The 45,942-nt window shown below is 49.4% G+C and carries 40 protein-coding genes, 1 tRNA gene and 2 pseudogenes; 17 read left to right on the top strand and 26 right to left on the bottom strand.

What is annotated here, in order from left to right; genetic code table 11:
* Positions 1-28 precede the first annotated feature (28 nt).
* From secY to Q0986_RS12825, 7 genes are all read left to right on the top strand, one after another.
* Positions 29-1,360, top strand: coding sequence for a preprotein translocase subunit SecY (gene secY / locus Q0986_RS12855; protein ID WP_299410827.1), 1,332 nt, complete (start codon positions 29-31; stop codon positions 1,358-1,360).
* A complete protein-coding gene (locus Q0986_RS12850; RefSeq protein ID WP_299410824.1) occupies positions 1,360-1,920 on the top strand; it encodes an adenylate kinase in 561 nt (186 codons plus the stop codon). Before secY ends, Q0986_RS12850 begins: the two co-directional genes overlap by 1 nt.
* Positions 1,921-2,005: 85 nt before the next feature.
* The gene (gene infA, locus Q0986_RS12845) at positions 2,006-2,230 is read left to right on the top strand and encodes a translation initiation factor IF-1 (RefSeq protein ID WP_010469293.1); all 225 of its coding nucleotides are present in this window, start codon (positions 2,006-2,008) and stop codon (positions 2,228-2,230) included.
* A 62-nt stretch (positions 2,231-2,292) separates the two neighbouring features.
* Entirely contained in the window at positions 2,293-3,048 is a 756-nt protein-coding gene (locus Q0986_RS12840; RefSeq protein WP_299410816.1) for a C40 family peptidase, read from the top strand.
* Between the two features lie 128 nt (positions 3,049-3,176).
* On the top strand, positions 3,177-5,045 hold the full coding sequence (locus tag Q0986_RS12835) for a serine/threonine-protein kinase (RefSeq protein ID WP_299410814.1): 1,869 nt from the start codon (positions 3,177-3,179) through the stop codon (positions 5,043-5,045).
* 257 nt (positions 5,046-5,302) lie between these two features.
* On the top strand, positions 5,303-6,010 hold the full coding sequence (locus Q0986_RS12830; protein WP_299410811.1) for a peptidase E: 708 nt from the start codon (positions 5,303-5,305) through the stop codon (positions 6,008-6,010).
* A gap of 197 nt (positions 6,011-6,207) precedes the next feature.
* Positions 6,208-9,141, top strand: a complete 2,934-nt coding sequence (locus Q0986_RS12825) for a UPF0182 family protein (protein ID WP_299410808.1) — start codon at positions 6,208-6,210, stop codon at positions 9,139-9,141.
* Positions 9,142-9,167: 26 nt separating this feature from the next.
* Here the strand turns inward: Q0986_RS12825 and Q0986_RS12820 are convergent, their stop codons facing one another.
* The 6 genes from Q0986_RS12820 to Q0986_RS12795 form a co-directional block, all read right to left on the bottom strand.
* On the bottom strand, positions 9,168-9,887 hold the full coding sequence (locus Q0986_RS12820; RefSeq protein ID WP_299410805.1) for a hypothetical protein: 720 nt from the start codon (positions 9,885-9,887) through the stop codon (positions 9,168-9,170).
* A gap of 394 nt (positions 9,888-10,281) precedes the next feature.
* The gene (locus Q0986_RS12815; RefSeq protein WP_299410802.1) at positions 10,282-10,890 is read right to left on the bottom strand and encodes a peroxiredoxin; all 609 of its coding nucleotides are present in this window, start codon (positions 10,888-10,890) and stop codon (positions 10,282-10,284) included.
* 186 nt (positions 10,891-11,076) lie between these two features.
* Positions 11,077-12,270 (bottom strand): NAD(P)/FAD-dependent oxidoreductase, encoded by a 1,194-nt coding sequence (locus Q0986_RS12810; protein ID WP_299410800.1) that lies wholly within the window; start codon positions 12,268-12,270, stop codon positions 11,077-11,079.
* A 77-nt stretch (positions 12,271-12,347) separates the two neighbouring features.
* Positions 12,348-12,908: a 2'-5' RNA ligase family protein gene (locus Q0986_RS12805; protein WP_299410797.1), complete on the bottom strand. Its 561-nt coding sequence runs from the start codon at positions 12,906-12,908 to the stop codon at positions 12,348-12,350.
* The gene (gene rpmB / locus Q0986_RS12800; protein ID WP_299410794.1) at positions 12,908-13,144 is read right to left on the bottom strand and encodes a 50S ribosomal protein L28; all 237 of its coding nucleotides are present in this window, start codon (positions 13,142-13,144) and stop codon (positions 12,908-12,910) included. The genes Q0986_RS12805 and rpmB overlap by 1 nt, the downstream gene beginning before the upstream one ends.
* 32 nt (positions 13,145-13,176) lie before the next feature.
* A tRNA-Ser gene (locus Q0986_RS12795) sits at positions 13,177-13,265 on the bottom strand.
* Positions 13,266-13,459: 194 nt separating this feature from the next.
* Here Q0986_RS12795 and Q0986_RS12790 point away from each other — a divergent pair.
* On the top strand, positions 13,460-14,107 hold the full coding sequence (locus tag Q0986_RS12790; RefSeq protein WP_299410791.1) for a sigma-70 family RNA polymerase sigma factor: 648 nt from the start codon (positions 13,460-13,462) through the stop codon (positions 14,105-14,107).
* 51 nt (positions 14,108-14,158) lie between these two features.
* Here the strand turns inward: Q0986_RS12790 and Q0986_RS12785 are convergent, their stop codons facing one another.
* From Q0986_RS12785 to Q0986_RS12770, 4 genes are all read right to left on the bottom strand, one after another.
* Positions 14,159-14,767 (bottom strand): CPBP family intramembrane glutamic endopeptidase, encoded by a 609-nt coding sequence (locus Q0986_RS12785; protein WP_299410789.1) that lies wholly within the window; start codon positions 14,765-14,767, stop codon positions 14,159-14,161.
* A 76-nt stretch (positions 14,768-14,843) separates the two neighbouring features.
* Positions 14,844-15,902, bottom strand: a complete 1,059-nt coding sequence (locus tag Q0986_RS12780; RefSeq protein ID WP_299410786.1) for a DUF3326 domain-containing protein — start codon at positions 15,900-15,902, stop codon at positions 14,844-14,846.
* On the bottom strand, positions 15,899-16,087 hold the full coding sequence (locus Q0986_RS12775; protein ID WP_299410784.1) for a hypothetical protein: 189 nt from the start codon (positions 16,085-16,087) through the stop codon (positions 15,899-15,901). The genes Q0986_RS12780 and Q0986_RS12775 overlap by 4 nt, the downstream gene beginning before the upstream one ends.
* Positions 16,088-16,121: 34 nt before the next feature.
* Positions 16,122-16,442 carry a 2Fe-2S iron-sulfur cluster-binding protein gene (locus Q0986_RS12770; protein WP_299410781.1) on the bottom strand — a complete coding sequence of 107 codons (321 nt, stop codon included), beginning with the start codon at positions 16,440-16,442 and terminating at the stop codon, positions 16,122-16,124.
* A 219-nt stretch (positions 16,443-16,661) separates the two neighbouring features.
* On the opposite strand from Q0986_RS12770, the gene Q0986_RS12765 reads away from it, so the two are divergent.
* Positions 16,662-17,414, top strand: coding sequence for an FHA domain-containing protein (locus Q0986_RS12765; protein ID WP_299410778.1), 753 nt, complete (start codon positions 16,662-16,664; stop codon positions 17,412-17,414).
* A 4-nt stretch (positions 17,415-17,418) separates the two neighbouring features.
* Here Q0986_RS12765 and Q0986_RS12760 read toward each other — a convergent pair whose 3' ends face one another.
* Positions 17,419-17,859 carry a ferredoxin gene (locus Q0986_RS12760; RefSeq protein ID WP_299410776.1) on the bottom strand — a complete coding sequence of 147 codons (441 nt, stop codon included), beginning with the start codon at positions 17,857-17,859 and terminating at the stop codon, positions 17,419-17,421.
* 557 nt (positions 17,860-18,416) lie between these two features.
* On the opposite strand from Q0986_RS12760, the gene Q0986_RS12755 reads away from it, so the two are divergent.
* Complete coding sequence (locus Q0986_RS12755; protein ID WP_299410773.1) at positions 18,417-19,295, top strand: M23 family metallopeptidase; 879 nt, start codon at positions 18,417-18,419, stop codon at positions 19,293-19,295.
* A gap of 10 nt (positions 19,296-19,305) precedes the next feature.
* Here the strand turns inward: Q0986_RS12755 and Q0986_RS12750 are convergent, their stop codons facing one another.
* The 3 genes from Q0986_RS12750 to Q0986_RS12740 all read right to left on the bottom strand — a co-directional run bounded on the left by Q0986_RS12750 (position 19,306) and on the right by Q0986_RS12740 (position 22,398).
* Positions 19,306-19,719, bottom strand: a complete 414-nt coding sequence (locus Q0986_RS12750; RefSeq protein ID WP_299410770.1) for a TerB family tellurite resistance protein — start codon at positions 19,717-19,719, stop codon at positions 19,306-19,308.
* 301 nt (positions 19,720-20,020) lie between these two features.
* Positions 20,021-21,376 (bottom strand): EAL domain-containing protein, encoded by a 1,356-nt coding sequence (locus Q0986_RS12745; RefSeq protein WP_299410768.1) that lies wholly within the window; start codon positions 21,374-21,376, stop codon positions 20,021-20,023.
* Positions 21,377-22,227: 851 nt separating this feature from the next.
* Positions 22,228-22,398 (bottom strand): hypothetical protein, encoded by a 171-nt coding sequence (locus Q0986_RS12740; protein WP_299410766.1) that lies wholly within the window; start codon positions 22,396-22,398, stop codon positions 22,228-22,230.
* Positions 22,399-22,566: 168 nt separating this feature from the next.
* Between Q0986_RS12740 and Q0986_RS12735 the strand changes: the two genes are divergently transcribed.
* Positions 22,567-23,823, top strand: coding sequence for a glycosyltransferase family 1 protein (locus Q0986_RS12735; RefSeq protein WP_299410763.1), 1,257 nt, complete (start codon positions 22,567-22,569; stop codon positions 23,821-23,823).
* Between the two features lie 16 nt (positions 23,824-23,839).
* On the opposite strand, the gene Q0986_RS12730 is transcribed toward Q0986_RS12735, so the two are convergent.
* A complete protein-coding gene (locus Q0986_RS12730) occupies positions 23,840-24,484 on the bottom strand; it encodes a hypothetical protein (protein WP_299410760.1) in 645 nt (214 codons plus the stop codon).
* Between the two features lie 181 nt (positions 24,485-24,665).
* On the opposite strand from Q0986_RS12730, the gene Q0986_RS12725 reads away from it, so the two are divergent.
* The 5 genes from Q0986_RS12725 to Q0986_RS12705 all read left to right on the top strand — a co-directional run bounded on the left by Q0986_RS12725 (position 24,666) and on the right by Q0986_RS12705 (position 29,309).
* Positions 24,666-24,899: a CTB family bacteriocin gene (locus Q0986_RS12725; RefSeq protein ID WP_299410758.1), complete on the top strand. Its 234-nt coding sequence runs from the start codon at positions 24,666-24,668 to the stop codon at positions 24,897-24,899.
* A gap of 494 nt (positions 24,900-25,393) precedes the next feature.
* Positions 25,394-26,188, top strand: coding sequence for a PspA/IM30 family protein (locus tag Q0986_RS12720; protein WP_299410756.1), 795 nt, complete (start codon positions 25,394-25,396; stop codon positions 26,186-26,188).
* Between the two features lie 178 nt (positions 26,189-26,366).
* A complete protein-coding gene (locus Q0986_RS12715; protein WP_299410753.1) occupies positions 26,367-27,536 on the top strand; it encodes an LL-diaminopimelate aminotransferase in 1,170 nt (389 codons plus the stop codon).
* A 79-nt stretch (positions 27,537-27,615) separates the two neighbouring features.
* A complete protein-coding gene (locus Q0986_RS12710) occupies positions 27,616-28,317 on the top strand; it encodes an alpha/beta hydrolase (RefSeq protein WP_299410751.1) in 702 nt (233 codons plus the stop codon).
* Between the two features lie 47 nt (positions 28,318-28,364).
* Positions 28,365-29,309 (top strand): hypothetical protein, encoded by a 945-nt coding sequence (locus tag Q0986_RS12705; protein WP_299410749.1) that lies wholly within the window; start codon positions 28,365-28,367, stop codon positions 29,307-29,309.
* 66 nt (positions 29,310-29,375) lie between these two features.
* On the opposite strand, the gene Q0986_RS12700 is transcribed toward Q0986_RS12705, so the two are convergent.
* The gene (locus tag Q0986_RS12700) at positions 29,376-30,263 is read right to left on the bottom strand and encodes a DUF4333 domain-containing protein (RefSeq protein ID WP_299410747.1); all 888 of its coding nucleotides are present in this window, start codon (positions 30,261-30,263) and stop codon (positions 29,376-29,378) included.
* A 236-nt stretch (positions 30,264-30,499) separates the two neighbouring features.
* On the opposite strand from Q0986_RS12700, the gene Q0986_RS12695 reads away from it, so the two are divergent.
* A complete protein-coding gene (locus tag Q0986_RS12695; RefSeq protein ID WP_299410746.1) occupies positions 30,500-31,621 on the top strand; it encodes an FHA domain-containing protein in 1,122 nt (373 codons plus the stop codon).
* Between the two features lie 36 nt (positions 31,622-31,657).
* Here the strand turns inward: Q0986_RS12695 and hisG are convergent, their stop codons facing one another.
* The 10 genes and pseudogenes from hisG to Q0986_RS12645 all read right to left on the bottom strand — a co-directional run bounded on the left by hisG (position 31,658) and on the right by Q0986_RS12645 (position 45,870).
* Positions 31,658-32,314, bottom strand: a complete 657-nt coding sequence (hisG, locus tag Q0986_RS12690) for an ATP phosphoribosyltransferase (RefSeq protein WP_299410744.1) — start codon at positions 32,312-32,314, stop codon at positions 31,658-31,660.
* A gap of 49 nt (positions 32,315-32,363) precedes the next feature.
* On the bottom strand, positions 32,364-33,572 hold the full coding sequence (locus Q0986_RS12685) for an ATP phosphoribosyltransferase regulatory subunit (protein ID WP_299410742.1): 1,209 nt from the start codon (positions 33,570-33,572) through the stop codon (positions 32,364-32,366).
* A gap of 8 nt (positions 33,573-33,580) precedes the next feature.
* Positions 33,581-34,531 (bottom strand): DnaJ domain-containing protein, encoded by a 951-nt coding sequence (locus tag Q0986_RS12680; protein WP_299410739.1) that lies wholly within the window; start codon positions 34,529-34,531, stop codon positions 33,581-33,583.
* A 129-nt stretch (positions 34,532-34,660) separates the two neighbouring features.
* Complete coding sequence (gene recN, locus Q0986_RS12675) at positions 34,661-36,412, bottom strand: DNA repair protein RecN (protein WP_299410737.1); 1,752 nt, start codon at positions 36,410-36,412, stop codon at positions 34,661-34,663.
* Between the two features lie 204 nt (positions 36,413-36,616).
* Positions 36,617-36,889 (bottom strand): annotated as a pseudogene (locus tag Q0986_RS12670) (type II toxin-antitoxin system PemK/MazF family toxin); the annotation flags it as partial.
* Between the two features lie 24 nt (positions 36,890-36,913).
* Complete coding sequence (locus tag Q0986_RS12665) at positions 36,914-42,280, bottom strand: calcium-binding protein (protein WP_299410735.1); 5,367 nt, start codon at positions 42,278-42,280, stop codon at positions 36,914-36,916.
* 173 nt (positions 42,281-42,453) lie between these two features.
* The gene (locus Q0986_RS12660; RefSeq protein WP_299410732.1) at positions 42,454-43,410 is read right to left on the bottom strand and encodes a pentapeptide repeat-containing protein; all 957 of its coding nucleotides are present in this window, start codon (positions 43,408-43,410) and stop codon (positions 42,454-42,456) included.
* A 154-nt stretch (positions 43,411-43,564) separates the two neighbouring features.
* Entirely contained in the window at positions 43,565-43,882 is a 318-nt protein-coding gene (locus Q0986_RS12655; RefSeq protein ID WP_299410730.1) for a hypothetical protein, read from the bottom strand.
* A gap of 376 nt (positions 43,883-44,258) precedes the next feature.
* Positions 44,259-44,496: pseudogene (locus tag Q0986_RS12650) on the bottom strand (transposase); the annotation flags it as partial.
* Positions 44,497-44,727: 231 nt separating this feature from the next.
* The gene (locus Q0986_RS12645) at positions 44,728-45,870 is read right to left on the bottom strand and encodes a DUF1822 family protein (RefSeq protein WP_299410727.1); all 1,143 of its coding nucleotides are present in this window, start codon (positions 45,868-45,870) and stop codon (positions 44,728-44,730) included.
* Positions 45,871-45,942: the final 72 nt, after the last annotated feature.

Below are 45,942 nucleotides of genomic sequence, written 5' to 3'. Positions count from 1 at the left end.
AATCGGCTTTTAGAGAGGTATCCCTGACATGGTTGTCAGCAGAGGTAAAACACCATCCGCCCAAGAGACCTTTATGCAAATGGCCCAGGCAGCTGGGCTAAGAGGTCGCATCTTTATTACCCTTGGGTTGTTGATTTTGGTGCGCTTAGGCATTTACTTGCCAGTGCCTGGTATTAACCGCGATGCCTTTAAGACCGCATTTGCAGGAAACCCTGTGTTTGGTTTCTTGGACTTCTTCTCTGGAGGTGGTTTCTCTGCCTTAGGGATTTTTGCCTTAGGGATTATCCCCTTTATTAATGCATCCATTATTCTACAATTGCTGACGGCTGCACTGCCTTCGCTAGAGCGTTTACAAAAAGATGAAGGCGAGGCCGGTCGCCGCAAGATTTCCCAAATTACTCGCTACGTCGCTTTGGGATGGGCCATTATTCAAAGCACAGGATTTTCCATCTTGGTCAATGGTGCGGAGGCCAGATATCCAGGCAGTGTTGTTCCTGTAGTTGCTAATCCTGGGCCTGTGTTTATTGCCCAAATGATTGTGGCATTAACGGCTGGCTCTATGTTTGTGATGTGGGTGGGCGAGTTAATCACAGAAAGAGGGGTTGGTAACGGCGCATCCTTACTGATTTTCCTGAGTATTGTGTCTGGCTTACCCAGCACCTTAGGAAACGCTTTGCAGATTGCTGAACAGGGCGAGGTCTCCAAGGTGATCATCTTGATTTCTGTGTTTATCTTGATGATTGTTGGCATTGTGTTTGTCCAGGAAGGCACTCGCAGAATTCCCATTGTCTATGCTCGCCGCCAAGTGGGCCGCAGAACCTATCAAGAGCAAAAGAGCTATCTGCCGCTGCGATTGAATTCTGGTGGCGTTATGCCCATTATCTTTGCCTCTGCCATGTTGATCTTGCCTGGAACGCTAGCAGGACTGACCAATAACCAAACCTTAATCGAATTTGCTGGCTATCTTAGCCCCAATAGTTCGTTGCCTTGGGTCTATGTGATTTTCTATCTGTCGATGATTGTTTTCTTCAGCTATTTCTATGCATCCTTGGTGGTGAATCCTATCGATATGTCTCAGAATTTGAAGAAGATGGGGGCCAGTATTCCTGGTATTCGACCTGGTCGAGCCACCACAGAATATGTTGAGCGGGTGTTAAATCGTTTGACGTTGTTGGGGGCATTCTTCCTGGGTGCTGTGGTGTTGATTCCCGTCGCGGCAGAAAGAGCCGTGGGTGGCGGTATTTTCTCTGGCTTTGGGGCAACATCTCTGCTGATTTTGGTGGGTGTGGCCATTGATACGGCCAAGCAAATTCAAACCTATGTGATTTCCCAGCGTTATGAAGGGATGGTGAAGCAGTAGTGGCACGTCTAATTCTGTTTGGGCCACCTGGCGCTGGCAAGGGCACACAAGCCGTCTCTCTGGCAGCTGACTTTAATATTCCGCATATCTCCACCGGAGATCTGTTTCGGGCCGCCATTTCGGGTAAAACGCCTTTGGGCTTGAAGGTCCAATCCTACTTAGATCAAGGACAGTTAGTCCCAGATCAAGTAGTGATTGATATGGTGCAGGAGCGTTTGGCCCAGTCAGATACAGATGGTGGGTGGTTATTGGATGGCTTCCCGCGCACGATTCCCCAAGCCGAAACCTTGGACAAGCTCCTAACGGAGATGAATCAAAGCTGCGATCGCGTCATTAACCTCCAAGTCCCCGAACAGATTTTAATCACTCGGATGCTGAGCCGAGGCCGCAAGGATGATAACGAAACTGTCATCCAGGATCGCCTTCAGGTCTACCATCGGGAAACGGCTCCTATCCTAGATTTCTATCGGGAACGCAACTGCCTAGTCGATATCGATGGGGATACCGCCGTCGAGGCCGTCACGGATCGAATCAAAGCGGCTTTGGCAGATCTCACGTAATTCTCTATACTCTCTGTGTGGAAACCTTGTTTGACAGTATTTTTGGTAGAACAACGAACGACTCATCCTGAGGAGGATCAACTTTTTGGCTAAGCAAGATGCGATTGAGATGGAAGGCACCGTAACGGAATCGTTACCGAATGCCATGTTTCGGGTGGATTTAGATAATGGGTTTAATGTGCTAGCTCATATCTCTGGCAAGATTCGGCGAAACTATATCAAGATATTGCCTGGAGATCGCGTCAAGGTAGAGTTGACCCCCTATGATTTAACGAAGGGGCGGATTACCTATCGATTACGCAAAAAATAGTCAATCGTCTCACCCCTTAACCCGTGGAGATGCGCTTTGCGATCGCAACGTTGTGAGTTGACATGGTTTCCCTTGATGCTTTAAGGGCACAGCAACAAGCTGGCACTCTCACCGCTGTAGAGTATCGGCTGAGTGAACCCCTCGACTTATTTGATACCGCTGAATGCCAAACCTTGGCGACTCAAGCCTGGCCGGGGCGGCATCTCAGATTTTGTCTCCCAAAGGATTGCCATCTAAACGGTGCACTGCCCGTTTGCCTCTGCGAAGACGACTATCCTGGCTGGATTGAAGTGAAAGCGCTATTAGGTTTGGCAGCTGCCCAGCAGCCTTATCAAGCACCATCCGTCACTCGTGTGCAAATTGTGGCGCGTTTACCCTACGTGATTGCATTTATGCAAACCGCCTTTCAACAGCCCAATCAGTATCTATGGGGCGGAACGCTGGGGCCGAATTTTGATTGTTCAGGACTGATGCAACATGCCTTTGCTGAGCAAGGGATTTGGTTGCCCAGAGATGCCTATCAGCAGGAGGCGTTTACTAAGGCCCTGGTTAATCCTGGAGAGACTGCTGAAGCCTTAGTTGCGGTCCTTCAACCTGGGGATTTGATTTTTTTTGGTCCGCCCACAAAGGCAAACCATGTAGCCTTATATCTAGGAAAAGGGCAGTACATCCATAGTTCAGGCACAGATCAAGGACGCAATGGCATTGGTATTGATGGGCTATCCCCTAATGGGGATAAGGTCACCCAAACCTATTATCATCAAATTCGTGGAGCGGGGCGAGTGATGGGAGGGTATCAACCCACTCCTCAACCCTGATTGATACGTCGCAAGTCACGATTTCCCCTCTCCATCATGGCATGCCCCTATAAACTGAGTTCAATATTGGCTCGCTATCTGGGTTCAATAGATACAATGAACGCCTTGGGAAAGTAGCACAATCCGGCATGTCTTCCTCTCGATACCGAATTTTAGGGAAGGTTGGTCAAGGCCAATTTGGGAAGGTGCTCTGTGCCAGCGATCGTCGCACTGGCTCACTGGTTGCACTGAAGGTACTGAATAAAAAAGATCTGCCAACCCGCTTGTTTCTGCGAGAGTTGAGGCTCTTAGCGGGCTTGCAACATCCCAATATTGTGTCAGTCCAAACGATCGCCTATACCGCCATGGAGCGATACCTCGTGATGGACTACTGCGAGGGCGGCACATTGCGAGATCTGCTCTTGCATCCCATACACCTCAGTTTAGAGCAGCGACTACGCATCATGATTGATGTGCTGAAAGGATTGGCGTATGCCCATCAACGTGATGTTGTCCATTGTGATCTCAAGCCTGAAAATATTCTATTGACTCATACGGCTGAGGGGTGGTCCGCTAGAATCTCCGACTTTGGGATTGCTCGGTTAGCTGAAGAAGCAGGTGTCATCGGTCAAGGAGATACAGGGTCACCTGCCTATATGGCTCCAGAACGGTTTTATGGCCAATACTCCTTTGCTTCAGATCTGTACGCCATTGGCGTTATTTTATTTGAGCTATTGGTGGGAAAACGACCCTTTATGGGGTTGCCGGGGGAATTAATGGCCGCCCATATCAATGAAATGGCACAGATTCCCAAAGAAGTGCCATTTTTGCTTCGTTCTGTCCTTAAAACAGCTCTTCAGAAATTACCGCAAAGACGATTCAAACATACAGAAGAGATGCTGAGAGCGGTTGAACTCGCTGCTAGCGTTTTATCAACGGAGGATCCGACGGCCTTTACCCTTACCTCTTGCCACCAAATGCTCACAGTGACTCACTCACCCGTGATTGAGCAGGAGGCATGGACAAGCCCACTCTCTTGTTTGTTCATCCAAGGCAATCAGGTGTATGTGGGTAGCCATCGCCAAGTGATCGGTCGGACCTACCCTACTCCGGATCTGGAACCCAATCGAGTGACGGAGCAACAGTGGCAATTTCCCCAACCGGTGATCGACTTATTTGGGGCAGGGGGACAAACTTGGGCTTGCACACTATCGAACCCAGCGGATTCCCCTTGCTTCTACTCGTTTGGGGATGCTTTGGATCCCGTTCCTTACCCCTCTCCCTTTAACCTCACGGCCGCTGAGCTGAGTAAGGAGGCTATCAAAATAGGTAGGCTACCAGCACAGAAGTGGTTAGCAATGTCCGTTAATCAATCTACCTTTAAGACGGGCGAGACCTCAGAACAGCACGAGCAAGCGTTGTTGTACCTGTTGCGATCGCAACAGATGCAGCCGATGGGTTCACCTGTCCCCATTCATCCACCCGATTGGTTATTTTTGCTTGACCAACGGTATGGCGTTGCTATCTCCTCTGGCTCAAACCAAAGCCAATTCCAAGGCTTTACCCGTCGCGGCACCTGTTTGCAGCCGTTTTCAGTTCCGCTGAGCTTTCAGCAGATCGTTCAAAGTGTTCCTAATCCCTATCACCTGCTAGCGATGGCCACTGATTTTCCGCAAGTGGGTTTCCTGATTGATCTAATGCCGTGGCGATTGACCCGGATTACCTTCGCTATCCAGCCGGAACATATCCTAGCGACGGCTTGGGGATATGTGTTGATCGCCGCGAGCCAGGTCTTGCTTTTGGGGCTGGATGGACGACCCATTAGTCAATTTAGGTTACCGATGGCAACAACCGAAAAAATTACAGCAATGGCCCGTACCCAGCCAGGATTTATGATCGGCACTGAGTCAGATACTTCAGCAACCCTCTACACCGTAGATGTCCGAGCTTTATTAACGCACTGGCAACAACAGGTTGAAGCCCAGTTATTAGAAACGACAAATAATCGGATGACCTAAGCCGCAATCGGCCCCAGGTCGGGATCCACCATCGTCTCTGTAAGTCTAGGGTTAGCTGTTGGTGAGGTTGAAGCTGGGATCTTTTTAGATGATGTTCAACAGATTTAAGACAATATAGTATCCAAAGCAAGACCTTCTGGAACGGATCCTCTATGATTTGAGAGTTACAGACCAAAAATGGTCCTTGCTAAGGTTTACTCAGCCTATTGGTAGGCGTAGATATGTCCAGCAAGTGATTGCAAAGGATGGTGCTCTGGATGATCAAGGGACAGATTATTGCGATTGGTGGTGGTGGTTTTTCTGAAGGGTCTGAACCTGGCCTTGATGCCTATGTGCTAGAGCAAAGTGTGGCCAACATTCCTAAAGTTGGTTTTATTGGCACGGCCAGTGGTGATGCAGAAAGCTATCTACTGAAGTTCTACTCTCGATTTTCCCAACTCAACTGTACCCCGTCTCATCTGACCTTGTTTCGACGGACCCCCAACCTACGCGATTGGATTATGTCTCAAGATGTCATTTTCGTTGGTGGTGGCAATACGTTTAGTATGCTGGCCGTGTGGCAGGCTTGGGAAATCGCCCCTTTGCTGAAGGCTGCCGCAGCTCAGGGAACCGTCCTATCAGGAATCAGTGCAGGTGCAAATTGCTGGTTTGAGTCCTGTTTAACCGATGCTAAAGCCGATGGATTTGGTCCGCTTCAGTGTCTGAATTTTTTATCAGGGAGCTGTTGTCCTCACTATTCATCAGAAATTGAAAGACAACAGACCTTTGAACACCTGATTGAAACAGAATCGTTACCCCCCGGTATCGCCATTGATGATGGTGCAGCAGCCCATTTTATTGACGGCCAGCTTACCCGAATTATTTCAGGTACAGAGGAGGCAACTGCATATTCTGTAGCTCCCACTTCCTTGGGGGTTACCTCCAAGCCGTTTGATAGGATTGAGTGTGTAAATCTAGAAATATAAAACCTCATTGAATGGGCGTTCGATGCCTGTTTTTGCATCACCATTTAATGCTCCATTGACCAGAACCCACTATGACAACTGTCGCTCGCCCACAATATTGCGAATGATTGGGTTAAGTTACGTCTCTCTCCTAATGCGTTGATCCAGAACAGATCCTCTATGATTTGAAAGTTACATGCCAAGAGCGGTTCCTTGTGATGTCCTCTAAGGTTGTTGGTTGGTTGGTTAAATCCGTGCTCCTCTTGTTAGGAGTGGTATTTGGTTTAGATCTACTGGCTCATTTTATTGCCGAGTTTGCCTGGTTTAAAAATCTAGGCTATTTAACGGTTTTTCAAACTCAACTAGTGGTCAGGATAGGGCTATGGATCCTAGCACTGGCAAGTACGGGTGGTTATCTGGTTGGCAATTTAGTCTTGGCTCATCGCTGGCGCTATCGTCAACCCGTTGATATCGATAAAACTGAACCTGGCGCGCTCAAACTGACACAATTGCTGCTGGTATTGGTGGGGCTAAGCCTGTTGTTGGCGAGTCTGCTGACCCATATTGGTCAGGTAATTATTCAGTTTTGGTATCCTCCTACCGAAATTGCCACCTCCAGCTCCCAGATTTTGCAGCAGTTTACTTTTTCAGCGACAGCCAATCTACTCAAACATTGGCTACAGATGCCCTGGAAACTGCTGTTAGTGGCTGGGTTTACAGTATTTTTGCTTTGGCATCCGGGGTTTGTACTGGGTGCGATCGCACTATGTCTCAGCCTCGGTCTAGGCTTAGTGGTGTCCAATCACTGGACCACGATTCTGGCCTTTATGCACGCTACACCTTTCAACAACACCGATCCGCTGTTTGGGCACGATATTGGCTTTTATGTCTTTGTCCTACCCCTGTGGGAACTGCTGAGATTTTGGCTGATGGGAGTGACCCTCACCGGATTTGTCAGTGTGGCCTTAATCTATCTCTTGGCCGGGGACAGTGTTAGTCAAGGTCGTTTCCCAGGGTTTACCCTGCCTCAAAAGCGACATCTCTATGGACTAGGGGGAGCCCTTGCCTTAACCCTGGCCTGGGGCTTTTGGCTAGACCGCTATTCCCTGCTCTATTCCACCCAAGGCATTCTCTATGGCGCTGGTTATACCGACGTTACGGTGGATTTACCCACTAAAACATTGCTCTGTTTGGGGGCGGCCACCATTGCCGTGGTCTTTTTTGGACGAGCGGTGTTTCCTTATCCTGCTCGACGTCCAGCGAAATTATCCTGGATTCTCAGCGCTTATATCGGAATCGCCGTCGTGGCAGGCTTAGTTTTGCCCCGAGGCGTTCAGGCCCTCGTAGTCCAACCCAATGAGCTAGCCCGAGAAGAATCCTATATCGAAAAAAGTATTCAACTCACCAGAGCTGCCTTTGATCTCAACAATATTGAAACCAAAACCTTCCAGCCCAAAGCCGATTTAACCCCTGCAAAACTAAAGGCTAATGACTCTACACTGCGCAATATCCGCCTTTGGGATACCCGCCCACTGCTAGAAGCTAACCGCCAACTTCAGCGCATTCGTCTCTACTATGAGTTTCCCAGTGCAGATGTGGATCGCTATACCCTCAGAACGTCCCAACCCACTGACTCAGCCGAGAAAAATGCCACCACCAGTACCGAAAAACGCCAGGTGCTGGTGGCCGCTCGTGAACTGGATTATGGCAATGTCCCTCCCGAAGCCCAAACCTGGATTAACCAGCGCCTGATCTATACCCACGGCTATGGCTTTACCCTTAGCCCCGTCAACACCGCTGAGACCAGTGGTTTGCCCACCTACTTTATTAAAGATATTGGGGCTGGGAACAACGAGGGTACCCTGCAAACAGCCACGCCAGAGATTGCTGCCAGTATCCCCATCAATGTGCCTCGAATCTATTTTGGGGAACTGACCAATACCTATGTAATGACCCGCACCAAAGTGCAGGAACTGGACTATCCCAGCGGTAACGACAACCGCTACAACACCTATGACGGCACCGGAGGCGTGGCCATAGGGGCTTGGTGGCGACGGGGACTGTTTTCTCTCTACCTAAGGGATTGGCAGATGCTGTTTACTCAAAACTTCACCCCTCAAACCGAAGTTTTGTACCGCCGCCAGATTAAGGAACGAGTAGAGGAACTGGCTCCTTTTCTCAGATTTGATAGCAATCCCTATCTAGTGACGGCCAATGTTGATGTAGAAGCCTTTAATCGCACTAACAAACCAGCCGTTCCCGGCACCCTGTTTTGGGTGATTGATGCCTATACCGTTAGCAATCATTACCCCTATTCCGATCCAGGTCAAGAGAACTTTAATTACATCCGAAATTCCGTCAAAGTAGTAGTGGATGCTTACAATGGCTCGGTGACCTTCTATAGTGTCAATCTTAACGATCCCATTCTGAAAACTTGGCGGGGAATTTTCCCCCAGATGTTTCAGCCTCTAGCAGCAATGCCTCCTAGCCTGCGCAGCCATACCCGCTACCCCACAGATCTCTTTCGGGCTCAATCCCAAAGCCTGCTCACCTATCATATGACCGACCCTCAGGTGTTCTACAACCGGGAAGATCAATGGCGAGTCCCCAACGAAATTTATGGCGAGAAAAGTCAGCTGGTGAAGCCCTATTACCTAACGATGAAGCTACCAGAGGCGGATAAAGAAGAATTTATTCTGCTCTATCCCTTTACCCCCGTTCGCCGTAATAACTTGATTGCCTGGTTAGCAGCCCGTTCTGATGGTGAAAACTATGGCAAGCGGTTGCTCTATCAGTTTCCTAAACGAGAACTCATTTTTGGTCCTGAACAAATTGAAGCGCTGATTAACCAAGATCCCGTGATTTCTCAACGCATTTCCTTGTGGAACCGCCAGGGGTCACGGGTGATTCAAGGCAATTTGCTGATTATCCCCATTGAAGACTCGCTGCTCTATGTGGAACCGCTGTATCTAGAAGCAGAAGCCAATAGTGTACCGATTCTAGCGAGGGTGATCGTCGTCTATGAAAACAAAATTGTGATGGCCAAAACCCTAGAACAAGGGTTGGCAGGGATCTTTCAGGCCGATGGTCAAGAGGCTGAAGCCATTGTTCGTCCAGTAGAGGCTGAAGAGTTGGCCCCACCTGCCTCTTAAGCTCAGGCGCGAAAAATTGATGATATTTACTCAACAGGGTCTGTGGTGTAAGCACCCGTTGATGGGTTGTATTTATACTCCAACTGACGTGCGCCAGAAGCGTTGGAGCGAGAGTTACTAGAAGCACTGCCCGTTCCTGTAGACCGAGTATTCTCAGAAAGAGAGGTTTGCTGGGTTGTCTGGGGGGTACTCGATGACGAAGGCGGCAGCTGCAGATCGGGATCAATGGGTTGATTAATTCCCTGGGCTGCCTGCGGTGATGCGGCAGGTGGAGACCCAGAGGATGAATCGGAGAGGGCCTTAGCAGCAGAAGCATTGGGTTGAGCCGGTGGAGCAGGTTGGACCGGCTGGGTCGGTGGAGCGGGTTGAGCCGATGCTGAGGGAGCAGAACTTGGAGCCGGGTCGGCTGATGCTGCATTGGGAACTTTAGCAGGTACTCCAGCTGGAGAATCCGGTTGAGTAATACTAGGGGGAAGTTTAATGGTGTTGGGGGATACTTTCGGAGACTTTGTGCTCCCGCCTGACGCATTATTGTTGTTTTGAGTGGATTGAGGTGAAGAAATCCCGCCCTCTGCCTCAATCTTTTGCTTGGCGTCTACGTCCGGTTCGCTGGTCAGGGACGGCTCCGTTAAGCTCAGGCCCGAGGATGCTGGTTGTTGAGAGGTGGCGCCTGAAGAGGTCGTTGGATTCCCTCTATTTTCTGTTTTGGCCTGGGTATTACAGCCATACAGCCCGGATATTGCCACTATTGCGACGCACACCCCGAGAAGTCGCTGAGTTGACGAATACGTTTGAGTGAAGTGGCGGAACATTTTCTTTCCCTTTGATAGCAGCAAGACATTAACCTTAGAGTAAAGTTCATTTACAACAAGGCAATTTCCTAGTAAAAATATCAGTTCCTTGCCACTGATGATGTAATCTGCCAACCATGCTAGGGATTTAAAGAGTTTATCCAGCGGAGATTCTTAACTGCGTTTTCTAGCAAAAGTTGCCCCTAGCAGCCCAGACTCCACTGATGTTCAATCCATCCTGCTCAGCTTTATATCCCTAGATAAAAGCAATCCCCAGAGCATTTCGCCTACGTCTCTGGGGAATTCAGTTTAAGTGCCAATGGCGCAAGTATAAGAACTTCTCGCTCAGTTAAACAGATTCAAAATAAGCCTTAGACTTCACGGGATCGGGATTCATGGTCTTATCCCCAGGTTGCCAACCTGCAGGACAGACTTCATCGGGATGCGATTGAACATGTTGAATGGCTTGCAGGGTCCGCAAGGTTTCATCAACATTGCGCCCAAAGGCTAGGTTATTGATGGTGGCATGTTGAATAATGCCTTCTTTATCAATGATAAATAGACCTCTCAACGCAATACCTGCGTCAGGATCAAGGACGTTGTAGGCACTACTAATTTCTTTTTTGATGTCTGACACAAGGGGATAGTTAAGTTCACCCACGCCACCCGATTTACGATCAGTTTGGGTCCAGGCTAGGTGTGAAAATTCACTATCGACGGAAATACCCAGAACTTCAGTGTTGAGGGCCTTAAAGGCATCGTAGCGATCGCTAAAGGCTGTAATTTCTGTAGGGCACACGAAGGTGAAATCTAGAGGGTAAAAGAAAATAACAACGTATTTTCCCCGATAGTTAGACAGTTTGACTTCACTAAATTCTTGGTCGTAAACAGCCGTTGCCGTGAAGTCAGGTGCGGCCTGACCGACCCGTAAACATTCATGGACTTCGTGTTGCGACATAACCAAAGGACTCCTTGAGATATCGATGTTGCTGAGTGGGGCACGGTAAATGCATCATCGCAGACACGCCCCATTATGAGGGGGATACTGATACAAACCAGTGACACCCCAATCACTATACCGCAGACTCATAACGATACTGAGTTAGCTTGCGACTCGACTTGAGTCCCCCTCGAAAATCTCCGTTCAGCGGTTGGCAGACAGCGCTGCAACCAGCGGTTTAAACATCCAGTTAACCCCAACTTTAAGCTGATGCTCAAGGGTCGGCATACGGTAGAGATAGATCATTCTCCGAGCCATAAAGGCCAAGGGACCATCGAGCTGCACCCCCAGTCCAGATAGAGCAGCGGTATCTTCTCCCAAGGTCAGCATTTCTCCCAAGTGGGTGTAGTGAAAGGGCAACAGGGGCCGCTGGGTCAGGGAAGCCCAAATATTCCAACCCACGCAATCAGCTTGTTGAATGGCAACCTGTGCGGTTTTAGGGGTTGGCTTGCCTTGCGAGTCGCGATAATCAGCTAAATCTCCTAGGGCAAAGGTATGGGGTGAATGTTGGACTTGTAGGGTTGGTTCTGTTGCCAATTGACCGAGTTCATTATGGGGGAGGGGTAAGGCTTGAATAGGTTGGGCGATAGCAGTTCCCACGGTCCACAGCACTAAATCAACGGGGAGCGTATCAACTTGCTCCTTGTAGCGTAGCGTCATTTCCTTTTCGCTGAGGGACTGCACGCTGGTGTCTAGGTCGATCCAGATTTGTCGTTTCTCTAGGGCTTTTTGAGCTGAGGCTTGATTAAATTCCGGGGCAGATTTGAGAATTTGAGTATTGCGCTCAATCAGACGAATCCGACCGCGATCGCCCAAACGATCCGCCAATTTACAGGCTAATTCCACCCCACTGGGTCCAGCCCCGACTACTGCAACTCGAATTTTAGACGCAGTCGAGGTTTCTAAAGCCCGTAACCGTTCCTCTAGACGATAGGCATCTTTCACGGTCCGAAAAGGTAAAGCGTATTCGGCTGATCCGGGTACTTGCTGGAGCGGGGTTTCACCACCTAGGGCTAACACCAGTCGATCGTAGGAGAGGGATTGGTCAGAGAGAGTAACTTGCTGCTGTTGCACATCAATTTGCTGCACGGCACTTTGGAGAAACCGCACATCGGTATTGGCCAGCAGTTCGCTATAGGGTGGGGCAATTTCCCAAGACTGGAGTTCTCCCGTCACTAACTCATAGAGCAGGGGCGAGAACAGAAAATGGTCATTTTGATCCACCAGATAAATCAGGGGCTTGTGCGCTTCCCAGGGCAACTGGCTCAGGCGTAAAGCGGTGTATAGGCCCCCAAAACCGCCCCCTAAAATACAAATGGTTGGCTGGCTGTCAGTCATGGAATTACCCTTAACGGAGGTTCTAGAATCGCTACCTTTAAGGATACCAAGGGATTTTAAGTCGGGATTGGACTTTGTTAGGAACTGAAGGGAGTCTGAGCAAACGCCTCCCACTGTTGGCCGTTGTGTTGCAGGATCGTCAAAGCTGAGGCCACAAACGAATCGTCAAATACTCGGTCTTGAAAGAGAGGCCAACTCGCCCGAAAATTCGCTCGGGTTAAATCTCGAAAAGCCACAGTGATATGGGGAGTAAAGGCTCGATGCTGAGTCCGAGGGTCGCTAATATGCCAGGCCTGCGCACAATAGGCGTGCAATTGAGTGTGTAAGGTGAGGAGTTCAGGGGTGGGTTGTACCTGAACATAGATCACGCCAGGGGGAAATGCCCCAAACCCCGAAAGTTGGACCGGAACGGATGCTCGGCAGTTCGAAAACTCCGTTAGTCCTTGTACTAAAGCTGTAATTGACGGATTGTCTTGAGCGGGTGAGGTGGGCCACTCAAAGGGGGCTTGCAGGGTGATATGAGGGGGAGCATTCAAGGCTTTACGACTTTGATATTGCTCTGCAAACTGTTGCTTAACACCATTAATAACCTCCTGAAGATCTTCAGGAGGCAAAAGGGCTAAAAAATACCGGGGCACTATACCTGGTTGAGATTAATCCCAGCTTCTCGGGCAAAGGCAGCGAGTCCCTTCTTCTCTAGGGTTTTGATGGCCTTAGTAGAGAGTCTTAATTTGACCCAGCGCTTTTCTTGCGGCCACCACACTCGTTTCCACTGTAAATTGGCTTCTTGCAATTTCTTAGTACGACGATGCGAGTGAGAAACGGCAAAAGCATTATTGGCTTTTTTGCCAGTAAGTTGGCATTTTTTGCCCATGAAACGTACTCCAACAACGGGTTGCAAAAAAACGGAGAGAGAGGGATTCGAACCCTCGGTACGGAGTTCACCGTACAACAGATTAGCAATCTGCCGCTTTCGACCACTCAGCCACCTCTCCGAGTGAGCAAAACTGATCATAACAGATCTCACTCTTGACAGTGGGGTTCTCTAGACTAGATTCTGATATTTTCAGTCAATGTTTATTCAGGTGCGCGACTTCATGCCGCAAAAAAGTAAGTTGGTATGCGTCGCTCACTAACAGTTCTGGGATGGTTCCCTATCTCAATGTGAAGGAGCGATAGAGTAACGGTTATGAAACTGCCAGACTTCCCTGAATCCCATCATCCCTTGGTGCGATCGCTACAGGAATACAGCGACCCAGAATTGATACACCGTTTCCAACAGCATCCTGATGAAGGCAAGTACTTTACAGCTTTGTTTTGCCGATTTGGGGCCATGTCCTATTCCCTGCTGCGTAACATGGCGCGATCGCCCTTACAAGTGGATTATTTGTTTGCTAGAGTATGGCGCAATATTTTCTATGAACTCAATCACCTCGCCACAGAGACAGGCGGCCCTAGTTTTTCAATGCAAGCGTGGGTTTTAAATAAAGTGGCTGCCTGTATTACGCAAGATCAGCTCCCAGCCATTGAAACAATTCAATACACGTTAACGACGGCCCCACCGCCGTTGTGGTGTTATCTCCAAAATGCCTTGGATCAACTCTCCCCGTTGCCTAGGCTAATTTTGGTCTTATCACAGACCTTTCATTGGCAGGACCATCGAATTATGGCCGTATTACAGGCAGAAGGTGAAGAGATCACCCCGGATGAAATTGCTCAACATCTCCAGGAGGCTTACCAATCTCTGCAAGCAGCGTTGCCTGAGGATATTCAAGATATTTATTTGAATTCTCGTCCCGAGCCAGACTCCTCGTCTATCTTATTGCCTCCTTTTTGAGGCATAGGACGGGAAAAGGGCAATCACGCAAACCGTTTAACCTGGAGCCATTCATTCAGGTTTTTCTTGGGAATGACGCGGCGGATGAGTGATTTTCCAAGACACGCCCGTAATGATATTGGTGGTGATATGAGCCATCACGGGCACCAATAAATTGCCCGTACTCCAGGCACTATAGCCCAGGATAAAACCGACACAACTCACCCACACCACGTAGGACCACTGTTTGAGGCTGTTGAGGTGGAGAACACCAAAACACAGGCTCGATAGACCTAAACCGACCCAATTCAAGCCCAATGCTGGCAACATTACCCCCCGAAATAAAAGCTCCTCACTGAGGCCAGGCAGCAACCCTAGCCAAATCAGATCGGTCCATACGAGCGGTTTGATCACTAACTGGAGATAAAGGGAGGCGGAGAGCCGATATTGTGGCCATAGCTGATAAATAACCGCACTCGCCGCTGTGATCCCTAAACCTAACCCCATTCCCCATAGCGCATGCTTAAACTGCCAGATCATCACTAGGGAGGGGAAAGAATCAAAATATTGCCAAACCTTGGCCACAAATAGTAACAGTAAGGCTGTTACCCCCATGGCAATCAAGACTTGTGTGCGAGTAAGAGACTCTAGTTCAGGCTGCTGATTAGGGCGATCAACCACAGGGATATCGATGATTGTAAATACTTCTATAACCTATCAGTTAATCCGAAAGACCGCACAAGGTCCCATCGACAGGCTAGGCCATTTCTTGGCATTCAATGGGAAGAATAGAGGGACGAAGGGTGGTGATGTCGAGGCCGGCTTTTATCGCTGCTAACATCCCCGCAGCTTCTAAGTAGGATTGAGCAGGAATACAGCTGATATGGAGGGCATCGGCCGTGGTATTCATGGTGGTTGTATTTTCCGCCACGGTGATGATTGGCGTCTGACTACGACTAAAGCTGAAGAGTGTGCTACTACCACAGGCGGTTGCGGGCACGATCACAGCATCGACCTGATCACACCAGAGGTCCGAATACGGTCCCCGCTCACGAGTCAATTGAGGGGCTTGAGATAGTCCGACTAAAACGGAGGGGAGAAAGGTGTATCCCAGTTCCTCCGCTGCTGCTCGTGGGTTCAGATCAGGCGTTAGCGGTAACGGAGACAGGGCTGGGGCATGGGCACAGGGAAGTTGAAATTGCTGCACCACCAGATGGCTAATCACAGCCTCCGCCCCCGCTAACGCATCCACACCTTGCCCTTGGCGGTAATGGGCGAGGGCGTCACTCTCCATATCATCAGGGAAACGGGCCACAACGGCGATCGCACTAACTTTCCCCGTCTTCACCAATCGCTCAACCGCCCGTAATAAGCTGTCTGGCTGCGCCAGGGTGCCCCATGTAGCCCCTGAATCAGCGGTTTTCAGGGTAACGCCTAACGGTCTGTCAGTCACCAACACCTCTGATACCGAGATGCCCAAGGTTGCTCGGGCCGCATCCACCGCCTGTAAGTGGCGCAGGCGAAGGTCCGGTTCGATGGCCCGATCCAGGACTAGGCCGATCCGATTACGATGGACCGGACGCAACCCCCAGTCGCCTGCCGCAAATCGATCCAGAGCATAGCCTTCTACATACCAAGCGTTGGGGAGTGGCCAGTAGAGCTGAGCCCCATTCAATACGTTGGGATGAGTAATCATGCGATCGCAGACCGTTGCCATCATCCGAGCAATTGGAATGGCATCCCCTGCATAGCCGCCGATAGCTGCCCCAATCCCCGTGGGTACGAGTAAAACAGCTGTAAATGGACGAGGGTTCAAGAGGAGGAAGCAGTGGCCTCAGATTGAACCACCACGGCTTCCACTGTAGCCGTATCAGCTTTGACGTCCGTTACCGCCCAGCGCAGCGGTTCACCCTGTTCCTGTAGTTTGGCTTCAATGCTGGCCTGCAAGTCAGTAGCAGAGGCTTCTAAATCGACTTCAGCAGTAATAAAATGAGTGGTCATCGCAAAAAATCCTTAATCGGCTGCAGGTCCTTGATCACTGATCTTGCCCAAATTGCAGCTTATAAACCAGTTCTTCTTTGTTGGACTCCAACTTGATATCCGATCGAGGATAAGCAACACACAACAGCGCATAGCCTTGATCTAACAAATCAGGTCCCAGTCCCATGGCATCTTCCTGTTCCACTTTGCCTTCCAAGATCAAAGAGGCGCAAGTAGTACACACTCCTGCACAGCAAGAACTGGGTAAATCAATGCCAGCATCATGGGCCGCTTGGAGGATGGTGGTATCGTCAGGGACGCTAACCGTGTGGACGGTATCTTGATGGTGGATCTCTACGGAATAAGTCTGTGCCATCGAATCAGAAGTTGCAATGTTTAGGTCGGCGTTGATCAGTTAGCCTCTATTGTTTCATATTCTTTCCCTTAACCACGAGCTGAACGCTTAAAAATAGGAAGAGATTGGGAATCCTAAAGATATACATCTCCATTGAGAGAAATATACATCTCCATTGTGAGAATAGGCAGACTCTTCAGAGACGGTATTTCCATTCAAGCAGCACGGAACTCCCTCAACATGCACGATTCCAAACACGATTCTCCTGAACGACACGTTCTTGTTATCAATGATGGTAAACGTCGTGCGATCGCACTAGATTCTGCAGCTTATTCCATTGGCCGAGATGAATCTAACGCCATTGTCCTGGACTCACCCACGATCTCCCGTAAGCATGCCATCCTATTGCGCTTACCGACCCCTGGCCAAAACGCCTATCGCTACCGCCTGATTGACGGAGACTCTGAGGGGAATCGCAGTGCCAACGGGGTATTTGTCAATGACAAGCGCTGTAGTTCCCAGGAACTAGCGGATGGCGATCGGATTGGCCTAGGTCGAAAAATTAAAGCCTCCTACCTGATTGTATCGATGGGGGAAGCCGAATTTATTCGGTATCTTGAATCCACCGATTTTCAAAGCCTTAAATCTGATGCGGTTAACCCCAAGGCAACTGTGGTGGCATCGGAGATAGGATTAGCAGCCTCTTCCACAGCTCGAACCCAAATGGGCAGAGATCCAGCCACCTTGCTATCACAAGCAGAATCTGGCCCCGGACCATCTGATACGCTCTCTGAAGCATCCTCAGTCGGCTCCAGTCAGAGCAACGTCAACATGGGTGATCAAAAGCAGACTTTGATCGTTAGAAAACAACCTCGATTATGGATGCTATTAGGATCCATGTTGTTCCTTGCCCTGGTCGGCTGGGGGGGATGGTACTTTGTGACTCAAAATAGCTCCCAGCCATCGCCTGAACCAACGACCCAGAATCAATAAGTTCTTAAAGATTAGCCTCTGGCAACGGATGCTGGAGCAGCATAAATTCAGAGACAATCTGATTGCCTAACACATGCTCCTGCAAAATCCGCTCAATGACCTCAGGCGTTGCGGAGTGATACCAGACCCCGTCTGGATAAATCACCATAATTGGGCCTTTCTGACAAACCCTCAAACAGTTTGCTTTGGTTCTAAAAACACAGCCTGCATCCGTCGGTTGGTCCAATTGTAGTTCGCGCAGGCGTTGCTTCAGATAAGCCCACGCTTCTATACTAGAAGCTTTGTCACAGCATTTATCAACCGTTTGGTCTGCACAAATAAAAATATGACGCTGGATATGGGCTAGTCCCAAAGCCTGAACAGTTTTTTGCAAATTCGCATTATCTACAGGGGTGGTCCCTGCTAAAGTTTCACCACCGCTGTGGACAGGATCTTTTTCTGTCATAGATTGGGCTAACGTTTGTGGCTATTCTGTGGCGGGGCAGCATTAGTGGGCTGAGCCATTGCCATGATAATCATCAGAGTCATAGAACCCATTGCGAGTTCCAAAAAATAAGCAGAGCACAATAAATACGGGGGTTAAACCCACCAGGATAGTTTTGAGATCCATGACAGCAATAGACTGGGATTTAAACGAGAAGGGCTAACTTTAGGATATATTAAACGGCGACATAGAGACTTGAATAATGAAAGCCGCAGTGCGTCAAGTCACCGATACTTCTATCGTACCCATTCGCTAGTCACGCTTTAATGCTCCCCTTTTAACTCAGGTTATAGATGACCCAGAACCTGAAAAACCTGAAAAACTTGAAAGCTCTGAACTGTAAGTAAAAGACCGTTAATCTGGATCGTTGGACTGCACCAGCCAGCCAATAATTTCACAAAGATACCCTTTCTCCCTCAACCCCCATAGGTGTATTAATTGCTAGTTTTTTAATAAATATTTAATATTGGGTACATATTTTGATATGATGCATCTCGAATCCTTTGAATTGGGTCTCTATGCGTTCTCTTCTTCCGGTTCCGAAGCGCTTTCGGATTTTGATCTCTCTAACAGGACAACGCTCCCTTAAATTTTCGCTTAGTCCATTTCCGATTCTTCTAGGTTTGTCTATTGCGGCTGTACCGCTTGCCTGGGCTGGCAAAACCTTTTACGCACTCCAGCAAAGCCACGATCAGCTGTCAGTCTCTGCGGCAGAAGTCATGGAAGAGCTAGAGGTATTAGACCAAGAAGTTGAAAAGCTACGTCAACGAGCTGGATTATCTAAAGCAGAACGTCAGAAATTAAAGATTGAAGCCAAAGGGGGTAAAGGAGGCGTTTCTGTTGTACTCAACACGAAACAGCAACTCCAGATTGCCAGAGCACGTCTGCCCATTTTGGCCTCTCGTCTCAAGCAGCAGGTGCAACCCGCTTTAGAAAAGACATTGCAAGCAGAAGAAGCTCGCAATGCTGCGTTGCCCCAAGGGAAACCCACCAAGACGAACAGCCCTATTTCATCAGACTTTGGCCTACGCCCAGGACCGTTTGGTGGCAGCGCTGAACTCCACGATGGCATTGATCTGTTGGGCGATTATGGTGCTCCTATTTATGCCACTGCGAATGGCAAGGTTGAACGGGCTGAGTATTCAGGCGGGTACGGTTACCATGTTGTGATTCAACACGGATACGGCTACCAAACGCTATATGCCCATCTTTCCAAATTAGCCACTCGCCCCAAGGCCTCGGTCAAGCGCGGACAGTTGATTGGCTATATGGGGAGTACAGGGCGCTCGACCGGAACGCATCTGCATTACTCTATTTATCGCAAGGAAAAAGCGGTTGATCCTAAGCCCTATATGTTTTCCAAGGCAACACAACCTGCAATAGCCCAGTCAAAATAACCTGCTCAGTTCAGGCAGCTAGCGTGTTTAAGGCTTTGTTCACATAGTGGCCAATATTTTTGACTAAGGTGGCAATGTAATTGGGCTCATTGGAGATCTTTGCCATCAAATCATGGTACTCATCCAGTAGATCATGCTCTATATCTGAGACAACATCATCTGCAATCAGAAGATTACCAATGGCCGCTAGCAACTTAAGCCGCTCTTCTTGATCCGTGTGTTTAAGAAACTGCACGATCCAACGTTCGGTTTGCTGAAGGGGGACGGGTTGTTGCAGTAGAGCCTGTAAGTCAGCGTCCTGACTCAGGTGGTACCGCTCTAAAACTTGCTGTAGGTAGGTGACCTCAGGTTCGCTAAGGTGATGGTCAACCCATGCAGAACCGATCAAGATTTGCAGGGTTAGACGTTGCTGTTCAGTATCCATTGAGCGTGAATTAAAACTGCTTTCATCATGGCCTGAGCGACCTGACAATACAACCCATTACCCAGCAGAAACACGACATTTTTTGTTCAAGAAGGTAATCAGCCAATTTCAGGATAAGCTGAAACCCTGAATTTTAGGAAGGCTGAGACTCTGAGTTTTTCGCAAAAAACGCTCCGCTTCAAAGAAGCACAATCCCCAAACTGGGATTCATCGATTCTCTACCCTAGACCACTGAATCACGGCTGAGAAGGGCATGCTTAGCAGTTGATAGTCCCGATGAATGGAGGCAGCGTTTTCATGATCACTTTGGCTGACTGATCAAACGAAGTAACTGCTTAGCACCAAAGAGACTGGCAAGTGGGCCGCGCTGTTGGCGGCTTGTGTCCAGATCCAAGATGGCATCGATGGCAAAAATAATTTTAATCGAGTCAGCCAGCCGTTCTCGGTGACGGTAAATCCAGCGCTCTTGGATGGGTGAACCCACACCAATGGCTAATACTGTGGCTCCCGATCGATTGATATGCTCAATAATGTCTGTACATTCTTGTGAGTTCCCATCAAAACTAGCGGAGGGAGAGTAAGCCCCCACAACCATATCGCGACCCACGCGGGTATTAATCGTTTGTTGAGTCTGAGCGGCCACTCCAGGGGCCCCCCCTAACAAGAAAACGGTGATATCTGGATTATTTTGGTGGTGGGTGTAGAAGGCTGCAAATAGGTCAGCCCCAGAGATCTGCTCTTGAATGGGTGATCCTAACAATCGAGAGGCAAAATAGAGGATTTGGCTATCGCAAATTTTGTAATCAGCGATGTTGTAGGCCGCACGCAGCTCTTGATCCTGGTTGAGATGTGTCAGGCGATCCAGGTTGGCGGTAAATACAACCCCCGATTTCAGATCGTTCAACAGATCTGCTTGGGTCATGTTATCGATGGGGACACCCAAAACTTCCACTTTACTGGTAAGCCACGGACGGTTACTAGGTGGTTTGAAATGGTATCCCTGGGCTGAACCAACGCTGAAGTTATGCAGGTGCCGAGAGGTGGCGTAAGCATCTACGGATTTTGCGATCGCAGATTGTTCCAGAGAAACGCTGGTATCGATGATCGCTCTAGCAAGTCGGGTTTGCAGTGAATCTTGTTTGAGATCACGAATCAATGAGGCATCTAACTTGACCGCATCAACGCCTAGCTTTTCCCATTGCAGAAAAGTGAGATGTTGATTTGCAAAATTATCTAGGATGACAGAGCAACCCAACGCTTTCAGATCATGGACTAATGCAACTGAATCCTGAAAGTTTTGAGCCAGACTCGCTTCAGAAATTTCAAAATGGAGCTGATGAGGCTGGACATTCTGCTGGGTCAACAGATTATAAATATCTTCAGCAATCGACCGATCTTCAACAATCCGTTTGGATAAATTAATCGAAAGTTTTAGATGGGGATACGCTTTTAATTGAGCAATGGCTTGGCTCGTCACATAGCGATCTAGCCAGGGTTCCGCTTCAGCATTGCTGACGACGGGCATAAATGTTTTGGGTCGATGTAATGAACCTTGAGTATCGCGCCACCGCAAGAGAACTTCATTTTGGACAACGTGGCCGGAGGAGACATCATAGACAGGTTGGTACCACAATTCAAATCCACGGGGATTAATCATAAATTGTGGTGAAGATAGGACAGGTCGCGGCTGAGCCAACATAGATTAGCAATTTAAAAAGTCAGTAAAAAGCAGGTAAATGACGAGTTTTAGCTAAAAAAAGACGATAGATTTATTTTGAGATGACCATGTGCTAACCCTAAACATGGGTTAACTATTTCCCCCTACTAGCAATCATTCTAACTATCGAAATATCGAGTTACCTGCGTATTTCTACGTAAGGATTTCCTTTCTTTATTCCAAACTGTGAAAGCATCCGGTTAAATTGCTAGCTATCAACAAGTGACCTGCGTGTTTCTACGTAGAGTTTATATTCATGTAGTGGAAGACCTAGAATAATGCTGTAGCGAAAGTTGCTAAAAGATGCCAGCACTAAGACATTAGGGGCCAGACACTTCATCACATTTTAATGAGTGATGGCCAGTTCTTGAATAGGGTTAACTGCTATTTTTTTTAGGCAAGGCATAGATTACATTAACATAAAATTAACTTTCAGGCAGAATTAAAGTGCATACATGCAGTTATATTTAAGACCTATTTTTTTGAGACTTAAAACCTAATGCAATCTAAATTCATACAGCATTTTTTCTCTCATAAAGAATAGATTTAGTTAGGGCACTATCATAAGCTTTTGTCATCGCCTCCAGTTTCTGGCATGGATTCTGCATCAACGGATTAGTCTTTTGAGAATCTCTCTGGCTTCTCCAACAGGAGAGTCAGACTTTAATTACAATCTGTGAGTGGCACCTCACTTCATTAAGGTTTGGGGATAATAATTTCAAATTCATATCCCTCAAATTTGCGAACGCCCGGCTCATCCAGGATGTTCGCAAACTTAGGCCTGACCCAAGTTACAATCTTTTTGTAATTTTCTCAGAGGTGACTTCACCATATTTTTCAGCGAAGGCCAAAGCCACTTTTTCATAAGGGTACTCCTGCATTTGCCAAATGGCTGTTGATGGCTGGACCGCATTTTCTTCGCTCTGTAGGCTGTATCCCCCTCCAGAATGGATTGAATGCATACTGAATATCCAACGCCAGATCATTAATTGGTCTCTGTAACACCTCTAATATGGTCCAGATAGTCTGGTAACGGCTGAGCGATGGGTTTTAGGATATGCTTTGTATTAATTCTTTTCCCATCGTTTAGAAGTCTTCTTGCTAAGAATTGCTTCGTTCTGTCTGGAGTCATGAATTCACAAAGCATATCCTCTGAGAATAAGAGGTCGGCAAGAATTGCCTTGATTTCTGTCCATGGCGATCCCGCTGTTGAAATTGGAGCTGAAGAGGCTGGCGGCCAAAATGTCTATGTTCGGCAAGTGGGGGAAGCCTTATCTCGACTGGGTTGGCAAGTCGATATGTTCACCCGCAAGTCGGATGCACAAAAGCCTGAGCGTGTGAAGCATCGGCCGGGTTGTCAAACGATTCGTCTGCCTGCAGGGCCGCCTAAATTTGTCAGTCGGGATGAGATTTTTGATTGTCTCCCCCAATTTTTAGAACAACTTTTAACGTTTCAAACTCAGGAAGGGATTCACTATTCCTTGGTTCATACCAACTATTGGCTGTCTGGTTGGGTAGGGATGAAGCTCAAGCAACACCAACCCATGACACAAGTGCATACCTATCATTCTCTGGGAGCGGTGAAGTATGCCAATGTTCCTCATATTCCTGATATTGCAGCGACCCGGCTGGCCGTTGAAAAAAAATGTTTGGAATCTGCAGATTGTATCGTTTCCACTAGCCCCCAGGAAAAGGTGCATATGCGATCGCACCTTTCTACTTCGGGCAATATCCAAGTCATTCCCTGTGGAACTGATATTGAACGATACGGCGCTATCTCTCAAGCAGAGGCTCGCCAGCACTTGGGGATTCCTTTAGAAGCCAAAGTCGTATTTTATATTGGTCGTTTTGACCCTCGCAAAGGAATTGAAACCTTGATCAGAGCGATCGCTCAATCTCAATTTCGAGAAGGCGATGATTTACGACTGATCATTGGCGGCGGCAGTCGTCCAGGCGAGAAGGATGGTCAGGAACGAGATCGCATTGCAGGGATTGTCCAAACGCTAGGACTAAATGATCAAACCAGCTTCCCAGGACGAATTAGTAGCGAAGCATTGCCCTTTTATTATGCGGCTGCTGATGTCAGTGTGGTTCCCAGCCACTATGAACCCTTTGGACTCGTTGCCATTGAATCAATGGCCAGTCGCACGCCTGTAGTGGTCAGTGATGTAGGAGGGTTGCAATTTACAGTGTTACCCAATGAAACGGGATTACTGGTGCCCCCCAAGGATGTGACAGGGTTTGCCCAAGCCATTGATCGAATTTTGGCCGATCCACATCTCAGTCAACAGTGGGGCAGAGCGGGACGCCAACGGGTGGAAATGATCTTTAGTTGGCAGGGCGTAGCGCAACAGTTAAGCCAGCTTTATCAGCAGCTGATGCCATAGTTCTGGCGTTGAACGTTCACCCAGGCCAGTGCGGGTTACGGTAGGGGGCATGGGTGTAGTATTTGGGCGCGTCATCCAAGCGAATATGGAGCCAGTAAACGCCTAAACCGGAAGTACTGACCCACAACGGAGCGGTTCGCGATCGCATCACATCTTGCAGCGTCGTCCCCAAAACTTGCCATAGTGTATCGACTTGTGCGATTGGGCCTTGCCGAACAAAGTTAGCCAAGTGAGTGTAGGTGGGTAAAGGGCCAAGGGCACAGGGCACAATCAGCACGGCGTCTCCCCCTAAGTTAGGAAACACGCGCAGGGGCTCGTTGCCGTGATCGAGATAGGCGGCAAAGGGTTGAAGGTTCGGCGACACCTTTGCCAACATGGGGGCTTGCACCAGCACAAATTCCCACGGTTGGTTCAGGCTGGTCGGCGTTAGGGGCGGTGTTTCCCAAAAGAAGGCAGCGTAGGCACTCTCCCGTAGGATTTGAGTGGTGAACGTGCGGAATTCTGGATCCTGTTGCCACAGCTCAATGGCCTGTTCCCAGGTTAGCGGGTCGTCCTGCAACGTCACCGTAACCCGCTGTGTTTTGCCCTGATCTAGAACTTGGCCATAGGCAACGAAATGGTTCTGTGTTGAATATGCGATGGGTTCAAGAGACTGAGACATCAGCATTACAAAGAAATTCTAGGGTTGTAGTCAAGATGATACGCAATTAGCACACCTTCCCCGTTTGGGACGTGTGTTCCCCATCACTCTAGTAGCACTCCGACATCACTGAATGATTCAAAATCTGATGGTCTACTGTCTATAGAAACAACATTTCTTATCTATCCTTTGAGGTTAAATCATGTCTGAATTATTTACTGAATTATCTGATCAACAGCAAGAGCTAGTTGCAGGTGGAGCCATTACGACTCTGAATATCAACGCGACTTCGTTCAAATCTGATACCGAGTTGCTCGGTTCTACGGGTGCTGCTACATCTGGTCCTGGTGGTTCAGCTGCCTTTGGCACCATTAATGGTGCTAACCAAGAAATCTTTACCGATGCTTTCAGTCTGCAAGCAGGTACTGTTGACTAATTATAGGCTCTAGGCTAGCTACTACCGCTAAGTTTACCCTCAAGTTTATCGAGCTTGGGGGTATTTTGGTGTCCATATGGCCGAACTCGTCCGTTTATAGACGCCCCTCCAAACTCCAAAGCCTAAAGTGCTTCTAAGAATCCCTTACTAGCATTGAGATTGCTAGAATACTAACTAGTGCTTCAACACAATATTGGCGATTTTGCCAGTTCTCAGGCCAGGTGAAGCCAGCTTCTTATTCAGCGTTGCTTTGTCATGGTTCTGAAGTGGGTAAACTGATACTGACTATCCAGACCATTTCCTAATTTGGATCTTAAAAAGCCTGTATATATCACCACTATCAGTCAGGAAGCCAAGTAACATGTAAGTGCAGACCACTCAGGCCCACATTTAGGTATTAACCAGGGCATTGATCTCGCTGAAAACCTCAAGCTTCGCTAGTCTAGAACCAGGGATTGTCATAGAAGTCTATTGTTTTAAGGAAAAACCGAGTCATGGGATTATTTGACCGCGTTAGTCGGGTTGTTCGTTCAAACCTCAATGCAGTTGTCAGCTCTGCCGAAGATCCAGAAAAAATTCTGGAGCAGACCGTTGAGGACATGCGCGAAGACTTAGTGCAACTGCGTCAGGCTGTGGCCCAATCCATCGCTGCTCAGAAACGGTTAGAACAGCAATACAATCAAGCCCAAACCCAATCCTCCGAATGGTATCGTCGGGCCCAACTCGCCCTCCAAAAGGGAGATGAGAACCTCGCCCGTGAAGCCCTATCTCGCAAGCAAAGCTTTACCGATACAGCCAATAGCCTTAAGGGACAGCTAGACCAGTCGACGAATCAAGTGACGACGCTTAAGCGGAACATGACGGCTTTAGAAAGCAAAATTGCGGAAGCCAAAACCAAGAAAGAAATGCTGAAGGCCCGAGCCCGTGCGGCCAAGGCCAGCGAGCAAATCAATAAAGCCATGGGCCGCGTCGATACCTCTGGCGCCATTGGGGCCTTTGAGCGTATGGAAGAAAAAGTCATGCAAATGGAAGCCGAATCTGAAGCCGTGGCAGAACTGGCTGGAGATACCTTAGAGAGTCAATTTGCCAGTTTGGAAGCGGGCAGCGATGTTGACTCGGAATTGGCGATGCTGAAAGCTCAATTGGCAGAGCCTCCTGCGTTGGAAGGGAGTCCTGCGACGCCAGAGGCATTGCCCGCTGCCGAAACTCAATCTGTTGATACACCACAGCAGCAAACCCCCGTTGATGCAGAGCTAGAAGAATTACGCACGAAATTAGATCAAATTTAAATCTAAATAAGAGCGAAAAAGCCTCAATGTCTACGATTTCTAGTGGATATTGAGGCTTTTTGTATCTCCACGCTGCAATCCAAGTTTTAGCGAGAATTCACCTTAAACTGGGATAGAGTTTAAGCCAACCGTCGCTAGCTGACCCTCACTTGCTGAAAGGTCAGGATGATTTGTGTAGATGAAATTTGCCGATCGCATCCAGAATTTTCAAGCCAATGTCTTTGCAGACATGGATCAGGCTAAGCGCCAAGCCCTTGATGCAGGTCAATCTCTGATTGATTTGTCGTTGGGATCTTCGGACTTGCCCGTAGCCGCACCGATCTTGGAGACCATTAGCCAGTCTTTGCAAGATCCCTCAACTCATGGCTATCTGTTGTTTCACGGCACCCGCTCCTTTCGGCAGGCTGCTGCCACCTGGTACGAGCGTCGGTTTGGGTTATCCGTGGATCCAGAAACGGAGGTATTGCCCTTAATTGGGTCTCAAGAAGGGACGGCCCACTTACCCCTTGCCATTCTCAACCCAGGGGATATTGCCCTTTTACAGGATCCAGGCTACCCCTCCCACTCTGGGGGCGTCTATTTAGCGGGCGGAGAAATCTATGGGATGCCCCTGCTAGCAGAAAACCACTTCCTACCTATTTTTAGTGAGATTCCGACTCCGGTTCTCCAGAAAGCGCGGATGATGGTGTTAAGTTATCCTCACAATCCCACGACTGCGATCGCATCTCTCTCCTTCTTTCAGGAGGCCGTACAATTCTGTCAGGCTCATGATTTGGTGCTGGTTCACGATTTTCCCTACGTTGATTTTGTCTTTTCAGCACAATCGATGCCATCCATTTTGCAGGCCGATCGCGATCGGCAGTGCGCCATCGAGTTTTTTACCTGTTCTAAGTCCTATAGCATGGGAGGGTTTCGGATTGGCTATGCCATTGGCAATGCTGAGTTAATTCACAGCTTACGGAAAATCAAGGCTGTCGTTGATTTTAACCAGTACCAAGGGATTTTGAATGGAGCCGTTACCGCCTTATCCACCTGCGATTCAGATATTCAGGCGACGCTATCGATCTTTCAAAAAAGGCGAGATGTTTTTGTATCCGCCCTGCAAAAAATCGGCTGGTCCGTCCCCTCCCCCACCGCGACGATGTATATCTGGGCTCCCCTACCGGAACCTTGGCAACAACAATCAGTCCAATTCTGTAAGCAACTGGTACACCAAACGGGCGTAGCCGCATCACCCGGTGCTGGCTTTGGCCCGTCAGGAGAAGGATATGTGCGTTTTGCCTTGGTCCAAGATCCCCCCACACTGGCAACAGCCGTTGACCGAATTGCCGCCTTCCTGCATACTTGACCGTGCGTCATTTCCTGAGCCTCAATTTTTAACCCGTTCTAACCTATAAATTCCACCCCACCTCAAAGGAAGCCGTCTTATGAGTTACCCTCGCCGTTTACTCTTTTTGCTCTCCAGTACCTTGATGTTAATGGGGCTGAGTAGCAAGGCTTTACCCAGTTATGCCGCCGAGAAAATCACAGTCACCTATGGTCCCTTTGGCCGTTCCATTTCTGTCTCTGATTTACGACAGTACTTGGAAACGGGTAGTGCGCCACCAGATTTAGCGTCTGCCCTGAGTGTGGTCGGGCAAAAAGAAAGAGAGTCTTTGCTAGGGGGGCTGAAATTTAAAGTTCCTCTGAATGTTGTGGTGATGGATCAGCTCCTGCGATCACCCCAAGGGGATCAGTTGCTGACTCAGATTGCAGGAGCCACCTCTCTCCCCGGTGGTGCCGAAAAGCTGGCCCTTAGAAGTGCATTGATTGGTGCGGCTGCCTCTAAGGAAGGGGTGGGGGCGCTCAGTTTTTTAGAAGCCTATCCCACTAAGACGTTGAAAATTGATTTAGCTGCCGTCCAAAAACTCTTGAAATCTAGCTCCATGCTCGGTGGTTTTATGGACGGACAGTTCCCAGGGGGAGAGACGCCTGCTCAGTCACCCGATGCCTCAGAAGAGGTGCCCACCGCTCCTGCACAACCGTCCCAGGAGGAGGCACCTGAAGCCCCCACAACTCCAGATACGCCTGCAGCTGAGGATACGCCGCAAGAGACGACCCCAGAGAAAACGCCTGACGCAATGCCCTAACCCTCCCTCCCATACGGTCCTAAGAGAACCGCACATCGGACATCAATATGAAAATCCATCGGTTACTCGCAACGCTACTCGGAGTCTGGCTCAGCAGTTCCTGGGGATTCGCTACGGCTAATCCCAGATGGCGGCCTGTACAACCCGGTAAGCGCAAAGGTGTGAGTGGGCTTGCCTTTGTCAACCAGCAGGGGGGAACATGCCAGTTTCTGGCCGTCCACGACAACAAAGGTGATCTGGACCAACCTCGGTTGGCGTTATTAACCGTCCCTCCTCACGGCACCATCCAGTATCAGCCCCTTACATGGCCTGCGGATCAGCCCCTCCCTGTGGATTTGGAAGCCTTGACAGTCGTTCCCCGTACCCAACACACCGAATATATGGCGGTGACCAGCTTGGGGCAGATTTATCATGTACGGCTGGATAGCCCCACTCACACCCTAACGGTTTTGCGTTCGTTGCAAATCCCCCCCCACTCCAAACTGATCAATATTGAAGGGTTTGCACTTCAGCAGATGGAGGATCAACTGATGGCAGTTTGGGCTCATCGGGGTGAAGAGGAGGATCCGGCAATGCTCTTCTGGGGAAGCGTTGATCTAACAACCGACAAAATAGCAGTTCAGGGGTCCAGATCTTGGCGGGTTCCCTGGCCGCTCAATCAGGTCCGGCATGTATCCGATTTACAGATTGCTCCCGATGGAACGCTTTACATCACCGCTGCCAGTGACCCGGGTGATCAAGGGCCATTCCAGTCAGCCATGTATGTTTTGGGCCGCTTTCCTTTCCTGCCATCCCTGTCTCGCCGTGCAGCCCCATCTGAAGGGCCTGACCCTTCAACCCTAGTTCCCCTATATCGATTCGGTTTTAATAAGGTTGAAGCGTTAGCCTTAATCCCCGGTCAAAATGGTGGTATCGTCTGGGCCTCTGATGACGAGAAATTCGGTTCAGCGCTAGCAGGACAATGCCACGCTACACCCCAATCAATGGAGTGAACCACTGGGGTATAGGCTCGGATGAATGGCTAGTACTATTCGTAAAGTAACCGTTATTACCGTCTATTACAGTTCCCATTTCACCTGCACTTGCCCCTCATCACTTCGAACGGAGACCTGAACGGGAATGTTACGGCCCCGCGAGTCTTTAGCAGTGCAGCGAAAAGTATCGCCCGTATAAGCAATGATGTAACGTGTCTGGCTGGTCCCACACTTGGGCGTAACAGCCAAGTTCTCTTGGTCTTTGATACCGGACCGGATTAAATCTTCCACTTTATTGTAGGAAATTAGCCCCTTAGTGGCGTTCCAAGAGAACCCCCCTTGGGTATTCGTTTGAGTCACAATCGCTTCAATGGTTTTCCCGTTGATTGCCGTGATTGTGCAGTTAAATTTATCATTCACTTTGACCGGAATATTTCCAGGGCAGGCAACGGATCGGACTCGAATACCAGACTGCTCCCTAAACTGTTTTTTGAGCGTGGTTTCGACAAAGTCAGCCTCTATCACAGGCGTATTAGGATCGATATCAGCTGGTTCTGGCTCAGTGGGTTCTGGCTCAGTTGCATTTTCATCCGTCAGCTCTGGTTCTGAGCTGGGTTCATCCTTCAAGATGGTGAGGGAGTCAGAAGAACTCAAATCATTATCGTTATCCAGCTGTAATGAAACATCGCCCTCATCATCATTCAGCTTTACTAAAATAGTCGATTGGGTGCCATCTTCAGTTTCTGCTTCACAGTCGACGGTATTGCCCGCTTCCACTTTAATTCGATTAGGGCAAGAGACAGATTTCACATCTATATTCTCTTCTCGCTCTAACCATTGGCGAATCTCGTCTTCCAGCTTATCCGTATTCAGTGTGGGGGTACAGGCTGAGACGAGTCCCACTAAACAAACGACAGCGAACACATGTGGGGTACCTAGCCGTTTATGGTTGGTGATGTTGCCAGTTTTCATTGCAGTGAGTTGAAAAGATGATTTTTGAAGGTTTGCTATATCAACTCTAACCGTTTTACTCTTAAAAATGGAAAATATCTGGATTCATTAAAGCAGAGTGCAAACAGACTGTTCTTTCACAGTTCACCCGGCTTAGGTATGCTGGATGCACGACTAGATATGGATCTGCCCCAGAGGTAGATCTGGCATGGCGATAATGGACCGATGAAGTTCAGTGATATGGAAAAGGACTTAATGTGACTGAGCTAACGTTGGAGTGGATAGAGGGGGGCGTCTCTCGCTCTGAGCAGATTCAACCCAATCAACCCAGCAAACATCCGGGGACGGTCAGGATTGGCCGGGATCCGCAACGCTGCGATATTGTCCTGTCGGATAGTAGTGTCTCGGGTTTACAGGCCGAAGTTTATTATCATGCGGGGAGTCAAGTATTTTTCCTGCGATCGCTACGTGAATCCAATCCTCCCATTGTCAATGGCCAACCCATTCCTAAAGGGGAAGTTCCCTTAGGCAATGCCAGCACCCTCACCCTAGGACGTGTGGTCTTCAATGTCAGAGCCAGCACCGTTTCAGGGGGACTGCCCCCCACAGAGGTCAGCCCACAACGTGGCGCTCCCCCTACTCCCCCTACCCAAGTGACGGCTCCCCCACCTGGGAACCCGCCGCCTTATCCGGCTGCCAGTCCTGCACCGTATCATCAATCACAGCCCACTGCAGACTCCGGTCCACAGATTTGGGTGTGGATTATTGCAGGGGTTTTAGTGTTAGGAGGCGGGGCCTTAGCATGGCCCTTTATCAGCACGTTCCTAGGGCTGAATCAAGACCCCAGTGTGTCTCAGACAGAGAGTAGAGATAATGCCGATGCCAATTCAAGCGAAGATTCCTTTGGCAACAAGATGGCGGACCTCGCCACCTATACGCATCCCTCAGGGTTGTTCCGAATCGATGTCCCTCGGACTTGGGAACGTACGGATACCAGTAAAGCAGGAGAAGTCATTCTACGATGGACCGATCGGGATACCGGTAGTGGTGTGGTAGTGGATCTCTTTCAATCCCGCCAAAGATTTAGCCAGAGAGAACTGGGCAACTTAGCACGGCAACTGATTACGAACGCCTTTGAAGACCGACCTAATTTTCGAACCGATGCCCCCAGACGTCGCAATAACGGTGTGGTGGAACTCAGTTGGACCTTTTCTACCGGCAATGATCAAGTATTAGGGGCAACGTTTACCCAACAACGGCGCAACACGGTTTCCGTGGTCAGTATCTATGTGTTGCAGTCGGATTTCAAGCAAGTGGAATCTACTTTTCAAGAGATTTTAAGCAGCTACCAATTTGATCCCGCTGTCGATATCCCATAGAGCGGAATCCTGAGTGAAACATCAACCCACACGGACTTATGGAGTGCTAGAGGTTAAGGGCTGGCTGGTTTTGCTAATTTCGTCAAGCCAGTGCTGAAGGTTGTATTGGTTGAGCCGATAGCTGAGGGGATGGGCAATCAAACGAGCGGTGCTGTCATAGAGGCAATCCAGTTCGATTAAGCCATTCTCTTTAAGGGTTCGGCCAGTGGAGACTAAATCAACAATGGCTTCGGACATGCCAGTAATCGGTCCTAACTCGACCGAGCCGTAGAGCGGAATAATTTCCACAGGTAAATCGATTTGACAGAAAAAGTCATGGGCGCAGTGAACAAATTTGGAGGCCACCCGGCAGTTGGGTGGCAGCTCCATCGCTGAACGATAGGGGCTTTGACTGGGCACGGCTACAGACATTCGACAATGACCAAAGCCTAAATCCGCAATCTGGGCAACCTGTGGCTTCTTTTCCTGCAAGACATCAAACCCGACAATGCCGATTTGGGCTTGGCCATATTCCACATAAACCGGGACATCTTGGGCACGCACCAATAGCCCTTGTGCCGTTCCCGATGGATCCTGGATTTGCAGTTGGCGATTGGCTGCGTCTAGAAATGCACTGAAATCTAAGCCAACAGTTTGCAGGCGACGGATACTCTCTTTGAGGAGTGCCCCTTTGGGTAAGGCAACGGTGAGCATGGATATTATCCCAATGACATCAATGCTGTAGTCAAGACAGCTGAGTGGATTACGCTAGCGACTCAATTGTGACAGACCCTTGAGCGTTGACCCAAGCAATTTGGGAAATTCGTTGTTGGCGCGCAGTGGCCCGAATATCATCGGGGGATTTTTGCGACAGTTCAACTTCCACTCGGGTCAGGGGGAGCTGAGCATTTTGCTGGCGGAGATGCTGAGCATGGGCGAAGGTAGCTGCGATCGCAGCTTCGGTTTCAGCCACGACTAACCAATGGGAAGCGGGGGTTTGTTGAGGCAGTTTCCCCAGAGTAAGCAGCACTTGATGGACCGGTTCAACATTGAAGGAGAATCCAATCCCAGGAATCAGCTTGCCCTGAGGATGATAAAGGCCCAAGAGCTTATCGTAGCGTCCCCCCTGCCCGAGGACTCGCTGCCCCGATTCGGCATCACTAATAATCTCAAAGACAATCCCTGTATAGTAGTCAAAGGTTTGAATCAGGCTTAGATCTAAGGTCAAAGACGGCAGTGCGGATAAGACCTCGACCAAGGATTTGAGGTTATTGACTGCCTCCTGTTGGGGTGGCTCAAGCGGGAGTTGGCCTACTTTTTGCAAGACTTGAGCGGGTTCACCTCGCAAATCCAATAAAAACAGGGCATGGTCTCTCAGCTCTGAGCTTAAGGGCAAGTTAGCTAACCCCACCCGATCTAGTTGAGCAATGGCACGACGAACCGCATTTCGGATTGAGTCAGGGAAAGGCTGTAACAGCGATCGCGTTAAATCTGCTTCCCCTAAAATGACATGCCAGTGCTGTACGCCTAGCACCCTCAGACAATCCGCTAGCAGTAACAGGATTTCGGCATCGGCCAATAACCCACTACTACCCAGTAGCTCGACTCCTGCTTGATAAAACTCATGCTGACCGCTGGCATGTCCCGGTTGCTGTCGGAAAATATTGGCATTGTAATAGAGTCGCTGGGGATGAGCGGCGCCCTCCATACGAGTGACAGCGGCTCGCGCAATGGAGGCCGTCAATTCGGGTCTCAGGCCCAGTACACCCTCTTCCGGATCCCAAACCTGAATGACGGTTTGGGGTTCAACGGCTCCTCCCGCAATTAATGTGTCTAATCGTTCTAGGGTGGGGGTAATGATACGGTGATAGCCCCAGCCCTGAAAGACCTGTTGCAAGCGCTGCTCAATCCAGGACTTTTGAGCAACATCTAAGGGGAGTAAGTCTCGGGCACCAGCAGGAGGTTGATACATCGTCACAATTACTTCTTACCACCAAACAATCCGAATAACCCCTTGCGTTCGGAGCGTTGAGCAGTGGTTTGCTTGGTAGCAGAAGGATTGGACCGCTTTTCTAATTTGTCCACTTTTGCCATCCCTTTGATGGCTTCAGAGTCTTTGGGATTACTCTTTAAAGCTTGTGTAAAATGGACTTTTGCCATCTTGAGCGATTTTTTTTGCAGATAAATGGAACCCATTAAGCTATGGCATCGACTACTTTTGGGCTCCAGCTTCAGCGCATCCCGGAGCTCTACAATGGCTTCATTTAAACGATTTTTATTAATGAGTTCTTGAGCCCGTCGACAGTAATCATTCACAAATTGTGATGTGGGTGCTTCTTGAGGCGGCGGTGTTTTTTGTGCAGCAGGAGAGACAGCTGCGTCTGATGATGATGGAGATGTTGCAGGGGGGGTCTGGGCTGCTTGGACAGGAGCAGGTCTAGAAGGGCTAGCTTTTGGGGTCCCCTCACACCGGATTAAATACGCTAAGTTTAGCTCGCTGAGCTGAGCAACAATCCCTAGCACCGCCTCTAACTGATCAAACTGGTTTTGAGCCAATTGATTGACTTGCTCTTTGTATAACGCTTCAAAGTCATTGGTGGTTAATAGGGTTTGGGCATTGGCGACTTGGAGCGTACTCGGATCAATCTCTCGGGTCGCGCGTTGCCCCACCAGACGTAATAACACCTTGTATTCTTCTAGCTCTTTGTCTTGAGATAGAGCCTCGTAAGCTGGATTGACCACTTTGGAGAGCATCCGGCTGGCTTGCTCCTTATCCATACCGGCTGGACAACTATCTGGGTGCAAGCCACGCGCTATTTTGAAGTATCGTTTGCGAATCTCACCTTTGGAAGCCCCAATCGCTAGCCCCAGACAGGCGTAGTGGTCTGGGCAATCAAAAATAGCAATACCCTGCTTCATCTCAAGTGACATGTGTGTGGTTCCGAAATGAGTCTATGTAAATAATCCCCTAGTGCTAGTCTAATGGGTCTGGGACGATCCAGCACCTTATTTTAGTCAGCCCATACAAGAATTCGGGGTTGAGTGCATCCCAACCTCAGGTTATTTCTTCCCGTTGGAACTGGCATAGCTTTTTCGAACTTTTCCCGCCTGCTGTAAGAGGGAGTCCACAAAGGTAAGGGCTTGCTGAGTGGTTTGTCCACCCGCGATTTCTGCTAATTCCTGTCGTCGCTGTTGGTCATCCAAAGAGGCGACATTCACCACGGTTCGCTCGGTTGCTTTTTTGCCAGACTTGGATTTTGGGCCTTGAGTAACAACCTGCTTTTGCACTTGAAAATGAGCATCGGCCATGGCAGCAATCATCGGTTGGTGGGTAACGCAGAGGACCTGATGGTTCTGACTGAGACGATACAGCTTCGTAGCAATGGCCTGAGCCACATGCCCCGACACCCCCGCGTCAATTTCATCGAAGATCAATGTGCCCACGCCTTCTCCTTGGGAAAAACAGGCTTTGAGGGCCAGCAAGAACCGACTCATTTCTCCCCCCGAAGCTGATTCGGACAACGGTTGCAAGGCTTCACCCGGATTAGCACTAAACAGAAATTGGATTTGGTTGGCGCCGTGCTGAGTGGGAGCGATGGGCTCTAATCCCACCTGAAATTGCACCTTGTCTAAGGCGAGGGGCTTCAGTTCTTCTAAAAGGCGAGCTTCTAACTGTTGGGCTGCTTTTTGGCGCAGGGCCGTCAGCTTGGCACAGGCTTGCTGAAGTTTCGCTTCACACTCAGCAGCGGCCTGCTCTAGTTCGTCCAAGGATTGGCCTTCTCCGGTAAGGTCAGCATATTGGGTTTGGATGGTTTGGTGATGTGCGATCGCATCTTCTAAACTCGGTCCATATTTGCGGCAAATTTGCTTCAGCTCCATCAGTCGCGTTTCCACTGACTGCAGTTGTTCAGGATCTGTTTCAACGGTATTGCCATAGGCATTGATCAATGAACCTGCTTCTTGCACCTGGGTAAGCGCCTGCTGGACAAGTTCTAGAATGGGCGCTAGCTGTGAATCATACTGACTCATATCCGTTAAAATCGATTCCGCTTGGCCCAAGAGATCACCACAGGCGTCCCCTTGGTCTTGCTCGTAGAGCAGCTGATAGACCTGATAACTTTGCTGTTGGAGTTCAACGCTATGACTGAGCCGCTGTAGCTCTTGTTCTAAGCCCGTTTGCTCGTTGGGATCGGAAAGCTGGGCAGCGTCCAGCTCTTGCAACTGATAGCGGAGCAAATCGATATTCTGGAGGCGCTGTTGCTCATTTTGGCGAAAGGCTTGGAGTTCGGTGGTGATTTTTTGCCAGCGAGCAAAGGCAGCGGCCACCTTCTGTCGTTGCTTCAGGAGCGGTTCTCCTCCAAACCCGTCTAAGCACTGTCGTTGGCGATCAGCCCGACCTAGTTGGACAGCTTGTCCTTGGGCCGTTACTTCGATCAGTTGTTCTCGCAGTTGGGCAATCTGCTGTTTGTTGACGACCACGCCATTGACCCGAAAGCGGCTGCGTAAGGTACCTTGGACCGAAATTTCGCGACTGCACACCAATACATCGTCCTCTAAAGGATCGATATCAGTGTCCACTAGCCAGGTATTGAGGGCGGGGGTCAGGCTAAAGCTGGCTTCCAGTAGAGTGCGAGATTCGCCCGTGCGCAGCATGGAACTGAGGGCTTTCCCACCCAAGATCAGGTCAATGGCATCTAGCAAGATAGATTTCCCGGCTCCAGTTTCTCCGGTCAGCACGTTCAATCCGCCGATAAACGTCAGCTCTAAGGAGTGGATTAGGGCGAAGTTTTCGATGCGGAGGGACAGCAACATACCGGAACAGCCAACTCAGATCCTATCTATCTTACTGATCTGCAGTGTTTCTGGAAGATAAGGTCAAGAATAAATATATAGCCCTCCACCTCACAGAAGGGCGACCCGCAATATTGACGTTGCCCCGTCTACCGCTGTGGTAGACCTGACTTTGCGTTCTCTTCATGATCAAGAGAGTTAAGCACCGAGGAGCAATCTGTCGAGCTATACATCAAATCCCAGCACAATATTGAGGGCGGTGTGGATGGGTTGCCAATATTTGTCCTCAAGCATTCCTTGGCACTCCAGAATTCTGCGGCCATCTAATGCACGAATTTGGCCTATATCTAGGAACCGATCCTGGTCCAAGCCATTTGCAGAAGATGCCTTTACATTGACGGCATAGGGAGCCTGTTTGAACCCTGGTCGAAAGGGAATAATCACCGTCAACTGAGCATACTGATTCATCGTGTCGTTCTGGACGATTAGACAAAAGCGAGCTAAGAGACTGAGTATTTAGAACTAGATATAGATAAAGGTAGTATCTGTCAGGGTGAAACCAGAGTCACTTATTACATTAGCAATCAGTTCATCTGCACCTCCAGCAATACCATCACCATTTGAGTCTAGATAGATTCCTGTGCCACTCATGCCAAGTGCCGCAACTCCCATAACGTAGTCTGTGGATGAACCACTCATCTGGATGAAATCTTGATTACCATTGAAATCAGTAATCACTGCAAAGTCATTCAGACCTGCTGAGGTATCATCTCCATCGTTGTAGTAAGCAATATCCCCTCCGAGAACAAAGTAGTCTGCTCCATCACCCCCGGTTAGATAGTCAATGGAACCACTGCCTTTAAGCGTATCGCTGTTGGCACCCACTAAGACATCGTCACCACTACCACCTAGCAAGGTGTCATTGCCTTCTTGACCCATCAGGGTATCATTACCGGCGCCACCGTCAAGAACATCATTACCGATGCCAGCATAAAGGCCGTCATTTCCGGCATCGCCAAAGAGCTGATCAGCACCACTGCCACCATATAAGGAGTCTTGACCGGCACCCCCCTGTAGATCATTAGATCCGTTGACTCCATAGAGCGCATCATTACCGTCTCCACCCAGCAGTTGGTTGTTCCCAGTGCTGCCAAATAGCTCGTCGTTGCCAGCGCCACCATCTAAAAGGTCATTGCCACTGTCGGCATAGAGAGAGTCATTACCCTCTCCCCCGGAGAGTGTGTCAATACCAGACCCACCATAGAGTTTGTCATTGCCACTACCGCCTTCGAGCGCATCATTGCCGCTACCGCCTTTGAGGATGTCTGCACCAGCACCCGCATTAAGGATATCGTCATTGTTGCCGCCATCCAATGTGTCATTACCGCTGCCACTAGTAAGGGTGTCATTTCCTGATCCACCTTTGAGGGTGTTGTTGCCACCCGTCGTGGTCAAGACGTCATCCCCAGCACCGCCATCTAAGCGGTCGCTGCCGCTGCCACTAGAAAGGGTGTCATTGCCTCCCTGGCCGTAGAGCTTCACTTTGGCACCATTCGTAGAGGTAATTTCGTCATTACCGCTATTGGCATAGAGGGTTTCGATGCTAGCGGCATCGATATCCATGTTTAGATCAGAGGTGCTTTGGTAGTAAGCCGTATCAGTACCCGTGCCACCCTCAACTACCGTATCGTCGGCATCGAAGTAAAGCTTATCGTTACCGGCACCCCCGATTAATTGGTCTGCACCTGCATCTCCTTTCAGGATGTCGTTGCCAGACCCAGCATCTAAGAGGTCATCGCCACTACCGCCCAGCAGACTATCGTTGCCGTTATCAGCGCTGAGAGTATCGTTGCCAGACCCACCATCTAAGGTGTCTTTGCCTCCGGCAGTCGTTAGGCTATCGTTACCGTCGCCACCGAATAGAGCATTGTTGCCACCGCCAGAGGATAAGACATCGTTGCCGCTGCCACCCTCTAAGCGATCGCTGCCGCTGCCACTGGTAAGGGTGTCATCGCCAACTAGGCCATACATTTTAATGTTGGTGCCATTGCTAGAGGTAAATTGGTCGTTGCCAGCATTACCGTGGATTTCTTCGATGCTGACATCATCAATATTGAGGGTTAGACCATCGCTACTTTGGAGTTTGGCAACGTCTGTACCGTCGCCACCATCGAAGGTGTCATCACCATCGAAGTTAAGGGTGTCGTTGCCTGCACCGCCCATAAGGGTATCGGCTCCAGCATTGCCCGAGAGCACATCATTGCCCTCTTGCCCTTCTAACAGGTCATCTCCTGTACCGCCAGAGAGGATATCATTGCCTGCCCCGGCAAGAATGATGTCATTGCCTGCTCCGCCATCGAGGTTCTCATGGCCGGTGCCGCCCGTGATACTGTCATCGCCAGCTTCACCATGAATTTCGACATTCTCGGTACCGGAATTGGTAAAGACATCATCGCCGCCAGAACCGTAGGCGAGTTCAATTTGGCTGGCACCGAGGTCTAGGGTGACCGGCTGGTTGCCTTGAGCACGAGCGATGTCATAACCGTCGCCACCATCGACTACGATGTCATCCGCATCAAATAGCAATGTGTCAGAGCCGTCACCGCCATATAGGGCATCTGCACCCTCACCACCGACCAACATGTCGTTCTCAGTACCGCCTTCGAGGGTGTCATCCCCAGCGTTGCCTTCGAGGTAATCGTGGCCTGCTTCACCGGAAATTAGGTCGTTGCCTTCACCTGCGATCGCAGTATCTTCACCCGCCCCACCCGCTAGGGTATCGTCGCCCGTGCCACCTTCAAGATAGTCATTGGCTGATCCACCGGATAGTTGGTCATTACCGCCTTTACCGAACAACGCCACTGTGGTCGAAGCGGGAGCTCCAGCACCATTTGTGTGGGAGAAAACATCATCACCACTGTTGCCGTGGGCTTCATCAAAGCTGTTGGCCCCTGCATCAAAGACGACGCCTTCTGCAGACTCTACAATGGCAACGTCATAACCTTCACCACCGAGGATTTGAGTGTCGGCAGCGTCAATAAAGACGACGTCGTTTCCGTCTCCACCTAGGAGGGTATCAGCGCCTTCACCTCCACTTAAGAAGTCATTGCCGCTGCCGCCATCAACGATGTCATTGCCAGCGTTCCCGGACAGCCACTCGTCATTGCCGGTATTACCAGAAATAACGTCAGCCCCTGCGCCGCCTTCAATGACATCCTGGCCTTCGCCACCACTGAGCTGGTCGGCCCCTTCACCACCACTTAAGTAGTCGTTGCCGGCATCACCAGAGAGGACGTCATCCCCGGCATCGCCCATGAGAACGTCTTTTTCTTCACCACCGAAAAGGGTATCGTTGCCAGCGCCGCCTTCTAAAACATCTGAGCCAGCTTCACCCTTCAGTAGGTCAGCATTGTCACCGCCGCCTAGGGTGTCGTTACCAGCCCCACCGTATAGGGTGTCTAGTCCGGCATCGCCTTGGAGAACATCATTCCCAGCATCACCGGTTAGTAGGTCTTCGCCAGCGCCACCTAGGACTGTATCAGCTCCTTCGCCACCGGAAACGGTGTCAGCTCCTTCGCCACCAGAAACGATGTCACTTCCTAGACCGCCTTCAACGAAGTCATTACCAGCGCCACCATCAACCCAGTAGTCATCACCTTCGCCACCTTTGAGGATGTCATCACCCGCATCGCCCTGGAGAACATCATTGCCGGCATCGCCTTCTAAGACATCATTACCGTCACCGCCACTGAGAGTATCACTTCCGAGACCACCACTGAGTTGGTCTTGACCTTCACCGCCGTTGAGAATGTCATTGCCAGCGTCACCGGACAATACATCATCGCCAGCATCTCCCATGAGCACGTCATCATCATCGCCACCTATGAGGGTATCGTCGCCGGTGCCACCCTCCAGGATATCTAGACCTGCACCCCCTTTGAGAAGGTCGGCATTGTCACCACCAGCTAGAGTATCGTTACCAGTACCCCCGTCAAGCGTATCGAATCCCTCATCTCCGAGGAGAACATCATTGCCTGCGTCTCCAGACAGAACATCATTGCCTGCGCCACCGATGACCGTATCATCATCTTCACCGCCAGAAACAGTGTCATCTCCTAAATCACCAGAGACAATGTCATTGCCGCTGCCGCCTTCAATGAGGTCATTACCAACGCCACCGTCAACCCAGAAATCGTCGCCGGCACCTGCTTTGAGGATGTCATCACCCGCATCGCCTTTGAGGACGTCATTGCCAGCATCGCCTTTGAGAACGTCATTGCCTTCACCACCGCTGAGAGTGTCGCTGTCGAGTCCACCACTGAGTTGGTCGGCACCTTCGCCTCCATCAAGGATGTCATTACCCGCATCACCTGTGAGCAGGTCATCGCCTGTATTTCCAAGGACGACATCATTGCCTTCACCACCGCTAACGGTGTCTTGATCAGCACCCCCTGCAACCACATCATTGCCGAGGCCGCCTTCAACGAGGTCATTACCGGCGCCACCGTCAACCCAGTAGTCGTCGCCTTCACCCGCATTGAGGTAATCATTACCCGCGTCGCCCATCAGAACATCATTACCGGTATTACCGAGAAGGGTATCTTCACCTTCACCGCCGGACAGTACATCTTCACCCGCACCGCCATCGATTAAATCAGCGCCTTCACCACCCGAGAGCCAGCCATCGTTGCCAACGCCTCCGTCGATGGTGTCATTACCTTGGCCACCTTCAATGGCATCCATGCCTTCGTCGCCGGAGAGGAGGTCATCGCCTAGTCCACCATCGATAAAGTCATGACCCGCACCACCGCTGATGGTGTCTTGCCCAGCATCGCCGTAGAGAACATCCTGGTCACCTTCACCAGCAATCAGGTCATTGCCTTCGCCACCATGGATATTGTCATCTCCGTGCCCCCCAGATAGGGTATCTGCACCGGTGCCCCCATCCATATGATCGATATGTTCACCACCAAAGAGAGCATCGTCGCCCGCTCCCCCCATCATGGTGTCATCATCTGCGCCGCCATAGAGGATATCGTTGCCTTCGCCACCATCCATGATGTCGTGGCCTTGCTCACCGTAGAGGGTGTCGCTGCCTTCGCCGCCAGACATCCAGTAGTCGTCACCGGCACCCCCGATTAGCTCATCATTACCGGCTTCTCCTATGAGAATGTCATTGCCAGACTGTCCCAGGATTTTGTCATCCCCTAGACCGCCTTTAAGAGTGTCAGCGCCTTCACCCCCGTCGACTAAGTCATCCCCCGTACCGCCATCCACATAATCGAAACCCGAACCGGCTAATAATGTATCTTGACCTTCATTGCCGAGTAGGTTGTCGTTGCCAACACCACCCGTCACGAAGTCATTGCCTTCGCCGCCGCTGAGAATATCATCGCCCGCATCTCCATGCAGGGTGTCATCGCCTGCTTCACCGGCCAACCAGTAGTCATCGCCTTGGCCGCCAATAATCATATCTGCGCCTTGATCGCCGATGATGGCGTCTTTACCTAAGCCACCGATGAGGACATCATTACCAATGCCGCCTAAGAGAAGGTCGTCATTTTGAGTGCCACTGCGAATGGCGTTGGGATCGGCAAAGCCTGCACCGCTTTCATCCACGGGACCGGTATAGGTGTAATTGCCATTTACATCTTGTTGCCAGTTTTGGGTACCACCTTCATCGCCATGCATCCAGTCGTTGCCTCGGCTGCCAGAGAGCGTATCGTTGCCGGTGCCGCCTTTGACGACATCATCGCCTTCGTTACCCGATAGCCAAACATCATCGCCTTCGCCGCCAAGGATGGTATCGTCGCCTTCCTTGCCTATTACAACATCATCTGTAATTGAGCCAAAAAGTTCTTCGCTGGTGTTAGTACCAAATACTTGCATGGTTTCCCCCTGGATCTAATACCTTTTCAGGCTAAAAGCTAAAGTTTGCTTGAGTGTCAATAGCAAAAGCTATAAAAAAAACTTATATAAATTAATTTCTATGAGTAGAGTGCTCTGTGGACTACACCACTTGATGGAGTCCTGATGATAGGTTTCAATCATCTGAATCTAGGTTAAGGAATAGTTTGTGGGTACCCTATGATTGAGTTATCAATGACGATAGGTTCATCCACAATTACGTCTTCGAGATTGGCATCGAGTAAATTACTGCCAAACAGATTGACTCCACGCAAATCGGCCCCTTGCAAATTGGCTCCCATCAAGATGGCTTCGCTTAAAGTCGCGCCCCGCAAATCGGCCTTATATAAACAAGCCCCCCCTAAATTGCTGCCAATCAAACTAGCCCCTGCTAAGGTCGCTTCGCTTAAATCTGAACCGACCAGAACTGCATGGGATAAATCGGCTTGCTCTAGATAGGCACCGATCATATCGGCACCACTAAGATAGGCCTCTCTAAAGGTGCATTTTTCTAGGACTGTTTCATTTAAGCTGGCGAGCATCAATTCAGCACGATTGAAATTGGCATGACTTAAAAGGGTGCCACTGAGCTTAGCGCCAATCAGTTTGATACCAGAAAAATAGCGTTCTCCAGCAGCATATTGAGCCAGCATCCTGTTGCTGATATCATCGTCTTCTTCAGCAACGGGATGATTATGGTCTTCAATCGTTTTCAGTAGCTTTAATAAAGATTGTGATTGAGGGCCAACACTACTGAGTTGTTGGAATTGTTCAAAGCGCCGCTTCAATTGCTGACGGGTTTGGTCGAGTTCTGCTAATTGCTGGTCGAGTTCTGCTAAATGGCTTTGCACCATTTGTTTCATGAGAATTTGTGAGTTTTGAGAATGCTCACCTATATCTAGAATCTCTTTAATTTGATGTAGGGATAAACCGAAATTTTGGGCACTGCGGATCATGTACAATCGGTCCTGGGCTGCCACAGTATATAGGCGGTAGCCTGAGCGATTGCGGTATGGTTGGTTGAGGAGGCCAAGCTGCTCATAATAGCGAATGGCTTGCGGAGAAACACCAAATTTGCTAGCTAATTGGCCAATGAGCAGTCCAGTTGTCATTTTCTTCAGAATGATTCAGATTCTTTTCACCTGTTAGTTTTATGATGCCCAAAAAAGATGGCAATTAAGCGGATCAGGGACAAAAATGCCCTGCAAAATAAGCACAAAAAGCACTAATAGGATTTATGAAGACTGCTCAAAAAATAGACAAAAATCAAGCCATGGAAGCAACTAGATGTTTCGCATTTTTGGGGCCAACTTCTTTTTTGAGAACATCTTGAATCTGGCGAAGGTAATCTTCAGCTACTTCTTGAGGGAAGTTGAGGTGAATCGTAAGATTAGGGTTGCTACTATAGATATGCAATGACCCATAGGTAGGTAACCAACCTGAAAAGCCAGCTACCTGAGTATAGGCAATAAATTGGAAAGCCCGGGTGCTGGGGTTAGAATATTCAATCCCACTGTCTGTAAGGGTAATAATGACATCGCTATTGGCATCTTTGGGATGAAAGCCTTTGAATTCCATTCTCATGAGAGACTCCTAGCAGTTGATCAATATGATGTATTCAATCTGGGATTTAGCAGAGTATTCTTTAGTGGAATATTCTTGCTAGAAAAGAGTAAGTTTTCTATTTTTTTGAGTATTCAGGTAGAACAAAATGGCTCTTTTATTAGATTAGCTATCTCAATATTACCCAAACTTTATCTGCATCTAACTTGAAAATTAAATTACTTGCAGGGAAGAAGACTCTGGACTGGATTTATTTTTAACTGGAGACATCTAAAAACTCAGACAAATCAGATTTTTCTTCTACTAAAATAAGACGCTAAAACATACACAAAATCTACGTTTAGAAGATTAAATGGCAGGGTGGGCAAGATTTCTGCTTGTGTCGAAAATGGTGCTATCAGATATAACCGACAGTTCCACTAAGAGCTGATTTCTCAACAGAAACTAAAGTTACTAATCGATGTGTGAGCAGTCGAATAAAACAGCCATAAATCATGGCTTCACTCGTTTCTGGATAAAATTCGTAGTCCTTCCCCAAACGACGATAGCGATTTAACCAGCCAAAACACCGTTCAACAACCCAGCGCTTGGGCAATACCTGGAAAGCCTTGAGTCTCCCGTTTGATCACTTCTACGCGCACTTGCTCACCACACACTTGCCGTACCGCTCGCTCAAAGTTCTCCACCGAGTACTCTTGGTCTACCCACACCACTGCTAGGCGAGACAAACCCGATTTTCATCTAATACCACCAAGTCCGCTGCTCGACCCATCCCTTCTCAGAGCTGATGCCTTAAAGCAGTGTAAATGGTCTGCCTACTTCATTCACCTGTCTGGGCAACTAATCTAAGATATCAATCTGATCATTTAAAAGTTCAAAATTTCTTGATCGTACTGATCTGGCTGCGGTTCAACCGTCCAAACTAGACCTTCACCAGAGTCCAAAGCGACATCAATATAGAGCCGATCTACAGGCTCAGAAGCTTGATCTTCGTTCCCCTCAAAAGATTCTAAGTCTTCCGTTAGTAATCGCAGCACAAACCCTGCTGGAATCATGGCACCAGGGGTCACCGGTCGCAGTTCAAACCGCCACGCTGACTCCACTTCCACTGCATAGATATTCAACTCATAGGGCTGGCCCTCAATCTGTAACTGGCGCGAAATTGCTGCAATTGGGGTTGCGGATTGATCGCCTCGGGCCGCTGAGAGTTGGGGTTGTAACGTCATCGATTGCCAGCCCATTTGTTGGGCCAGATTGGTCATCCCCGTTCGCAGCCATTGCCCCACTGAGGGCTGTTCAGTGATGCCGCGTCGTTGTACTGCTAACCGCTGTCGCCAACCGCCGTGGGCCATTAAGCTGCCCCATTGTTCAAAGGGAATGGCTAAGCGAGGAGTAACGAGGTCTGAATGGCCGAGGCGTTGAATGAGTTGATCGGCTTGGACTTTGGATAGCGTCGGCAAGGGATTGACCGCGGCTTGGGTGATCTCTTGGGGATTGAATTGCTGGGTGAGCCAGAGCACATTCAGGTCCGACGTCAGATCTGTATCGTTGAGGGTGTAGGTGCGATCGCACCAATCATACGCCCCCTGTTCCTTCAGCTGTAGGTGTTTCGCAAACCCACCGATTCTCACCCAACCTTCATCAGGGTTCACCTGGGCCGCCACATAATAATCCGCAATCCAGTGGGGAATATCCACCCATTCTTGGGGAACCCGCAGTTCATCTAAATCAATCGTTTCCGTGGGAATCAGGACTAATTTTTGTGCCCCCACCTGAATGGGTGTTCCCGTCACCACGGCCCAAATACTTTGTAAGGAGGGCAATTTCAGCGTGGGTATCGCTCGCAGATCATGATCTTCCCGCAGCCAGGGAATCACCGTGTCCAAACAGACCTGATTCAGATAGGCTTGCCAGCGACTGGGGCCGTCGTTTTGTTGCCAAGCCTGGGCCTGAAGGTCCGCATCAATGTCTAAATAGGTGGAATCAAATAAGGCTAAATCAGACGTCATGATCATCACTCTAATGCAGGGGCAGTGGGGGCAGGTTCACCGTAGTGTCCTGTCAGCCATTCTTCCAGGGAA

Origin of the sequence: Acaryochloris sp. IP29b_bin.148 (genome assembly GCF_028285565.1) — a bacterium.
Classification (GTDB): domain Bacteria; phylum Cyanobacteriota; class Cyanobacteriia; order Thermosynechococcales; family Thermosynechococcaceae; genus Acaryochloris.
This window is presented reverse-complemented; position numbering and strand designations above follow the sequence as displayed.

Excerpts from the sequence above, each read along its gene's own strand:
- secY (WP_299410827.1), top strand. The coding sequence starts at position 29 with ATGGTTGTCAGCAGAGGTAAAACACCATCCGCCCAAGAGACCTTTATG.
- Q0986_RS12840 (WP_299410816.1), top strand. The coding sequence starts at position 2,293 with ATGGTTTCCCTTGATGCTTTAAGGGCACAGCAACAAGCTGGCACTCTC.
- Q0986_RS12835 (WP_299410814.1), top strand. The coding sequence starts at position 3,177 with ATGTCTTCCTCTCGATACCGAATTTTAGGGAAGGTTGGTCAAGGCCAA.
- Q0986_RS12830 (WP_299410811.1), top strand. The coding sequence starts at position 5,303 with ATGATCAAGGGACAGATTATTGCGATTGGTGGTGGTGGTTTTTCTGAA.
- Q0986_RS12825 (WP_299410808.1), top strand. The coding sequence starts at position 6,208 with ATGTCCTCTAAGGTTGTTGGTTGGTTGGTTAAATCCGTGCTCCTCTTG.
- Q0986_RS12815 (WP_299410802.1), bottom strand. The coding sequence starts at position 10,890 with ATGTCGCAACACGAAGTCCATGAATGTTTACGGGTCGGTCAGGCCGCA.
- Q0986_RS12810 (WP_299410800.1), bottom strand. The coding sequence starts at position 12,270 with ATGACTGACAGCCAGCCAACCATTTGTATTTTAGGGGGCGGTTTTGGG.
- rpmB (WP_299410794.1), bottom strand. The coding sequence starts at position 13,144 with ATGGGCAAAAAATGCCAACTTACTGGCAAAAAAGCCAATAATGCTTTT.
- Q0986_RS12790 (WP_299410791.1), top strand. The coding sequence starts at position 13,460 with ATGAAACTGCCAGACTTCCCTGAATCCCATCATCCCTTGGTGCGATCG.
- Q0986_RS12775 (WP_299410784.1), bottom strand. The coding sequence starts at position 16,087 with ATGACCACTCATTTTATTACTGCTGAAGTCGATTTAGAAGCCTCTGCT.
- Q0986_RS12770 (WP_299410781.1), bottom strand. The coding sequence starts at position 16,442 with ATGGCACAGACTTATTCCGTAGAGATCCACCATCAAGATACCGTCCAC.
- Q0986_RS12765 (WP_299410778.1), top strand. The coding sequence starts at position 16,662 with ATGCACGATTCCAAACACGATTCTCCTGAACGACACGTTCTTGTTATC.
- Q0986_RS12760 (WP_299410776.1), bottom strand. The coding sequence starts at position 17,859 with ATGACAGAAAAAGATCCTGTCCACAGCGGTGGTGAAACTTTAGCAGGG.
- Q0986_RS12755 (WP_299410773.1), top strand. The coding sequence starts at position 18,417 with ATGCGTTCTCTTCTTCCGGTTCCGAAGCGCTTTCGGATTTTGATCTCT.
- Q0986_RS12750 (WP_299410770.1), bottom strand. The coding sequence starts at position 19,719 with ATGGATACTGAACAGCAACGTCTAACCCTGCAAATCTTGATCGGTTCT.
- Q0986_RS12745 (WP_299410768.1), bottom strand. The coding sequence starts at position 21,376 with ATGATTAATCCCCGTGGATTTGAATTGTGGTACCAACCTGTCTATGAT.
- Q0986_RS12740 (WP_299410766.1), bottom strand. The coding sequence starts at position 22,398 with ATGCATTCAATCCATTCTGGAGGGGGATACAGCCTACAGAGCGAAGAA.
- Q0986_RS12735 (WP_299410763.1), top strand. The coding sequence starts at position 22,567 with ATGAATTCACAAAGCATATCCTCTGAGAATAAGAGGTCGGCAAGAATT.
- Q0986_RS12730 (WP_299410760.1), bottom strand. The coding sequence starts at position 24,484 with ATGTCTCAGTCTCTTGAACCCATCGCATATTCAACACAGAACCATTTC.
- Q0986_RS12725 (WP_299410758.1), top strand. The coding sequence starts at position 24,666 with ATGTCTGAATTATTTACTGAATTATCTGATCAACAGCAAGAGCTAGTT.
- Q0986_RS12720 (WP_299410756.1), top strand. The coding sequence starts at position 25,394 with ATGGGATTATTTGACCGCGTTAGTCGGGTTGTTCGTTCAAACCTCAAT.
- Q0986_RS12715 (WP_299410753.1), top strand. The coding sequence starts at position 26,367 with ATGAAATTTGCCGATCGCATCCAGAATTTTCAAGCCAATGTCTTTGCA.
- Q0986_RS12710 (WP_299410751.1), top strand. The coding sequence starts at position 27,616 with ATGAGTTACCCTCGCCGTTTACTCTTTTTGCTCTCCAGTACCTTGATG.
- Q0986_RS12705 (WP_299410749.1), top strand. The coding sequence starts at position 28,365 with ATGAAAATCCATCGGTTACTCGCAACGCTACTCGGAGTCTGGCTCAGC.
- Q0986_RS12700 (WP_299410747.1), bottom strand. The coding sequence starts at position 30,263 with ATGAAAACTGGCAACATCACCAACCATAAACGGCTAGGTACCCCACAT.
- hisG (WP_299410744.1), bottom strand. The coding sequence starts at position 32,314 with ATGCTCACCGTTGCCTTACCCAAAGGGGCACTCCTCAAAGAGAGTATC.
- Q0986_RS12685 (WP_299410742.1), bottom strand. The coding sequence starts at position 33,572 with ATGTATCAACCTCCTGCTGGTGCCCGAGACTTACTCCCCTTAGATGTT.
- Q0986_RS12680 (WP_299410739.1), bottom strand. The coding sequence starts at position 34,531 with ATGTCACTTGAGATGAAGCAGGGTATTGCTATTTTTGATTGCCCAGAC.
- recN (WP_299410737.1), bottom strand. The coding sequence starts at position 36,412 with ATGTTGCTGTCCCTCCGCATCGAAAACTTCGCCCTAATCCACTCCTTA.
- Q0986_RS12665 (WP_299410735.1), bottom strand. The coding sequence starts at position 42,280 with ATGCAAGTATTTGGTACTAACACCAGCGAAGAACTTTTTGGCTCAATT.
- Q0986_RS12660 (WP_299410732.1), bottom strand. The coding sequence starts at position 43,410 with ATGACAACTGGACTGCTCATTGGCCAATTAGCTAGCAAATTTGGTGTT.
- Q0986_RS12655 (WP_299410730.1), bottom strand. The coding sequence starts at position 43,882 with ATGAGAATGGAATTCAAAGGCTTTCATCCCAAAGATGCCAATAGCGAT.
- Q0986_RS12645 (WP_299410727.1), bottom strand. The coding sequence starts at position 45,870 with ATGACGTCTGATTTAGCCTTATTTGATTCCACCTATTTAGACATTGAT.